A 57,671-nucleotide genomic window follows, 5' to 3' on the forward strand; every position below is an offset into this window, starting at 1 on the left:
CCACAGGCGCAGCGTATTCGTCGCGGTGGTGGCGTAGCCGGGAATGACCGTGTCGTAGGCCATCGCGTTGACGTGCTCGGTATCGATCCAGTCGGTACGATCGTCGTGCTGCACCGTGCGCCCGCCGAAGTGCACCGTGTACGTCACCTCGGGGCGCGGAAACTCCCACGGGTTGCCCGCGCGCAGCCAGTAATCGGGCATTTCGACCTGATTGCCATCGACGATGGTCTGCCGGAACATCCCGTACTCGTAGCGAATGCCGTAGCCGAAACCGGGCACGCCGACCGTCGCCATCGAATCGAGGAAACAGGCTGCGAGCCGGCCAAGGCCGCCGTTGCCAAGTGCGGCATCCGGTTCGAGGTCTTCGAGCGAGGCGAGATCGATGCCGAGGCCAGATAACGCTTCGCGGACTTCGTCATGAATGCCGAGGGCAAGCAGCGCGTTGGTGAAGGTTCTGCCGATGAGAAATTCCATCGACAAGTAATAGACGCGCTTCACGTCCTGTTCGTATTGTTGCCGCGTGGTGCGCATCCAGCGTGCGACGAGGCGGTCGCGCACGGCGAGCTCCACGGCATTGAGCCAGTCGCGCGGCTGCGCGGTAACCGCGTCCTTGCCGACGCCGTACATCAGGCGATTCGAGATGGAGCGCCGTAGCGCATCGACACTGCTGTTGAGCTGGTCGAATTCCAGATCGACGGATGTCATCGAAACCTCCGGTATTTGCAACATATGCAACGACAGCGAAAGCGTGGTGGGAGTTCAGTGCTTTTTTGGCCTGCGGCTTGCCTGGCTCCCTGTTCGCGCGGGTTGCGGTCGTGGCCTGAAGGTGCAGGTTACGCCAGTTTTATTTTTTTTGGTATGACATGCGGTGGGTCGCTGACGCCTGATTTTCCGTGGGCGGTTGATCTTGCCGGTTCGGGGAATTTTGCTTTCTTGGCTTGCGGTTTCCATCAGTCGCCGCCGTCCCTGCGACGGGGAATTTGCTATCTCCTCTTGCAGTCTGGTTCAGTAGCCGCCTCCCCGGCGGGGGTGTAGCTTCCTCTATTGCTGCAATGAAAGTCACCGAGGAAAGCAGCCTTCATCCTGCCCGCTGATCGGGCGCGTGGTCAGGACTGAGTTCTACGCCGGCACGCGCCTAAGTGTCGGCCTTGCTCAATCGCCGTTCCTGGCGCTCATGGGACTCCGCTGGTCTCGCAGATTGTCTGACTGGTGTAACGCTTGGTGCTTCCGGCTTAGTGCGACGCGCGGCCGTTGGATGCGCCCAGCAAGTTCTTCATTGGGCTTTGCTTCGGCTTCCGTAGCGTTTTCATTTATCAATTCGTCTTGGTGCGCGGACCGCTATCAACAACAGCGCCGCCAGCGACGCTGCCAGCAATATCAGCGATAGCGCCGATGCGGGCAAGTAATACCCTCGATTCACTTGCCCCACCACGACTATCGGCACGGTCGCGAAGCCCGGCGGATACACCGTCAATGTCGCGCCCAATTCGCCGAGCGATAGCGCGAATCCCAACGCCAGGCTCGCTCTTATCGCCGGGACGAGTTGCGGTAACACCACGCGCCACAACACCATGCGCGGCGGCGCGCCAAGGCTCGCGGCGGCCTCGCGCAAGGTCGTCAATTCCGGTCGCAATGCAGCCGCCGCGCAGCGGTAACAGAATGGCAAGACCAGCGCGAGTTGCACCATGACGACGATCGCCGCCGAGCCGGACAGGTCCAGCGGACGCTTGTGATACGCAATCAGTACCGCAAGGCCCAACACCACGCTCGGTACACCGTTCGGCATCATTGCAATGGCATCGACGAATGCGCCCAGGCCGCGCCGGTCACGGCCCTCCAGCGCCAACGCAAGCCACAATCCCAGCGCGGTGCCGAGAATCGCGACGCCGAAGCCGACGCCAAGGCTTGTCGTCAGCGCGTCGAAATCGCTGGAGCCGAGGCGCCCGAACCAGCGCGTGCTGAAGCCATCGGGGAAGATCGTGCCCGACCAGTGCGACGCAACGCTCGACAACGCCACCACGACCACCGGCAACACGAAGAGCCAGAAGCACACGAGCGCCGCCAGGGACGCAACGAGCGCGCGCATCAGCGAGACTGGCTTTCCAGGTTTGAACGAGGTCGAAAGCTGCATGTCAGCGTCTTTGCAAGCGTCGATAAAGCGCATAGAGCGAGAGCGACATCAGCAACATCACGACCGATCCCGCCGCTGCGGTCGGCAAGTCGAGATCGACGGTCGCCGCGCTGTAAATGGCAATCGGCAAGGTGATGAGATGTGCGCTGCCCAAGACGAGCAGAATGCCGAACTCGTTGAGCGTCAGGAGGAAGCACAAGATGGTGCCCGCCGCGATTCCCGGCCACGCAAGCGGCAACACGACCTTGGTTGCGACCATCCAGCCGCCCGCGCCGAGACTTTTCGCGGCCTCGACGAGACGCATGTCGAGCATGGCGTATGAAGCGAGCGTCGGGCGCACCACGAACGGCGCATAAAACACGACCTCCGCGAGAATCACGCCGCCGATGCCGAAGAGGAAATCGAGCGGCGGGGTATCGAGCGAAAAAAGCCGTTGCAAGCCGATGCTCACCGAACCCTGCGAGCCATAAAGAAAAATCAGCGTGAATGCCACGAGGAACGAAGGGAACGCCACGAACAACTCGAGGAAACGCGTGACGAGCTTCGCGCCGGGAAACGGCCGAAAGAACAGCATCGACGCGAGCGCAACGCCAAGCAATGACGCGAGACTTGCGCTTGCGAAGAGGATGCCGAGCGTCGTGCCGATCACGCCGCGCGTCTCCGGATTGCCGAAGAACGCGGTGTAGGCGTGTAGCGTGAAGCCGTGCGGCCCGGTCACGCTCAACATGGCAAGGCGCGAGAGCGGATAGACGACGAGCGGCCCCAGCACGAACACGAGGATGAACCACAACTGCCATTGCCCCTTCTTGCCGCGCCGCGCGGCGATTGTCGCCTGGCCGTCCTGCGCTCGCCCGGCGGCCTCTTCAGGGATGCACAAGGACGACATCGTCAGCCTCGAAGGTCAGGGAAACGCGCGCGCCCTTTTCCGGCATGCGCGTGTGGCCGCGCTGCGTCGAAACGAGTACGGGCTCGTTGGGCCACGCATCGAGCGCGACGGAAATCGAGAGCGACGCGCCATACCATTCGACCGATGCAATCGTGCCGTGCAACGGCCCATCGCCGAGCGGCACGATGGAGAAGCGCTCCGGCCGAATGCACGCAAGCCGCTCGCGTTCGTCGTGGCGCGCGTCGCCGACGGGATACACCACGCGCGGCGGCAGCAGATTCGCGGCACCGAGATAGCGCGCGACGAAGCCGTCGTTCGGCGCGTCGTACAACTCGCGCGGCGAACCGAGTTGCGCGATACGGCCATCGCGCATAAGAAGCGTGCGGTCGGACAGCACGAGCGCATCGTCCTGATCATGCGTCACACAAACGATAGTCAGATTCGGCAAGCGCTCGTGCAACGCCTTCAGCTCGCTGCGCACGGACGCGCGGAGGTTGGCATCGAGCGCCGAAAGCGGTTCGTCGAGCAAGAGCACATCCGGCTCGACGACGAGCGCGCGGGCAAGCGCCACACGCTGCTGCATACCGCCCGAGAGCTGCGCGGGCATGACGTGGCCGGCATCGGCGAGTTGCACGAGTTTGAGCGCATCGGCGACGCGGCGCGCGATTTCGCCCGTCTTCAGCTTGCGCGCGCGCAGGCCGAAGGCGACGTTATCGAATACGGAAAGATGCGGAAAGAGCGCATAGCTCTGGAATAGCAAGCCGAGATTACGTTGATGCGGCGGCACATGCGTGAGTTCGCGGCCCGCGATAAAAAGCGCGCCCGCGAAGGCATCGGGCTGAATGAATCCGGCGATAAAGCGCAACAGCGTGGTCTTGCCGCAGCCGCTTCTGCCGAGTACCGTCAGGAACTCGCCACGTTCGATGTGCAGCGATAGTTGATCGAGCACGGTGCGCGCGCCGAAGCGCACCGTGAGTCCTTCGATATGCACGCCGGATCGCGCTTCGTGTTCATGAGCGAGCGCATTTCCGGACGAGCTCAGAGCAAACGTATTCACGTCAGGACTTCGGCTTCACGACCTCGGTCTCCTTGCCCGACTGGCCGATCACTTCATTCTTCCAGCGCTCGGTCCAGCCAGCCTTCTTCTGCATGACTTCGTTCCAGTCCACCGGAATCAGCTTCACGCCGGCAATTGCCTGCTTCACCGCTTCGCCGTTCTTGCCGCCGAGCGCGACATCGGTGCGCGCCGGAATGCCGTAGATGTCCGGCACTTTCGACTGCACTTCCGCGGACATCAGATAGTCGATCAGCTTCTTGCCCGCTGCCTGATTCGGCCCGCTCTTGATGAGACCGATTGCGTAGGGCAACTGGAACGTGGTGGGCGCGTCGCCGTTCTGATGCGACAGGAAAAGCGGCTTGATGGACAGACCGCCGTTCGCGGCATCGTCGAGATCCATTTGCAGGTCGCCATTGGCGAAGGCGATCTCGTTACGCGAGAGCAGCACATCGAGATAACCCGTGCCCTTGGTATGGAACTTCGCGCTTCGTTCGAGCGACTTCAGATAATCGAACGCTTTGTCTTCGCCCATCAGGGCCGACGTCAGGATGATGACCGCCATGCCGTCGCCCGCCGTCGCCGGATTCGAATACGCGATCTTGCCCGAGTAGTTCGGATGCAAGAGATCGGCGAAGGTCTTCGGCGCGCTCTTCGTGACTTCCGGATTGATGGCGAAAGAAAAGTAGTTGTTGACGAAGGTGGCCCACGCGCCGTCGTTCGCCTTGGCGATAGCCGGCACGTTCTTGTAGTTCACACTTTGATATGGCTGCAGCAAGCCGCTCTGCGATGCTTGCTGGATGAACGGCGGCAAGGTCACGAGCACGTCCGCCTTGGGCGAATCTTTCTCGACGCTCGCGCGGTTCACCACTTCGCCACTGCCCGCCGTGACGATATTGACCTTGACGCCTTCCTTCTTTTCGAAAGCCGGGAGCACGTCCTTGTAGAGATTTTCGAGGCCGTCCGCCGTGTAGAGGACGACGGCATCGGCTGCGTGTGCCGGCGAGGTTGCAAACGCCATCAAGGCGGCGATGGCCGGCAGCATCGTGCGTGCGAGGCGAAGGTCGCGAGTCATTTCGTGATCGATCCGGTGAGATAAGGTGACGCGGCTCGGGTGCTGCGCTGGTGTCGAAGCATTGCAGAGCCGTGTGACAGACACGTGAATGCCGTAAGCGGTGCAGGATTGGACAAGACGCGGTGCACGCACATCCGCATACTTCGGCCTTTCCGCCAAATGCCTGATTGACGATGCTCTCCTTGCTGGCCGCGCCGGTCTTCGTCCTACTCTGGTCGACAGGCTTTATCGTCGCGCGCGCGATTACCCCTTACGTCGATCCGAACGTGTACCTGTTCGCGCGCTTCTGCGGCACGGCGTTGCTGTTTGTCGTCGTGGCGCTCGCAAGCCGGGCAAGCTGGCCGAAAGGCGCCGATGTTCTACGGCATCTGCTTGCAGGCGCGCTGCTGCAAGGCGTTTATCTGGGCGCGGGTTATTGGGCCGTCGCACAGGGGCTGACTGCGGGCATCATGGCGCTGCTCGGCGCGTTGCAACCGCTTCTGACCGCTGCGTTTGCCGCGCGCTTCTTCGGCGAACGTCTGTCGCCGCGTGCATGGAGCGGGCTCGTGCTGGGGCTCACTGGCGTGGCGCTCGTGCTTGCGCCGAAGGTGATGACGGGTCATGCGTCATCGACACACGGAGCTGCGCCTTCATGGCTCGTCGTCATGGCGGCGCTGCTCGCCGTCCTGGCGATTACCGCGGGCACGCTGTATCAGAAGAGCTCGCTGGCACGCGCCGATATCCGCAGCGCGAGCGCGCTGCAGAATGCGGGCGCCGCGCTCGTCGCGTTGCTGCTGATTTTCGCGCTTGGGGAACATCGCTTCATTGCTTCGGCGACGACTTGGGTTTCGCTTGGATGGGGCATCGTGATGCTCTCGGGTGCCGCGACCACGCTTTTCGTGTGGATGGTCCGCCGTGGCGATGCCTCGCGTGCCACCGCGCTGCTGTTTCTCGCGCCGCCGCTTGCCGCGATCGAAGGCTATCTGGCGTTTGGCGAAACGCTCGGGCCGGTGCAGATCGCGGGGTTCGGGGTGGCGCTCGTGGGAGTGTTGCTCGCGCGGGCGAAATAGCCGTCAATCGGCCGTATCGGCGCCCGCCGGGATATTCGCACGCACCGCCTTCCCCGGACCCGGCGACCATGCCGGACGCGCCTTTCTCGCCGTATCGACGACGACCAGAAAGTGACCCGCCCAGGGCGTCGCGTTACGCGTGGACTTGAGTATCCACATCGACTGACCTTCGGCGGCACGGGCTTCGTATTGCGCGTCGAGGATGCCGCGATGATCGAAGAAAGTATTGAGCGTCGACGGTATGCGCACGCAGCCTTTCGAATGGCGCATGCCGAGAAGCGGTTCGAGTTTCTGCGGATCGGTGGCGTGCATCTGGAAGCGCATCGGCGAGATGCCGCCCTTGCCCCAGCCGCGCTCGCCATCGGCCCAGCCGAAGTCGTAGATGCGCATGTCGCGCGCGCCGTATCCGCGAATCTTGAACTCGTTGAGCGTGCCTTCCGCGCGAAAATCCATGTTGCCCGGCACGTGCTGAAACACGCCGAGCGGCGTGACGAAGTGATCGTAAGTGCCCGGCCGTCCTGTCGATACCGGCGATGCGCCGATCAGCGACCAGGCATCGGCCGGCTTCGCGCGGAAGAAAAGCATGAGCGCCTGCACGTTCGCGCTGCGATCGATCAGCACGACGAACTCATTGGCGAGATCGCCATGTCCGCTTTCATCGAGCGCATGCTGCAACACGCGACCGTAGGCCTGCTGATCCGCTTGGGAAACGCTGAGACGCCGGTCCACCTCTTTCGCGAAAGTCTGTCGCATGGCGAAGGCTCCGGCGGGCGGCAGGCCACGGCGTTGCGCCAAGTTGGGCTCGGGCGGTTCGGGCGGCAGCGGGACTTCGGGCGCCTCGGCCTCCGATGCGGCACTCGCGGCCGATGCCGGTTCCACGGTCGATGCAGCAGAGGCAGCAGAGGCCGCCGACGCCTCCGAGGCTCCCGAAGCAACTTGCGGCTTCATCGGCACCGGCATGCCGGGCAATGCGCGTTCGGGCGCGCTTGCACTCAATGGCACGCTTGCGCCTGGACTCAACGGCGGCGATGCGGGCGTCGACGTAACGTGCCCCTGGAGCACGTTCGCAGGCGATGTGCTTCGCTGCAAACCCGACGGCGCACTTCCATTCGAAGAAGATGCCGAAGCGGACTCTGACGCAAGACGCGCCTGCTGCGCGCCCACCGCCCCCGCATACGCCACAAACGCGGCAGCCACTCCAACGACGATTGCTCTCGCGCCAAATGCTGTTTCTCTATTCCCTGCCAGATGCATTGATTAATCCGCCTTGCCTGACCAGACTCAAGCCTGGCGATCCATATCGATCGCCCAGCCCCGAACATTCAAGAACCGATGCACGCAAAGACGCGCACCGGCTTCGTTCGTTGCATCTGGCGCAGCAAAGTTCATTCCGTCGATGGGCCCGAGAACGCGCCGCACGTCATGCTGGACAAATTCGGATAGCGGTTCGGCCAGTCGCCGGACATGGTCGATTGCGCATCCTTCAGCGTCATGTCGCCGGTGCAGACACAGCGTTTGAGATAGACCGCGAGCCGCTCCTTGCGGCGCTGTCCGGCACGGCCTTCCCAGCGGCGCAGATCGAGATTCGCGGGCGCATTGGGCAAGCCGCCGAGCAATACGGGCATGCGATGATCCAGCGCATATTCGGATGCGAACGAAGCATCGATGCCACGTTGCTTGAGCAGTTTTTCTTTCTGGCGCATCTGCGTCTCGAACGACGGCAGCACGCGATCGACATAACCCGGCACGCAGATCGTCTCGACGATGGTCGACTGCGTGACATGCGGATCGAGCCAATCGGGACGCTGCGCCCGCGAGCTTGCAGGCCACACCATGAGCGCGCCATTGAGCGTGATCAAGAGCGCGCCAAACGCCGCGCGCGCGGGACGAGCGGCAGCGGTCGCATAAGCATGACGCGCGAAGCGTCGCTTGAAGATGGGTATATCCCTTCGATCCATGCCTCGGAAGTGCAAATCATCATGCGGCCAATGCGACGCCGCTTATTTTTGAGATATTGAACAATCGCATTAGAACACACCAAAGGCGTGCATCGCGCTGTGGCTCAAAAGTCCGCGAGCCGATCCGTGGATGCGTGCGGCAAGGTCTGCGCCGTACTCGCCGCACTCGAAGACGCAAGCGCGGCGTCGAGCGCGCGGCCGAGCGCAAGCGCCTCGGCATGAAAGGAGCCGTAAGCGACCGCGATGCTGGCGTCGTCCTCGCCGTTGCGGTCTTCGTCGATGGCGCGATCGCATACGTGCTGCAAGGCGACGCATGCATCGGTGAAGCGCACGGCGCCGACCAGCGACGCCGCCCCTTTCATGCGATGCGCGATGTCGCGCAAGAGCGCGTGGTCGCAAGCATCGAACGCGGTCTCGGCGTCGATCAGGTCTTGCGCATGCGCGGATTTGAGGGTGCCGGCGAGCGTCGCGGCCTGATCGCCGTAACTCGCGACAAGCGCGCTGTCGAAGACCTCTGCCGCTTTCTCCCGCACCGGCCCGCTTCGCCGCGCTACACCTTCGGTCGCCGCGACGAGCGCATCGCGCAGGCCGTCGAGCGAGATGGGCTTCACGAGGCACATCGTCATGCCTGCCGCGACCGCGCGTTGCGCCGCCTCCGGTTGCGCGTTCGCCGTGAGGCCGACGACAGGCAACGGCCGCGCCTTTTGCACGCGCGCGCCTTCGTCCCCGCGGATCGCCTGCGCGAGTTCCTCGCCGCTCATTTCGGGCATCGAGCAATCGGTGAGGATCACATCGAACGCGGATGGATCGCCGCGATAGCGGACGAGCGCGCTGCGGCCATCGACGGCCAGTTGCGGCGCGCCGCCGAGCAGCCTGATCTGCCCTTCGAGCACGATCCGGTTCGCCGGATGATCGTCGACGACGAGTACCCGCAAGCCCGCGAGCGTCGCACCGGTTGGAGCCACCGATGCGTGCTCCGGCGCGCGTCCCACTTCGGACGACGACGCCTCCGGCAAGCTCACGCAGACCGTAAAGCGTGTGCCGCGTCCCGGCTCGCTTTCGAGCGTGATCTCGCCGCCCATCATCGTGACGAGCCGCTTGCAGATGGTGAGGCCAAGGCCCGTGCCCGAATAGCGGCGCGCGCCGCCATCGTGTGCCTGCACGAACGGCGTGAAAAGCGCGCCTTGCCGCTCGGGCGCGATGCCCACGCCCGTGTCCGCGACCGCGAATGTCAGCGCCCGCGTGCCGGCCTGTGGCGCGTCTACACGGTAGTCGAGCGTCACCGCCCCGATATCCGTGAACTTGATCGCGTTCGATAGCAGATTGCCGACGACTTGCCGCAAACGCTGCCCGTCGGCAAGCAACCAGGCTTCGCCCGAATCCGCGCGGCGCACGATCAACGCGATACCCTTGGCGCGCGCGGCGGGCTCGTATATCGCGGCCACGCTCGTCATCCACGTTTCGAGTTCGAGCGGCGCGGGCGTGAGGACCAGCCGCTCGGCTTCGATTTTCGCGACGTCGAGCAGATCGTCGATCATGCCGAGCAAATCCGCCGCCGCGCGATGCGCCGTGCCAAGCGCGCGTTCGGTCGCGGCGCGCTCGCCGGGCGCGCGCAGTTCCAGTTCGATGAGGCCGAGCACCGCGTTCATCGGCGTGCGGATTTCGTGGCTCATGGTGGCGAGGAACGTCGACTTGGCGCGGTTCGCCGTTTCGGCTTCCTCCTTCGCCGCGCGCATTGCCTGTTCGGCGGCAATCCGGCGCACGATCTGTGTGCGCAGTGACACCGCCCAGCCGATCAGCGCGAAAACCAGCGCACCGCCAAGCAGCGCGCCTACCTCGACTTGCGGACGGCGGCGCTCCCACAATGTCTCAGGATGATCGCCAAGCCGCCAGCGCCCGCGCAGCGCTTCGAGTTGATAAGCGCGAAGATGGCCAATCGCGTCGTTGATAATGCCGAGCAAGATCGGCTCATTGCGCAAGACGAGAAAGCCTTGCTCGAGCGGTTTGCCGGAAAGCACGCCGCTCACCACGAGCTTGCCGCGGTAAGGATTGGCGACCGCGTAATTCGCGAGCGTCAGATCGACCAAAGCCGCGTCGGCATCGCCGTTCACGACCGCGCTGAACTGCGCGTCGAATGACGGCATCTCGACGATGCGCAGATGCCGCACGAATTCGCGCTTCAACGCCAGGGCCGAAATCCCGGCCGGAAGCGCCACCCGCTTGTTCGCGAGCGCGGTCTCATCGCGCAGGGGCGCCTGACCCGCACGCGTGACGATGCCGACCAGACTCTCGCCGAACGGCACGGACGCCGTGAGCGGCACCGGTTGCCATGCGGGGGAAACGCCGTAGGGTGTGAACATGGACTTACCGCTCGTCAGGTCGGCGGCAATCTGAGACAAAGAACCGCGCATTCGCGCTTCGAAGCGCAAGCCCGTTCCCCGCGAGATCACATCGAGCAGGTCGGCGGCGAGACCCGCAGGTTCGCCGTGCGAATTGCGGAACATGAGCGGCGGAATTTGCGAAAGCATCGAGTAATGCACGACTGGATGCGCCTTGATCCACGCGCGCTGCTCGGGTGTCAAGTCGAGCGGACGATCCAGCGTCACCGCGGTCATCGAAACGTACCAGCGCGCGTTCATCGTCAGCAGGAAATTCGGCGGCAACTGCGCCAGCGCGGCATCGACACGCTCACGCAATGCGCGCGCGGCCGGCCGGTTGGCTGCGAAAGCAAAGCAATAGCCGTCCGCATCGAACGGTGTAAAACCGCGCGCGCCGATGTTCGGCAAGTCCAGATGACTGATGACATACACGGCGGTCGTCACGTCGCCGACGAAGCCGTCGGCACGGCCGAGCGAGACGGCCAGCGCGGCGGCGAGCACATCCGGATACGCCTCCGGCTGCAAGGACGGATACGCCGCATGCAACCGCGCGGGGTCCATCTGCGTGTCGACATAAGCGAGCCGATGCGTCGGCGCATGTGCCGCGAGCGGCGCGAAATACACCGGCTTGACCGGAAAATACGAATGGCTCAGTTCGAGCGGCGCACGGGCATCGAAGCCCGCCGAACTCGTCGCCATGTCGATCTCGCCGCGTTCGAGCGCGGCCAGCATCGCGGGACGATCCGGATACAGGCGCCATTGCGGCGTCATGCCGAGCCGCTCGGAAATGGCGTTCAGAACATCGACCGAAATGCCGCGCAACGCCGAAGAATCGGATGGCGCGCCGGACACGGCCAGTTCGAGCGGCGGCACCATGCCCGGCACCGCGCCGACGATCAGCGGCGGTGCCGCGAAGGCATCGCCGAGCCACCAGCCGAGCAGCACACAAAGCGTCCACAGCAAACGGCGCGAACGCTGTCGCCGTGTTCCGTCAGCTCGACGAATCGCAGAATGAAACAAGCCGCACCCCCGAAATCGAGCGGTGCGGCCAGTGTCTCAAAAACGCGCCGGCGCGCCTATCGCCGGCGCGCCCACGCACGCGCCCTGCGTTGCACGGCGCGAAACGCGTGCTGCCGGACGATTACGCAGGCACCGACTCCGCCTTCTGCGCGCGCGACCACACGCGATGCTTGCCCAGTGCTTCGATGAAGGTCTTGAGGACGGTCTTCGCGTCGCTGCCGACGACCACGCCTTCATCGCCGCCAGGCAGATGCGATGCGGCAAGCACATCCTCGCCGTCGCCAATCGCGCCGATCGCCTTCAGATGCTTGAACGATTCGAGCACGAAGTGGCGCGCGTCGCCGGATTCGGACAGCGTCTTGGCGCTTGCCTTGCCGTCCGCGATGATCATTCCGTCGAACATGATGGACGGCATGCCGAGGATGGTGGCGTCCGCTTCAATACCTTCGGCAGGGAACCCGAGCGTCGGCGAGATGACGAGCGCTTGCGCGCCGCCCGCCGCGAGTGCTTCCTTGACGGCCTTGATGCTCGCGGCATCCGCGCCCTTCGCGGCGAGAATCGCGACCTTGCGCGTCTTGATCGACGGCACGGCCTTGGCGATGATCGACAGCGCCGGCGATTCCGTCACCGACGACTTGCCGAGTTGCTCCGGGCTCGCGTTTTTCTTGGGCGCGGGCATGCCGAGATTTTCCGCGACGCGCGCGGCCAATACCTCGTCGATGTTCGCGAGCAGAGCAAGTTCGCGTTCGCGGATGAACTTGCGCTCTACCTTGCTCAACTCGAACGAATACGCGCCGACGATGTGATCCTTCTCCGGCTGCGTCTGGCTGTTCCAGAAGAGCGTTGCTTGCGAGAAATGGTCGGCAAACGACGGGCTGCGCACGCGAATCTTCTCGCCGTCCACGCGTTCCGTGTAGGTTTCGAAGCCGCCGCCCGATGCTGCCGGCGCCGTTTCCTTCGGCCAGCCGCCATCGATCGAATTCGGCTCGTAGGAAGCCTGACCCTTGTCGATGGTCTGGCGATGCATCGCGTCGCGTTGACCGTTATGCAGCGGCGCGATCGGGCGGTTGATCGGCAACTCGTGGAAGTTCGGGCCGCCCAGACGGCTGATCTGCGTATCGGTGTAGGAGAAAAGACGTCCTTGCAGGAGCGGGTCGTTCGTGAAGTCGATGCCCGGCACGATATGTCCCGGACAGAACGCGACCTGCTCGGTTTCCGCGAAGAAGTTGTCGGGATTGCGGTTGAGCGTCATCTTGCCGAGCATCTTGAGCGGCACGAGTTCCTCGGGAATGATCTTGGTCGGATCGAGCAGATCGAAGTCGAACTTGTGCTCGTCTTCTTCCTCGACAATCTGCACACCCAGTTCCCACTCGGGATAGTTGCCCTTGTCGATGGCTTCCCACAAATCGCGACGATGGTAATCGGCATCCTTACCCGCGATCTTCTGCGCTTCGTCCCACAGGAGCGAAGCCGAACCGATGGTCGGCCGCCAGTGGAACTTGACGAAGCGCCCCTTGCCTTCCGCGTTCACGAAACGGAACGTGTGAATGCCGAAGCCTTCCATGGTGCGCAGACTCTTGGGAATGGCGCGGTCGGACATCGCCCACATCACCATATGCGCCGACTCGGGCACGAGCGAGACGAAATCCCAGAAGGTGTCATGCGCCGACGCGCCTTGCGGAATCTCGTTATGCGGCTCCGGTTTGACGGCGTGCACGAAGTCGGGAAACTTGATCGCGTCCTGGATGAAGAACACGGGCATGTTGTTGCCGACCATATCGAAGTTGCCTTCGTCGGTGTAGAACTTGACCGCGAAGCCGCGCACGTCGCGCACGGTATCGGCGGAACCGCGCGAGCCTTGCACGGTTGAGAAGCGCACGTAGACCGGCGTCTCTTTCGACGGGTCTTGCAGAAAACCGGCCTTGGTCAAGTCGGCTTGCGACTCGTACACCTTGAACACGCCATGCGCCGCCGAACCGCGCGCATGAACAATGCGCTCCGGAATACGCTCGTGGTCGAAGTGCGTGATTTTTTCACGCATGATGAAGTCTTCGAGCAGCGACGGACCGCGCGCTCCAACGCGCAGCGTGTTCTGGTTATCGGAGACTTTTACACCCTGGTTCGTGGTCAGGGCTTGATTCGTTGCATCGCTGCGGAAGGCTTCGAGCGATTCGATCTTCTTATTGGTCGCGGCGTTCGGGCTCTGCGAAGGCGGACGCGCGGTGCTGTTCGTGGGTTGCTTCTTTGTTGCCATTTGAGGGGACTCCTTGGGGAAGATTGCTTTTAGCCTTTCGGGCCATTCGCAAGCCTTGTTCCCGAAGGAGATAGGGTTTCCGCTTGCAGCGGCACGCCCGGCGGGGCGCGACGGGCGAAGCCGAAGCCTCGCCCGCTTGTGACTATAAGACACCAGTACTCGCTGGCGACAATGCCTTCTCCGCCGTTACCTTCTGCAAGGAAATGATGCGCGTCATGGCCGCATGGTTCGACGTGGCCTCGTTGTACATCTTCGCGAGATCCGCCTTCAGTTGCGTGCGCGATGCTCCGTCGAGATAAACCATATGTCCCGATGGATAAAACGCCGCGGAAAGATTCTGCCTGACGACGCTGTTGATCAACGGCATCTGCTGAAGGTCGATGATGGTCTGATAAAACGGCGTCACGAAGTCATATAGGCCGTTCGCGGACAAGACCTTGAGATCCACGTTGAGCGCCATCACGGCGGCCAGATCGCCCGCTGTATAGAGCACGACGTTGCCTTTCGAATCCAGTCCCTTCTGTTCGCCGGTCGGGTCCGTATGCTTGAAGTCCCAGTTGAGGAAAGCCTGGTCGTTCAGGTCCGTGAATGACGAAGTGGACGTGAATTTCAACTGCTCGTTGAGATAGCTGTTCCACATGGTCGTGTAGACGCCGCTCACCGCTGTCATGGTCGGATCGTTGCCGCCCGAGTTCGGATCGATCTTGCCCGCGATGCCCGTCGAAATAGCCGTCACGCGCCCGTCGTACGAGCCGAGCGATTCGCCCTTCGACTTCAGGAGCGTCGTCAGAAAGAGCGAATTGCCACGGCTGTCGTAAGCCGCGATATCCAGACTCCACGCAAGCAGCGTCACCTTGTCGATGCCCGTGTATTCGGAAAGCTTCTCGACCACTTCATCGTCGGTCTGCGGAAACTTGCGCAACGCGTTGAGATAGTCCGAGCGCGAAAACTCCGCGACTTCCTCGGCAAAGTTCAAGAGGTTGGTCGGCGTGGGATGCACGCCGAGCTTCTTGTGATACCACGCATCCGCCGCGGCGGTAGGCAGCGCGCCGACGGGGTTGCCCGCCTGGCGATAATCGAGAATCGACGATTGCAGGGTGATGCCGTTCAGATCGACGCCATCTTCATGCAGCCGGTACGCCAGGACGCAGCTGCGCGCCGTGCCATACGATTCGCCAAACAAGAACTTGGGCGAGTTCCAGCGGTTGTTCTTCGTCAGATAGCGCTTGATGAACTGCTTGATCGAATCCGCATCCTGATCCACACCCCAGAAGTCGCGGTTCTTGTTCGGCGCGATGGCGGCGGAATAGCCCGTTCCCACGGGATTGATGAAAATCAGATCGCTCTTGTCGATAAGACTGTCCGCGTTGTCCTCCATCTCGTAGGGCGCGGGCGGCGTGAAGCTCGGCATGGCGGTCTTGATGCGGCGCGGCGCGAACGAACCGAGCAGCACGAACACCGAAGACGAGCCTGGCCCGCCGTTATAGAAGAACGTGAGCGGCCGTTGTTCTTCCTTTGCGCCGTCCTTCGTGAAGGCGACATAGAACATCTTCGCATCCGGCTTGCTGCTGCTCGGGTCCACTGTCACGAGGTGGCCGACCGTAGCCGTGTAAGCGATCCTCTCGCCGCCCACGGTCACGCTATGGTGCGTGATCGCGGCGTTTTCGTCGGCTTCGGTCGCCTCGACGGAATCGTCGGGACCGTTGCCGTAGGCGACGGGATCGAAGTACGGCTGATCTTTGCTCTTCGGCGTTTTCTTCGCCGCTGCGTGCGCGTTGCCGTGCGCCGGTTCTTCGGGTTTGTCTGCGCCTGCTGCTGCCAGTGGATCGGAGTTCATCTTGAACGCTCCAGAATCGTCATCGTGGTTGTTGTTCACTGTCACTGCCCGTCTCAACTCGTGCTCTTCGCGGGTTTGAGCGCCGCCGCGATCTTCGCGCCGTCCGGGCTGCCAAGCCCCGTGCAGGCATCCCATCCCGCCGCTGCCGCGAAACTGCCGTTATCGCCTTGCGTGATGTCGTGGAACGCGCCCTTCGCCTTGTACAGCTTCGGATTGATGAAGCCTGCGGGGGAACCGTTGATCGCGTTGATGCGAGCGATCAGCGCGGCCCACAAAGGCGCGACCGCGCTCGTGCCGCCGACGACCGTCTGCTCGCCGTCGATCAGCACTTCGTAGCCGCTTTGCGGCGAGGCGTCGCCCGATACATCCGGCACGCCGCGCTTGGCGAGCGCCGTCGTCTTGCCGCCGGCATGCGCGACGCTCAGCCCTTTCTGCCACGAAGGCAGCGCGAACACGCCGCTCACACCGCCGCCACCCGATCCGCCCTGATCGCCGTCGTTCCACACGACTTCCTTCGTGATCTTCTGCGCGGATGCCGCGACGCTCGTGCCGCCGCAGCCGAGCACGTAGGGACTGGACGCCGGGAAATCGACGTGATCCGCGCCGTCGCCGACGCCGTCGGTCGAACCGCTGTCGCCCGATGCCACGCATACCGTGACGCCGAGCGCCGCCGCGCTTTGCAGCACGTCGTTGAACGCGCCGATGGATTGCGCCGACCAGTTGGATTCCGGTCCGCCCCAACTGATGGACACCACGGACGGCTGGTTGGTGTCGTCGTGAATGGCGCGATTGACGGCATCGACGAAGCCTGCGTCGCTATTCGGCGCGAAATACACCGCGATGCGCGCGCCCGGCGCGACCGCTCCGGCGATTTCGATGTCGAGCGTCACTTCGCCGTCCGGACCATTCGGATTGCCCGTGGGCGCGTTCTTCGCGTCGTCCACGCCGACGGACACCACTTTCGGCGGTTTCACGCCGAGCTTCGAGAAGTACGCCGTCAGGTCGCTGGTCTTGTAACCGCCGCCGAGCTCGATGATCGCGATGCATTGCCCCGCGCCGTCGCCTTCCGGGAAGTCATAGAGTTGCGCGAGATCGAGCGGCGAAAACGACGATGCCGTAAGGCCGCGCGCCGGTTTGAACGGCGGCCGGAAACGGAAATGCGGACGCGCTTGCGGCTTGCTGTCGAGGCCGAGCACGGCGGTGACGGCGTCGTGCACTTCGTCGGGAACATGAACGGGTCCCGCCTGGCCGCGATACTCGCCCATGTTGTGATGCTGGAAACGTTCGAGCTTCACGTCGAACGCCTTCTGAAACTGCTCGATGGTGCCCTTGAGCACGACGCTGCGCGTTTCCGCTTCGGCGCGCACCACCGTCAGGCCGTATTGCTCGGCGAACTTCTTCACCTTGTCGACGTCTTCCTGCGACGCGCCGAAGCGCTTTCCGAAGTCCGCGCGGGTCACGGACTGCGCCGGGGCGTCGCCGGCTTCGATGTGCTTCATCATCTGATCAAACGCTGCTTCGTCCTTGCGGCGCAGCATGACGATGACTTCGATCTGCTCGCCAGGATCGCACGCGCCGACGCACTTCGCGTCTTCGGGGTTGCTCTTGCCGCTGCCGCTTACCGGTTGCTTTGCCATGGTGTCGATGCTCCTCGTTGGCAATTCGTTTTAGGCCCGATCCTGCTGCTTGGCGCATCCGGCGCATGTCGTTTCTTTCGATGCTTTCGCTCTGAAAAACGTGCGCGCCGCATATCGTCTTATTTTCCGCAATCGATTGCAATTGCTCGGACCGTTGATTGAAGGATGCAGTTCCGGCAGGACAAAGCGTGTCTCGATATCGAAGTTAGTTATTTGCCTTCTAGCTGCTTTTTGTCTCGGTCGGCAACGATGATGCCGCGCGCGCCGACCCGCAAGAATGGGTCGCGGCAACGGCTAACCCGTTCGCTCTTGCGCGTACTCCTTGCGCACGCCTTGAGGCAGCCAGGGCTCGCGATGCTCGCACCAGAGTTCGTAGGCAGGCTCGAAAACGCCGGTCAGATCGAACGCGCCGAGCGGCACATCGACTTCGTCGCGCGTCACGTACTCCATGTACGCCACGGAGCCGCATTCGGGACAGAAATGACGCCTGCCTTCGTCGGAACTGCGCCACGTCGATGTGCGGCCGGAAAACTCCACGTTGCCGCGGTGATAGATGACGTAGGAGCCGAACGCCGAGCCGTGCACGCGCCGGCACGTCATGCAATGGCACATGCCGACGCGCAACGGCCGGCCCATCGCGCGGAACCGGAAAGCGCCGCACGCGCAGCCGCCTTCGTGCGTCACGGTTTCATCGATTGCTTCAGTTTGCTGATTCATCGAGCGACTCCTTGAATGTTCCGTTTTGCCGCACTGCACCGCCGGCACCGATCCGCCCCCGTGTTTGTTACGATAGCCCTTCGCGACTGCGACCTGCGACCTGCGGCAATCGACAGCGACCGACAGCAACCCACAGCAACCATCAGGCACGGGCGGCACCCATGAGCACATCGAGCACGACTCCCACCTTGTCACTCCTTAAGCTACTGCCCGGCGTGGCATCCGAATCCGGCCCAGCCGCGTCCGATCTCGTCGCGCATGTGCTCTCGCACGATCGCTTCAACTCGGCAGCCAACGCGCCCGCCCTGCGCGAAACCTTTCGCGACGTGACGGTCGAGGAAGCGATGTCCGACGAGTACGTCTTCCCGCTCGGCCAGACCGGTCAGTCGATCGTGCTGACAGGCTATCGTATCGCGGCGGGTCATATCGCCGAACGCGCCGCCGACGAATGGCTAGAACTGGCGCATCGGGACCGCATCGCGCGCGGCTTGCCGGCCATGCCGCAGGCGCACGAACCGGCCCTCGCGCCCGATCCCGCCGAGGCCGATCAACTCCTCGACCGCGCGGTGGAATGCGCGCAGCGCATTCTCGACCCGGTGGCGAGCGAACAGATTCTCTCTCTCTTCGAGACGCACTATCGCGGCAGCCGCGAATTTTTGCGGCTCAACTGGGAAGGGTTGCCAGAAGATCTCGTGCCGGAATCGCGCCGACCGCTCGCCGTGCTCGCCTCGGCGGAACGGCGTGAAAAGCGCGATTACGATCCCTACGGCCTCGAAGGCGCCGCCGATTACGACGTCGACCGGCCGCTCGCGTATCGCGAGAAGATCGGGCCGTTTCTCTTCACGATGACGTATCGCCACGAGTATCCGCAAGTCGACGACGAACGGCTTGGCACCGCCTTTGCTGTGTTCCACGAGGCGGGCAGCGATATCGTCGCGGCCGCGGTCAAGCTTCAACTCGTCAAGGTGCCGCCGCTTCACAGCAGCGCTGATCTCGTCTATACGCTCGACACCTATTCCGGCGAAATGCTGTCGCTCGCGCTCGCGGCCACCGAGGCGCTCGGTCCCGAACGGCTGTGCGAAGTGTTCAATGCGCATCGCGTGATCTATATCAGCCTGTGGGAAGTGCGCAAGCCGTGGCGCGGCGAGGGTCTCGGCGTCGCGCTGTTGCACGAGGCGCTGGAACGCCTGCCCGCCGATGTCGATGGCCGCCCGAACGCGTTATGCGTCGCGCCCGAGCCGTATCAGACCGACATGCGTCACTTCGACAAGCTGCCCGCCGTGCTGCGCGAGGAACTGAAGACGCCGGCGCGCAGGCTCGCGACTCATCTGAGCAACTGGCTGTCGCGCTCGAAGCTGCCTATCGCCACGCATTTCTTCGTGCCAATGGCGCGGCACGCGGGCATCGGTTCGGCGGGAGAGAACGCGCGGCTGATCGACCGGATCATGGAAAGCGAAGCCTGAGGAAGTCGCTCTACAAGCCAGCCATGCGCACGCGACATGGCTGGCATGCGCAGATTTCGATTGTGAGGGGATTTTGGCGTGCCTAGAGTGCGTCGATCCCCTCACCTTTCGATCCCCACCATGACGCTTCGCCTCTCGCGGTTTCTGCGCGGCCTGCTCGCCGCTTCGTTCGCCCTCGCCGTCTCGTTCGCCCATGCGGACACGCTCGACACCATCCAGAAAAACGGCGTGGTGCGCATCGGCGTATTCATGGACTATCCGCCGTTCGGCTCTATCGGCCCGGACATGAAGCCGCAAGGCTACGACATCGAGATGGGTGAATACTTGGCGCGCGCGCTCAAGGCGAAAGTCGAGTTCGTGCCGATCACCGGCGAAAACCGCATGGCTTATCTCGCCACGCACAAGGCCGACTTGCTGCTCTCGGTCGGTCAGACGCCCGAGCGCGAAAAGGTGATCGATTTCTCGCGGCCTTATGCGCCGTACTATCTGGCGGTGTTCGGACCGAAGTCGCTGGCGGTGAAGACGACCGCCGATCTCGCGGGCAAGTCGGTAGCGGTGGCGCGCGGCACGCTCGAAGACTTGAGCGTAAGCAAGGTCGCACCGCCCACGGCCGATATCAAGCGTTTCGAAGACCCGAACGGCGCGATCTCCGCGTTTCTGGCCGGACAAGCGCAATTGCTGGTAGTCGGCAACGATGTTGGCGCAACGATCATCGCGCGTAATCCGCCCGTGCAGCCCGAGCAGAAGTTTCAGTTGTTCAGTTCGCCGGATCATGTCGGATTGAACAAGGACGAGCCCCGACTCTTGAAGGAAGTCGATGCGGCGATCGTTCAAGCGAAAAAAGACGGCACGCTCAACACGCTTTCGACGAAGTGGCTGAAGGCGCCGTATCCGGCGGATCTTTGAGCATTTGCCAACGGCATGGCTTGCATGGGAAGCCGGCGCTGCCGGCTTTTTCTTTTGCGCCTTGCAACGCAAAGCCCGTTTTGCAGGCGCTGGCACGAAAGACGGTTAGTTGCCGTCGCGCTTATTCATCCATATTCATCCGTTTGTCGCCGAAGCGCGTATAGACAGGCATTTGCTCACCGCTTCGCACCGCTCAGGAGAACGACGATGAAACCAGCGATCCGCTTGGCCGCCCTTGCAGCATTCGCCATGAGCGCTGCGGCATCGGCGCAGACAATGGACCCGGCCGCCGCACCTCAAGCCATGCCGATGCCTACGCCCATGACGATGGCCGCCAACACGCCGCTTTCGCGCGCCGAAGTCCGCGCGGACCTTGCACGCGCTCGCGCCGATGGCACCATCCCGCGCTACGGCAATCCCGATCCATACGGGCCGGCGCGTTCGGCGCGCGGCGCACCGGGCAGTTATCCGCGTAGCTGAGTATCGCGTTGCCAGACGGTCAGCGCATCGGCGACGCGCTCGATCACATCGTCCCAATCTCCGGGCGCTTGCTGTCTGAAAAGCCGCGCGGTCGGATACCACGGGGAGTCGTCGCGTCCGGCGAGCCAGCGCCAGCAAGCATTCGAGCACAGCGGTATCCACAACGGCTTGCCAAGCGCGCCCGCGAGATGCGCCACGGATGTATCCACGCTGATGACGAGATCCAGCGATTCGATGAGCGCGGCGGTATCGGCGAAATCGGTGACTTCGTTCATCGGGTCGGACAAACGCCAGGCGTCGGGCAGCGCGGCACATTCCGCGCGCGCCGTCGCGCCCTTCTGAAGACTGACGAAGTGCACGCCGGGCAAGGTCAGCAAGCGCTCGCATTGACGCGCGGCGAGCCAGCGGCGGCTGAAAGCGGCAAAGGCGTCGCGCAGTCCCGGACGCGGCTCGCCTGTCCAGGCAATGCCTGCTTTCAACGTGCCCGCGGGCAACCGAGCGCGCCAGAACTCGACCTTTTCGCGCGGTGCTCGCAGATAAGGAACGGTCGATGGAATAGTCGCGAGCGTCGTCCCCATGAGGAAAGGCAGGCTCATCAGGAAGCAACTGTAGTCGTGGGCCGGTAGCGCGTGCAGATCGGCCGGCGCGATGCATGCGTCCACGCAATCCATCGCGCCGATCAACGCGACCAAGGCCGGCGGGCAGACCACCGTCAGACGATCTAGCCCACGCACCTTGAGTTCAGGAAGGTAACGGCTGAACTGAATGGTGTCGCCGAAGCCTTGCTCGGCCATCACGATGAGTGTCTTGCCCGTCAACGCTTCGCCCTGCCAGCGCGGACCCGGCAACGCTGGCGGAAGCGCGCCGCGCTGCGCGAAGCGCTCGTCGCAGCGAGCCTCGAAGAGCGGCCATCCTTGTTCATAACGGCCCGTGCCGAGCAGCAAGGTGGCCAGATTCATCTGCGCATCGACGCACTCCGGATCGATCGACAGCACGTGCCGGAAGGTCGCTTCCGCATCGGCGAGACGTGTTTTGTCCTCACGATACACGTTGCCGAGATGCAAATGCGCCGCGATGAAATCCGGCCGTATGGCCAAGGCTTTTTCATACGCGGCTTGCGCTTCGTGCAGGCGGTCGAAACGGCCATGAGCGCTTACGTCGTAGATCGCATCGGCGAGATTGAAATGCGCATCGGCGTTTTGCGGCGCAAGGTCGACGACATGACGATACGCGACTTCCGCCTCGGCGAGCCGCCCTTGTTCCCCAAGCACGATGCCCAAATTGGTGTACGCCGCCGCGTAGTCCGGCCGCAAGCCGACAGCCCGCCGATACGCATGCTCGGCATCGACAACGAGCCCGGCATCTTTCAAGACGTTGCCCAAGTTCAGATGCGCGTCCGCGCAGTCGGGCCGTGCGGCAAGCACGTGCTCGAACTGTGCGCGCGCCTCGTCGAGCTTACCCAAGGTCCGAAGCACGTTGCCAAGGTTATTTCGTGCTTCGGCAAAGGCAGGCTGTGCATCGATCGCGTGGCGATACTCAGCCTCGGCCTCCGGCAACCGGTTCGTGCGCGCGAGCAACGCGGCAAGATTCGCATGAGCCTCGGCGAAATCGGGCTTGAGCGCGAGCGCGCGACGATAACCCTCCTCGGCTTCATCCGCGCGCCCTTGCCGATCAAGCACGTTCGCGAGGTTGTAATGCGCGACCGGATAGTCCGGAAGAATTTCGAGCGCGTTCCGATAAAGCGTTTCCGCTTCACGATAACGCTGCAACTCGTTGAACAGATTGGCCAGGTTGTTGCGCATCCCGGCGTCGTCGGGACGCGCATCGATTGCGCGCAGCCAGTAGCGCTCCGCTTCGTCGTGACGTTCGAGTCGATAGGCGCAGACAGCGGCGAGATTGAGCGCGTCGGCGTCGAGGACCAAGGGCGCGAGCGTCTCCAGCGCTTCGGCGTAGCGTCCGTTCGAATAGAACGCAGCCGCTTCGTGATAGCGATTCGTATCGGATGACATGGGTTGGATAGGTGTTTCAAACATGTCGAGCCACGGCGAATGGCGGCTGACGTCGAGCGAATATTTTGAGGCGCGCTCGATGATCGAAGCGTCACAAAGTGCGCCATATGGCGCTCGCCGGGCGAAACGGCCATGTTCGCGTCATCTTTGCCGACACGTTTTCGCAGCTTATTTACGCAGCCATGCAGTATTTACTTGCATGGTCCGTGTTCAGACGAGCGAGTAGTCGGGCGCACCAGCGTCTGCCGGCGATGGCATTGGACTTGCTGTCACTCTTGGCTTGCGCGAATGGTCGAACGTTCGGTCGTCTTACAGCGATCGAACGAAGGCGGCTCGCGTATCACGCGCCATCCTCAAGACCTCAGGGACGTGGTTCATCGAGACCTGCACGGCGTGGCGCGCCCAACCGAACGAGCGAGGAGCATTCAATCGCCATGTCCCCAGTCAAAACGCCTTCACCCCTTTCACCCGATACACGCGATACCGACGACGCGGCCCAGAAGCCGTCGCGTCGGCGCTTCCTGCAATCGGCGGCAGCGAGCGCGGCCGTAGCCGCCGCGCCGCTTGCGTCGACCGCGCGCGCGCAACAGCAAGCTGCAACGCCCGCCATCGCGCCACCCGTCACCTCCGCGCCGACGATGCCGGTCAAGCTGACCATCAACGGTCATCCGTACGAGCTTCAGGTCGAAGCGCGCACGACCTTGCTCGACGCCCTGCGCGAATACGCCGACCTCACCGGCACGAAAAAAGGCTGCGACCGTGGCCAGTGCGGCGCGTGCACGGTAATCGCGGGCGGGCGACGCATCAACTCGTGTCTGACGCTTGCCGTGATGCACGAAGGCGAGAGCATCACGACCGTCGAAGGCTTGGCTCCCGGCGGCGATGCGCTCAGCCCGTTGCAGCGCGCGTTCATCGAAAAGGATGCGTTTCAGTGCGGCTACTGTACGCCCGGGCAGTTATGCTCGGCGACCGCGCTCATCGACGAATACCGTGCAGGCGATGCCAGCGCCGCCACCGCCGACGTGCGCTTCCGACCCGCGCAACTCTCCGACGATGAAATCCGCGAGCGTATGAGCGGCAATATCTGTCGCTGCGGTGCGTATCCGAATATCGTGGCGGCGGTGAAGTTCGTCGCTTCGTCGCAAGGTTAAGGGAGAGCACATGGACGCGATCTCTTATCAGCGCGCCGCCGACATCCGTGCGGCGCTGCAGGCGGCCAGCCAGCCCGGCACGATGTACATCGGCGGCGGCACGAATCTGCTCGATCTCATGAAAGGCGGCGTGGCGCGACCCACTCGTCTCGTCGATATCACCCACATCGACGCCCTGAACGGCGTCACGACCTTGCCCGATGGCGGGCTGCGCATCGGCGCGCTGGTGCGGAATAGCGACGCCGCGAATCACGCGTGGGTGCGCGAGCGCTATCCGCTCTTGTCGCAGGCATTGCTTGCGGGCGCATCGGCGCAATTGCGCAACATGGCGACCGTCGGCGGCAACCTGATGCAGCGCACGCGCTGCTATTACTTTTACGACACGGGCTTTCCTCAATGCAACAAGCGCGCGCCCGGCAGCGGTTGCGCCGCGCTCGAAGGCAACAACCGCATTCACGCGATACTCGGCGCGAGCAGTCAATGTGTCGCGACCAATCCCTCCGATATGAGCGTCGCGCTCGCCGCACTCGACGCCGTCGTGCGCGTGACCGGCCCGCAAGGCGAGCGGACCATTCCGTTCGCGGAGTTCCATCGGCTGCCGGGTGACCGGCCCGATCTCGATACCACGCTCAAGCCCGGCGAACTCATCACGGCGGTCGATCTGCCGCCGCCGCTTTTCGCGGGACATTCGAAGTATCTGAAAGTGCGCGACCGCGCGAGCTATGCGTTCGCGCTCGTCTCCGTTGCCGCCGCCTTGCAGATGGACGGCAACACCGTGAAGGCCGCGCGCATCGCGTTGGGCGGCGTCGCGCACAAACCGTGGCGCGCGAACGCGACGGAAAGCGCGCTCATCGGCAAACCACTCGATCGCGCGTCGCTGCAAAACGCGGCCGCGCTTGCCGTGCGCGATGCCAGGCCGCTGCGCGAGAACGGCTTTAAGGTGGCGCTCGCCCAGCGGGCGATCGTTCGGGCAGTGGAACAAGCGGGAGGCACGGCATGAGCATCATCGGCAAACCATTCGATCGCACCGACGGCGTGCTCAAGGTCACGGGCCAGGCGCGCTATTCGGCCGACAACACCGACGCCAAGCTCGCGCATGCGGTGCTGATCACGAGCACGATCGCCAAGGGCCGCATCGCCTCTATCGATACCAGCGGTGCCGACACGATGCCCGGCGTGCTGCTCGTCCTGACGCACAAGAACGCAATGCGTCTGCCCAACGGCGGCGTGCCCGACGCGCAACCGCCCGCCGTGCGCAAGCTTACGCTCCTGCAAACCGACGAAGTGCGCTACAGCAACGAGCCGGTGGCGGTGGTCGTCGCGGACACGCTGGAACATGCGCAAGGCGCGGCGCGCCACGTGATCGTCCGCTACGAGGGCGCCATGCCAAACGCGGAATACGTGCATGCGCGCGGCACGGCGTATCAACCCGAAAAGATGATGGGCCGCCCGATCACCACGAGCCGCGGCGACGTCGATGCCGGTCTGCGCCAAGGTCAGACGCGCCTCGACGCCGTCTATACGACGCCCTACGAGCATCACAATCCGATGGAGCCGCACGCGACGCTCGCGCGCTGGGACGGCCCCAATCTCACGCTCTACGATGCGACGCAAGGTGTTTCCGGCGCGCGCGGCGCGGTATCGAAATTTTTCGGCATTCCGGAAACGAATGTGCGCGTGATCTGCCCGTTTGTCGGCGGCGGCTTCGGGTGCAAGGGCTCGGTGTGGTCGCATGTCGTGCTGGCGGCAATGGCATCGAAACAGACCGGACGTCCCGTGAAGCTCGTGCTCGAACGTCCGCAGATGTTCGGCATGGTCGGCAACCGGCCGTTCACCGAACAACGCATTCAGGTGAGCGCGCACGGCGACGGCACGATGACCGGCATGAAGCACGACGTCATCTCGACCACCTCGACCTTCGAGGACTGGACCGAGAGTTCGGCCATTCTCACGCGCATGTTGTACGCGGTGCCGAATCAATCGACCTCGCACAAGCTCGTGAAGCTCGACATCGGCACGCCGACATTCATGCGTGCGCCCGGCGAGACGAGCGGTTCGTTCGCGCTCGAAACCGCGATGGACGAACTCGCGTATCAGTTGCACATGGACCCGCTCGCGCTGCGCATGAAAAACCACGCGAACATGGAGCCGCAAGAGAAAAAGCCGTGGTCCAGCAAGTCGCTGATGGAGTGCTATCAGCGCGGCGCGGAAAAGTTCGGCTGGGCGCGCCGCAACCCGGCGCCGCGTTCGATGCGCGACGGCAACACGCTGATCGGCTGGGGCATGGCGACGGCGACGTATCCGGCGAACCGCAGCGAGGCATCGGCGATCGCGCGCATTCTGCCCGACGGCACGGCGATGGTCGCTTCCGGCACGCAGGATCTCGGCACCGGCACCTACACCGTGATGACGCAAGTCGCCGCCGACGCGCTCGGTTTTCCGCCCGACTTCGTGCGCTTCGCGCTTGGCGATTCATCCTTGCCGAAGGCGCCGGTATCGGGCGGCTCGCAGTCGGCGGCGAGCGTGTCGCCAGCGGTGCGTGCGGCGGCCGCGCAGGCGCGCGATCAGTTGATCGCGATGGCGCTCGCGGATCGCGGATCGCCCGTCGCCGGTTTGTCGCGCGAGGACGTCACGGTGAGCAATGGCTGGGTCGTGAGCGTTTCGACGCCGGACAAGCGCGATCCCGCGGCGGCGATCATCGCGCGAAACGGCGGCAAGGCTATCGAAGCGACGGCCACGGTGCGCCCCGGCGACGAGAAAAAGCAGTACTCGTTTCACTCGTTCGGCGCGGTATTCGTGGAAGTGCATGTCGATGCGGACCTGGGCATCATCCGCGTGCCGCGTGTCGTCGGGGTCTATGACGTCGGCACCTTGCTCAACGAGAAGACGGCGCACAGTCAGTTGATGGGTGGCATCGTTTGGGGCGTGGGCTCGGCGCTTTTCGAGAAGGGCGAACTCGACGGCCGCTACGGCCGCTACACCAACGCCAATCTCGCGGAGTATCACGTGCCGGTGAACGCGGATATCGGCTTGCTGGATGTTTCCTTTGTCGGTCAGCCCGATCCGCATATCAATCCGGACGGCGCGCGCGGCATCGGGGAAATCGGCATCACGGGCGTGGCGGGCGCGCTCGGCAGCGCGGTGTATCACGCGACCGGCGTGCGCGTGCGCGACTTGCCGATCACGCTCGATAAAGTCATGCCGAAGACGATGGTGTAGTGCGGAAGAAAAGGTCCGCGCGGCGCTCAATGGCACGAATGCACATTGCGCCGCGCGGATTTTTTTGACGCTTGCGGCGACTATCGACGCGCTGCACAATCGATCCTCTTCCCCACGCGAGCCGCACCGATGACCTACTCGTCAAGCGCGACCGGCATCCTGCTGGCCGCAGGGCTCGGCACCCGCTTCGATCCTTCCGGCATTCACAACAAGCTGCTGGCGCCCTTGCCGAACGGCACGCCGGTCGTGTTTCAGTCGGCGCGCAGGCTGCTTTCGGTTGCTTCGAGTGTGATCGCGGTGGTTCGGCCGGGCGCGGAAAAGCTGGCGGAAGTGCTGAACGAAGCCGGCTGCAAGGTCATTTTCAGCATCGATGCCGAGCGCGGCATGGGCGCGACGCTCGCCGTGGCCGTACGCGCCACCGCCGACGCGGAAGGCTGGCTTGTCGCGCTCGGCGACATGCCGTGGATCGAGCCCGCGACCATCGAAGCTGTCGCGCGTCCGCTCGACGCAGGCGCGCGGCTCGTCGCGCCGTTTTATCGCGGCACGCGGGGACATCCGGTGGGGTTTGGCATCGAGTACGGTGCGGCGCTCGCCACGCTCGATGGCGACGCAGGCGCGCGCGGCATCTTTGCCATGGAAAAGCCGACGGTCATCGAAGTGAATGACCGGAACGTGCTGCGTGACGTGGACTTGCCTGGCGATTTATCGGACGGTTGACGCAGTCGCTTTGTTACGTGGAGTCATGCACAACGAGCGCGGGCATGGACATGCCTCGGCCGTCGTCGATATTTCTGCGGCAATCGCCGTTATGCTCTCCAATGCACCGCATCCGAACGACGGCGCTTGCCCCGCGCCGTCGACCTCGCAATAACGCCTACGCGGCGATCGCCGTCACATCCGCCGGGCCTGCCACGTCCGCGTTGGCATTGACGTTCGCGCTCAGATAACGCCGGCTCACTTCCACCAGCGTCGCGCCGAAGCCCTTCTTCGCCTTGAAATCGGTACGCGCGCTCGTCACCACGCGCGGCGCCGCGCTCCACTCGATGTGCGCGCCCGTTTCGATCAACGCTTCGACGAGCGCGACATCCTCGCTGGATTCGAGCGGCGGAAAACCGCCTGCCTGCAAATAAGCCCGTGCCGAGACGCCGAGATTCGCGCCGTGGATATGGCGATGCCCGTCCGCATCCGTATAAGTGCGGCCGAAGTGCTCCTGCACCGCGCCGAGATGCGGCGACCAGTCATGCACGCCGATCACGCCGCACACCGCATCCGCGCAGCAGTCGAGCTGGCGCGAAAGCCAGTCGTCGGCGACGGTCGTGTCGGCGTCGGTGAAGGCGAGCCAGCGCGCGCCGAGCGCAAGCGCCCGCTCCGCGCCATGCGCCCGCGCGATGCCGACATTGCGCGCGTCGATACTCGTGACGTGCGCGCCGAGTGCGGAGGCGATTTCGCCCGTCTCGTCGCTGCAACTGTCGAGCACGACTATCACGCGCACTTCTTCTCCCAGCAATTGATGATGGTCCGCCGCGCGCCGGGCGGCAGTCACGCACGCGCCGATATGCGCGGCTTCGTTATGAGCAGGGATGACTATGGCAAGCATGTCGACTCCGTTTTGATTTTGTGGTTCATCGGCAGTCAAAGCCGCGATTGTTTCGAGGTACAGCAATGGGTGTACCCATGCGCACGCGGCGAAAGTCGCAACCGCTCTTAAGGGCACGACCATCCCAAAAAAGTTGCCCCAAAAGCCGAAGCGCCGATAGAATTCACTGTATGGATATACAGTACTTTTCGTTCCTTCCGGCTTCCTCTCTGCGATGAAAAGCGTCGTCTTCGATCCGTCCTTCGCTGCCTGGCGCTCCGCCGCGCGCACGCTCCTCATGGAAGGCGCGCGGCCGGAAGACGTCGTATGGCTGGAATCGGATTCCTCGGCAACCGTGTTCGGCAGCATCGACGGACCGCCGCCCGGCCCCGAGAACCCCGACGCGCCCAAGCCCGTGAAGATCGCCCGCGAATTCCTCGCGATGCTGGCAACGGCCGCCTGCTATCGCACGCCGGCCCGCTGGATGTTTCTCTACAAGGTGTTGTGGCGCTGGACCCAGGGCGATCGCGCGGTCGTATCGCCGGACGATCCCGACGGGCAGCGCCTGCAACACATGATCGAAGCCGTGGAGGCCGAGGAAAACGAGATGCGTCGCGTGCTGCGCTTCAGGCATCGCGATTCGTCGCTCGGACCGCCCGAGTTCATCAGCTGGTGCGAGCCCGTGCACGACCTGTTGGAGCACGCCGCCATGCATTTCGCCACGCGCATGGGCAGCGCCACGTGGATGATCGCGACGCCGCACGGCGCGGCCTTTTGGGACGGCGCGCTGCTGCGGGTGGATCGCACGAGCGACCCGGAAGAAAAGCCAATGGATTTCGGCGATACCGCGATGAGCGGCGAGGCCGTGAGCGGAGACGCCATCGAAGCGCTGTGGCTCGCTTATTACGAAAGCACCTTTACGTCGGCGGTGGAAAATGCCGCCGAAGTGGCATCGCACATGCCGGTGCGCTACTGGAAGAGCCCGGAAAACCAGCGCGCCGATCCCACGCTGATCTCGCGCGCCGATCCTTATTCGCGGCGCGACCGGCATCCGCGCAACGTTCCCGCGGACATGGAAGTGGCCCTCAACACGGATCTGGAGCCGCTTCAGGGCACGTCGCTGAAGGAGCCGCCCTCGCTCGACGCGTGCAAGCGCTGTTCGCTCTGGCGCAACGCGACGCAGGCCGTGCCCGGAATCGGTCCGGCGAACGCGCGCGTTATGCTGGTCGGCGAGCAGCCTGGCGATAACGAAGACCGCGAAGGCAAGCCGTTCGTCGGTCCGGCGGGCAAGCTGCTGGACGAGGCCATCGGCGAGGCGCAACTCGCGCGCGAAACGCTTTATCTGACCAACGCGGTGAAGCACTTCAAATTCGACCCGCATGGCGATGAGCGGCAGCACGTTGCGCCCGGACAGCGCGAACGCGAGGCCTGCCGGTTCTGGCTGGAGGAGGAACTGACGCGGATCGCGCCGAAAGTGGTCGTGGCGCTTGGCGCCACCGCGCTCAAGGCGCTGACGGGGCATCGCACGGCGCTGTCCGAGTATCTCGGCAAGACCATCGAGCACAAGGGGCGCATCGTGGTGCCGACCTATCATCCGTCGTATTTGCTGCGGCTGACCGACGAAAAGATTCGCGGCGAAGTGTTCGGCACCATCGTCGAGGCGCTCGTGTTTGCGCGGCAGATCGCCGAAGGCACCGCGACCATCCGCACGCCGGTGAAGGATCGGACGCGCTAGCATCGGTGCAAGCCGCGTATCACAAACCCCAATTGCAACGAGAAGAAACAGGACGCAACAAGACGAAAGCGCCGTCAACCTTCCTGTAAGCCATGCGTTATACCCGTGTCGCGCCGCTCTTTGCCTGTTGGCGCTCACTCACGAATCGTTCCGACGACACATCCATGGCCGCTCTTCCCCTCGAAGCACTCCGCCAACAACAATCCATCACCGCGCTCGTGCCGAAATCGGCCGGGCAGTTGCAAACCGAGCGCGAGCGCGTCATTGCCCGCGCCGGCATGTTCCTGAACGCGACCATCGTGCTGGCGCTGCTGGGCTTGTTGGTCGTCGCGTGGCTGCCGTTTTCGTCGGTGCAGCAGGAATTCCGCTTTGGCGTGCAGGAAGTGATCGCGGTCGGCGTTTTTGCCTCGTGCCTCTTTCTGCTGCACGAGCGCGCCGAACTCATGCTCGGGCTTTACAGCTTCGAGCCGGTCGAACAAACCACGCAGGGCGAATTGCGCGCGCTTTTGCATCGCGTGCCGGAAGGCGCGCAGTATCAGCAAGCGCTCGCCGCCGACAACCGCACTTTCGTGACCGGCGAGGTGGACGACATTCGCCGCCGCGCCGAAGCCTTCATTCCGAAGACGCTACCGGCAGAAGACGGTAATCCGGAAACCTGACCGGAAGATAAGTCCGGCACCCGTGCCAGGACAAAAAGTGAACCGAAAAGCCGCCGCCTTGCCCATGCAGGGCGGCGGCTTTCTTTTCATTGAAAGCGCGCCGCTGTGCCTGTTTCTTGCTGAATGTGAAGCGAACGGACCATTCACGGGAGAGGCCAAGCATGAGCAAACTGCCGCATATCGAAAAGTACGATCACCCGGCGGGCGGCTGGGGATCGGTCAAGGCAGTTACCTCGGCACTCGTCAACGAACACGTCGCGCTCAACGGCGCGCGCATTCTTCTGCATCAAAACAAGCCGGACGGCTTTGCGTGCGTGAGCTGTTCGTGGGCGAAGCCGGCCGATCCGCATCTCTTTGAATTTTGCGAGAACGGCGCGCGGGCAACCGCGTGGGAATTGACGAAGAAACGGATCGATCAGGATTTTTTTGCGCATCACACGCTCGCGGGATTGACGGCGTGGACCGATTTCGAACTCGAATCGCAAGGCCGCCTGACCGAGCCAATGCGTTACGACGCCGCCACCGACCGTTACGTGCCGGTTCCGTGGCAACAGGCTTTCGACGAAATCGGCGCGATGCTGCGCGACGCCAGGCCGAAGCGCAGCGTCTTCTACACGTCGGGGCGCGCATCGCTCGAAACGTCGTACATGTTCCAGTTGTTCGCGCGGCTTTACGGCACGAACAATCTGCCGGACAGCTCGAACATGTGCCACGAGAGCACGTCGGTGGCGCTGCCGGAGACCATCGGCGCGCCGGTCGGCACCGTGACGCTCGACGACTTCGAGCACACCGACTGCTTTTTCTTCTTCGGGCACAACACCGGCACGAATGCGCCGCGCATGCTGCATCCCTTGCAGGAAGCGAGAAAGCGCGGCGCGCGCATCATCACCTTCAACCCGATCAAGGAACGCGGGCTCGTGAGCTTCGCGAATCCGCAGTCGCCGGTGGAAATGCTGTCGCCGATCCAGACCGCCATCAGCACGCAATATCTGCAACTGAAGATCGGCGGCGACATTGCCGCGGTCACGGGCTTGTGCAAGGCGCTGATCGAAGCGGACGACCTGGCGCAAGAAAACCAGACGCCGCGCGTGCTGGACGCCGCCTTTATCGCCGAACACACGCACGGTTTCGATACCTTCGCCGACGCGATGCGCGCCGCCGACTGGAGCGACATCGAAACGCAATCGGGCCTGACGCGCGCCGCGCTCGAAGCCGCCGCCACCGAATATGCGCGGGCCAAAGCCGTGATGATTCTCTACGGCATGGGCATCACGCAGCATCGCGAAGGCGTGCTCGCCGTGCAGATGCTGACGAATCTGATGCTGCTAGGCGGGAACATCGGCAAGCCGGGCGCGGGTATCTGCCCGATTCGCGGCCATTCCAACGTGCAGGGTCAGCGCACGGTCGGGATCACGGAGAAGCCGGCGCTCGTGCCGCTCGACAAGCTCGCGGAAATGTACGCGTTCGAGCCGCCGCGCGACGAAGGCATGTCCACCGTCGATGCCTGCGCGGCGCTGCGCGACGGCGAACTCGATGCATTCATCAGCCTCGGCGGCAATTTCGCGCGCGCGACGCCCGATCATCACGTGCTGGAACCGGCGTGGCAAAACGTGCCGCTGACGGTGCAAATTGCCACGCACCTGAACCGCAGCCATCTGCTGCACGGGCGTGCGGCATATCTGCTGCCTTGCATCGGGCGTATCGAGGTGGATCAGCAGGCGAGCGGCCCGCAGATCGTCACGGTCGAGGACAGCACCGCGTGCGTCCATGCGTCGAAGGGCTTCGCGGAACCCGCGAGCAAGACGTTGCTGTCGGAGCCCGCGATCGTCGCGGGACTGGCCAAGGCCACGCTGCAAGGACGTCGCGGCAAGGTCGACTGGGACGCCTGGACGGCCGATTATTCGCTGGTGCGCGAGGCGATCGAGAAGACTTATCCCGATCAGTTCAAGGAATTCAACGCGCGCATGTCGCAGCCGGGCGGGTTTCATCGGCCGATTCCGGCGGCCAAACGCGAGTGGAAGACGAAGAACGGCAAGGCGAATTTCATCACGCCGGAGGGCATGGGCGAAGATCCGGACATGTCTTTCGAAGGCGAGCGCACCTTGCGGCTCATGACCACGCGCGGCGACAGCCAGTTCAATACGACCGTGTACGGGCTTGACGATCGCTTTCGCGGCGTCTTCAATACCCGAGACGTGCTGTTAATGAACCGTGACGACATGGCGCGGCTGAACATCGCGGAAGATCAGACGATCACCGTGACGACGGTATCCAGCGATGACGTGACGCGCAGTATCGACGGATTGCGGGCCCATGCATTCGATATCCCGGCCGGCTGCGCGATGGGCTATTACCCGGAATGCAATCCGCTGATTCCGCTCGCGCACCACGCGAAACGCAGCAAGGTGCCTGCGGCGAAGGCAGTTCCGGTGCGCGTGCGCGCGACGTAAATCCCGGCGTGAGGCGCGGCCGGGCATGTCCCGTGCTCGCGCTTGGCCGACTTCACGATTTTTCCATCGAGGCCACGGCCTTGCAGGAGCGCAGATGCGAGCCAACCCGTTTTCTCCCCTGATCGACGACCTGGCGCCTTCGCTGATTGCGGACTCGCCTGCCGCTTCGCCGTTGTCCGACGCCCAATATGACGAACTCGTGGCGTTTCATGGCATCGAGCGCGAGCGTCTGGTGCTGATTCATCCAGGCAGCCACAAGGCGACGCCCGCGTGGTCCGCGCAGCAATACGCCGACGTTGCCGATCAGTTGACCGCCGACGGCTGGCAGATCGCGATCATCGGCGACGCGCCCGATCCGGAGCGCACGGCCGGCGTCCTGGGCGCGATGCAAACCGCCGCGCTCTTTCTGGCCGGCGCCGTGGCACCGCGCACGTTGCCGCGCCTGATCGCCGACGCCCGCCTGCTCCTTTCCGACGATGCCATTGCGCCTTCGCCCGCCGCCGCCGCACGTGCGCTCGGCACGCCGCATATCGTGCTCGACGAGCATCCGCGCGGCACGGACAGCGAGGCCATCATCGAACGGGCACGCGCCGAACTGTCGGATACGCGGCGCGCGCACCCCGGCACGCCCTTCACACTGCACATGCCGGTCGAACACGACGCGGCCTGACGCCATTCGGGAATTCCCATGAAATTCGATCTGCAAACCAGTCCCGTTCCCGATCCGATCGCCGATCCGAACCGCGATCCGGAAGCCGATCCGCTCACGCCGCCGTCGCCGGGGCATCGCCCGGACGAGCCGCAGCATCCCGATGCCCCTCCGGACAAGGACCCGATCCGGCGTTTCTGACACCGGGGAAACCCCCACCCTACATTTGCCGCGCCGTATGCCGTAAGAGGGGCATGCGGCGGCGCGCGCGTCGCCGCACCGTCTAGGACAACGTAAAAAGACTGCGGGGCGCACAAATGAATGGAATGACGTTGAACAAAAAGCTCGGCTCGATGATCGCCGTGCTTTGGATAGGTTTGATTGCGATCGGCATTATCGGAGCGTGGCAGAACCGCACGTCGATGATCGAGGATCGCAAGGAACAGTTGAAGACGCTGGTCGGCGAGGCACATGCCGTCGTCACGCACTTCGCGGCGCTCGCCGCCAACAAGACCCTCACCGAAGAAGAAGCCAAAAAGCGCGCGCTGGATGTCATCGGCGCGATCCGCTACGGCAAGGATGGCTATCTTTCCATCAACGATTCGAAGCCGAAAATGGTCATGCACCCGATCAAGCCCGCCATGAACGGGCAGGATCTTTCGGGATACACCGACCCGGCGGGCAATCACTTGTTCGTCGATATCGTCAAGGCGGGCGATCAGCCGGACGGCGGTTTCATCAGCTATCTGTGGTCGAAGCCAGGCAGCGACAAGCCCGTGGCGAAGCTCTCGTATGCGCAGCGTTTCGGCCAGTGGGACTGGTATGTCGTCACCGGCATGTATATGGACGACGTGCAGAGCGCGTTCTATGCAAGCGCACTGCGCTGGCTTGCCATCACGATGCTGCTCGGCGCCATCGCGACGGCCGCGATGCTCGTCGTTCTGCGCAGCATCAAGCGCAATCTGGGCGGCGAACTGGAACTCGCGGTGGATGCGGCGCATCGCATTGCGCGTGGCGATCTGACGGCCGCCGTGCCGGTGCGTGCCGGCGATACATCGAGCCTCCTGCACGCGCTTTCGGTGATGCAGCTCGGCCTTGTCGAGACGGTGTCGCGTGTGCGTAACGGCACGGAAAACATCAACGTGGGCGCGTCGGAAATCGCGGCGGGCAACACCGATCTGTCGCAGCGCACCGAGGAGCAAGCGGCCGCGCTGGTCGAGACCGCATCGAGCATGGACCAGATGACGGCCAACGTGAAGAACAACGCCGAGAGCGCCGCGCAGGCCGCGCGCCTTGCGGGTCAAGCCGCCGATGTCGCGACGCGCGGCAGCGGCGTGGTGGACGAAGTCATCAACACGATGACGCGTATCACGGCAAGCTCGCAACAGATTGGCGACATTATCGGCGTGATCGATGGCATTGCGTTCCAGACCAACATCCTGGCGTTGAACGCGGCGGTCGAAGCGGCGCGCGCGGGCGAACAAGGACGCGGCTTTGCGGTCGTGGCGGCGGAAGTGCGCAGCCTCGCGCAACGTTCGGCGACGGCGGCCAAGGAAATCAAGGCGCTGATCGAGACGTCGACGCATACGGTGCAGGAAGGCGCGTCGCTCGTGACGAACGCCGGTTCGACGATGGGCGAGATCGTGTCGTCGGTGCGTCGTGTGAACGAGATTCTCGATGAGATCAGCAATGCATCGCGCGAGCAAAGCGCGGGCATCGAGCAGGTGAATCGCGCAGTCGTCGAGATGGATCAGGTCACGCAGCAGAACGCGGCGCTAGTGGAAGAAGCAGCGGCTGCGGCGCATTCGTTGAAGGATCAGGTGGATGGGTTGCGGGAGGCAATCGGCAGTTTTCATTTGCCGGCTTGAGGAGTGGATCGGCGCAGATTGTCGAGGTATGGGTTGCGCTGCTTCTTGAATGGCTGAAGCAATCGCCGTCGCTTGCATAGTGACGGCGATCGCTCCAAGGCTGAATTATCGGCCGCTTACTCTTCTAAAACTGCTCCACGAACCGCGCCCGATAAGCCGTTCCGACCAGCAGATTCTCATCACCGAAATCGTGGTGCGGTTTCGGATCGTCGGCTGCTCATTGCTCCAAGAACCGCTCCACCAATCGCGCCCAATAAGCCGCCCCGACCGGCAGATTCCTGTCGTTGAAATCGTAGTGCGGGTTGTGAACCATGCAACCGTCCTCGCCCGCGCCGTTGCCGATGCGCAAAAACGTCCCCGGCCGCGCCTGCAGCATGAACGCGAAGTCCTCGCTGCCCATCAGCAAATCCGTGTGGTCGACCACGTGCTCGGCACCCACCAACTCGCGCGCCACCTGCGCCGCGAATTCCGTTTCGGCATCCGAATTGACGACCACCGGATAGCCTTCCAGATATTTGATCGTCGCCTTTGCGCCGTAGCTCGCCGCCTGCGCATCCACGAGTTCGCAGATACGGCGCTTGAGCAACTCACGCACCGGCTTGCTGAACGAGCGCACCGACAGTTCGAGCGTCGCGCGATTCGGAATCACGTTGTTGACCGTGCCCGCGTGCATCGAGCCGACCGTGACGACGGCCGGTTGCGCGGGATCGACATTGCGCGCGACGATAGTCTGCAAAGCCATCACGATGCTCGCCGTCACCACCACCGGATCGACGCTCAAATGCGGACGCGCCGCATGCCCGCCCACGCCTTCGATCTCGATCGACACCTGATCGCACGCCGCCATGAACGGCCCCTTGCGAAACAGGAACGTGCCGGGCGCGACGCCCGGATGGTTGTGCACGCCGAATACGGCATCGCAAGGAAAGCGCTCGAAGAGCCCCTCCGCGATCATGCGTTGCGCGCCGCTCGGCAAACCGTGCTCTTCCGCCGGCTGAAAATACAGATGCACCGTGCCATTGAAACGCCGCGTGCGCGCTAGATGCCGTGCCGCACCGAGCAGCATGGTCGTATGGCCGTCGTGGCCGCACGCGTGCATCTTGCCCGGCGACTCGCTCGCGTACGGCTTGCCGGTCTGCTCGTGAATCGGCAGCGCGTCCATGTCGGCGCGCAGGCCGATGCGCTTCGTGCCATCGCCCGCCGTCAGCGTACCGACGACACCCGTTCCGGCGATTCCCCGGCTCACTTCCCAGCCCCACTCTTCGAGCTTCTGCGCGACGAGCGCCGAGGTGCGCGTCTCCTCGAACGAGAGTTCGGGATGGCGGTGGATGTCGTGACGGATCTCGCGCAACGCGGGCGCATCGTCGGAAAGATCGGCGAGTTCGGTGAAGAGTCGGGTCATTTGCAGGAACCTTGGCTGAATCGAAACGGAAAACGGAAACACGAACGGCGCACATGATCCTCCAGTCGCGCGTCGCGTGCTACTTCCGCGCGATTTTTTGCCAATTTCGACCGCTAGGATCGCGGCGAACCAAGTGGAATTGGCTCCATTGGATGCATCGGAATGGCTCTGACCAGGAGAGCCAAATTTAACTATAGTCGGCTCTGAATCCGACTGATGCAACCGCGCGCCGCGCCCCAAGGAGAACTTCGCCGTGTCCAAGCTTCCTCAAACCTCGCCCGCCAACGTCACTCAGGCCACCAACGCGGATCTTCAGGCCCGCAAGAATGCCGCCACGCCGCGCGGCGTCGGCGTGATGTGCGACTTCTACGCGGCGCGCGCCGAGAACGCGGAACTCTGGGACGTCGAAGGCCGCCGCTTCATCGACTTCGCGGCGGGCATCGCGGTGTGCAACACGGGGCATCGGCATCCTAAGATCGTCGAGGCCATGCGCGCGCAACTCGACTGCTTCACACATACGGCCTATCAGATCGTGCCTTATGAATCTTACGTTTCGCTCGCGGAAAAAATTAGCGCCCGTGCGCCCGGTCAAGCGCCGAAGAAGACCGCGTTCTTCACGACCGGCGCGGAGGCCGTCGAAAACGCCGTGAAAATCGCGCGCGCGGCAACCGGGCGGCCCGGCGTGATCGCCTTCACGGGCGGCTTTCACGGCCGCACGATGATGGGCATGGCGCTCACCGGCAAGGTCGCGCCGTACAAGATCGGTTTCGGGCCGTTCCCCGCCGACGTCTATCACGCGCCGTTTCCCAACGCGCTGCACGGCGTATCGGTGGCGGACTCGCTGCGCGCCATCGAGCATCTGTTCAAGGCGGATATCGAAGCCAAGCGCGTCGCGGCGATCATCTTCGAACCCGTGCAAGGCGAAGGCGGCTTCAATCCGGCGCCCGCGGACTTCGTGCGCGGCCTGCGCCGGATCTGCGACGAGCACGGCATTCTGCTGATCGCCGACGAAGTGCAGACGGGATTCGCGCGCACCGGCAAACTCTTCGCGATGGAGCATTACGACGTGGTTCCCGATCTCATGACGATCGCGAAGAGTCTCGCGGGCGGCATGCCGCTATCGGGCGTCGTGGGCCGCGCGGACATCATGGATAGCGCGGCGCCAGGCGGTCTCGGCGGCACGTACGCGGGCAATCCGCTCGCGGTGGCGGCGGCGCACGCGGTGCTCGATATCATCGACGAAGAGCAACTCTGCGAACGCGCCAACACGCTCGGCGACAAGCTGAAAGCCAAGCTCGAATTGATTCGTCGGGACGTGCCGCAGATCGCCGATGTGCGCGGTCCGGGCGCCATGATCGCCGCCGAGTTCTGCAAGCCCGGCACGCACGAACCCGATGCCGATTTCGCCAGGCGCGTGCAGGCGCGCGCGCTGGAACGCGGTTTGTTACTGCTCGTGTGCGGCGTGTATGGCAACGTCGTGCGCTTCCTGTTTCCCCTCACTATCCAGGAGCCTGTATTCGACGAAGCCCTCGGCATTCTCGACGAAGTGTTGAGCGAAACCATCGCCGCCGCGGCTTGAGCACGGTTCGCCCCTTCGTCGTATGCTGAATGCAGAAATCTCAAGAAGGAATCGCAAGCAAATGAGCCTCAAAGACCAACTCAAGGACCCGGCACTGCTTCGTCACGCGTCGTATATCGCCGGTGAATGGCAGCAAGCCGATGACGGCGCCACCTTCGACGTGCTCGATCCGTCAAACGGCGAATCGCTCGGCGCCGTTCCGCAAATGGGCGCGAGCGAAACACGCCGCGCCATCGCGGCCGCCAACGCCGCGTGGCCCGAATGGCGCAAGAAAACCGCGAAGGAACGCGCGGTCATCATGCGCCGCTGGTACGACCTGATGATCGCCAACGCCGACGACCTTGCGCTCATCCTCACGACCGAACAAGGCAAACCGCTCGCCGAAGCGAAGGGCGAGATCGTCTACGCGGCGTCGTTCATCGAATGGTTCGCCGAAGAAGGCAAGCGCGTGGCGGGCGACACGCTCGCCACGCCCGCCGCGGACAAGCGCATTGTCGTGACGAAGGAACCAATCGGCGTGTGCGCGGCGATCACGCCGTGGAACTTCCCGGCAGCAATGATCACGCGCAAGGTCGGTCCGGCGCTGGCGGCGGGCTGTCCTATCGTCGTGAAGCCGGCCGAAGCCACGCCCTTCTCCGCGTTCGCGCTGGCCGTGCTAGCGGAGCGCGCGGGCGTGCCGAAGGGCGTGTTGAGCGTGCTGACCGGCGACCCGAAAGCCATCGGCGGCGAAATGACGGGCAACCCGACCGTGCGCAAGCTCTCGTTCACAGGCTCGACGGCGGTAGGCCGTCTCCTGATGGCGCAAAGCGCGCCCACGGTCAAGAAAGTCACGCTGGAACTCGGTGGCAACGCGCCCTTCCTCGTGTTCGAAGACGCCGATGTCGACGCGGCGGTGCAAGGCGCGATTGCATCGAAGTATCGCAATAGCGGTCAGACGTGCGTGTGCACGAATCGCTTCTATGTGCACGAGCGCGTCTACGACGAGTTCGCCGCGAAACTGGCGACGGCTGTAGGCGACCTGAAGGTTGGACGCGGCACGGATGACGGCGTGTTGCTCGGCCCGCTCATCAACGAAGCGGCGGTGAAGAAAGTGGAAGCGCATATCGAGGATGCGCTGGCCAAAGGCGCGACGCTGACGGCCGGCGGCAAGCGGCATGCGCTCGGCCACGGTTTTTTCCAGCCGACCGTGCTTACCGGCGTCACGCCGGCCATGCAAGTGGCAAAAGAAGAGACGTTCGGCCCGCTCGCGCCGATTTTCAAATTCTCTTCCGACGACGAAGCCATTCGCCTGGCCAACGACACCGAATTCGGACTCGCCGCATACTTCTACAGCCGCGACATTGCACGCGTGTGGCGCGTGGCGGAAGCGCTCGAATACGGCATGGTCGGAATCAACACCGGCCTGATCTCGAACGAAGTCGCGCCGTTCGGCGGCGTCAAGCAATCGGGACTGGGCCGTGAAGGCTCGCACTATGGTATCGACGATTACGTCGTCATCAAGTATCTGTGCCTGCAGGTCTGATTTAGCCGATGCACCGAGCGGAGGCCCCGCGCGTGTTTAACGCCGGGGCCTTCGCTCATTTCGATGCCGCGACGGGCGTCACTTTCACTGCGGCCGCGGAAACAAACACCGCATGCACGGTGTCGCCCTTCTTGAGGTTGTCGGCTGCGAGATCGGGCGGAAGGTCCATGGTCTCGGTGCGCCACGGTCCGCGCAGCGTGACGGTGTGATGCTTCTTGTCGACCCTCACGACCGTGGCGAGAATCTCGACCTGACGCGAGGAATCGAAGCCGCTTGCGCCATTCGCGCCCGAAGCGGGCGAATAGGTTTGCGTGTCCACGCGCTTACGCAGGCCCTGATCCTTGCCCGTTACCTTTTCCACGTTCGAAAGCAAAGCGTTCTTGTACTGGACATCGACCTGGTCGCCGATATGAAGCTGATCGAAACCCGTCACTTCCTTGTTGACGAGCACTGTCGAATCGCCACGCGGACCATGCACGATGAGCGTGCGCGTCGACGGGTCTATGCCCGTGATGACGGCTTGAACTTGGATAGGCTGCGCCGCGCCGATGACCTGCCGCGCCTGGTTCGTCAATGCGTCGTTGGTCTGAGCGAAAGCGGTGCCGGACGCCACGACGATTGCCGTCATTGGAAAGAGAGAAAGCGCGCGAAAGCCTGATTTCATTTGATCACTCCTCGTTGCACATCGGTAGTCCAAACAAATTCGCTCGACGATATCATGCAGACGACTACGCCCAGACGCACGCCCACGGCGGATATGGCCCCGAACCGGTAGAATCGAACGACAGGACCGGCTAAGGGCAACGACGCGTATATTCGACGCGCCGACGCGTCACGCGTATTCTTGCCCGCCGCATTTTTGACCTTTTAGGGGCGTTATGCGACGTTCGGCATTTTTTATCCGCTTCATTGGCATTGGTGTTCTCTTTCATATCTACGTTGGCGTGCGGCTCATTCCCGATGCGCCCGTCGGCCCGGCGCTCAAGGCGCTTGCCATCGCACTGCTCGTCGCCTCGCTGATTTTGATTCCGCTCGGCATGTCCGCGCGATCGATCGAAAAGCAACCGCTTGCGGATCGGCTCGCCTGGTTCGGACTGACCGCGCTCGGCTTCTTCTCGTCGCTCCTGCTGCTGACCTTCGCGCGCGATCTCGTGCTGCTGTCCGTGCATGTGTTCGACTGGCTGCGCGGCACGCCCATAGGCTCGCCCCGCTTCGTTGCCGAGAGTGCGCTGGCCGTACCCATGCTCGCGTTGCTCTCGTCCGCCGCCGGCTTTTACAACGCGCGAAAGCGCGCGCCGGTGAAAAGCGTGGACGTGCCCATCGACAATTTGCCGGCGGCGCTCGAAGGCTTCACTATCGTGCAGATCAGCGATATCCACGTCGGCCCGACTATCAAGCGGCACTATGTCGAGCGAATCGTCGCGGCCGTCAATGCGTTGCAGCCGGATCTGATCGCGGTGACGGGCGACGTGGTCGATGGCAGTGTGCCGCACCTCGCTGCTCATACACGCCCGCTCGCGGAATTGAGCGCGCGGCACGGCGCGTTCCTCGTCACGGGTAATCACGAGTATTACTCGGGCGCGGACAAGTGGATCGTCGAATTCCGGCGGCTCGGCATGAATGTGCTGCTCAATCAGCATGTGGTGCTGAACCACGACGGCGCGCAAGCCGTGATCGCCGGTGTCACCGATTACGGCGCGGGCAGCTTCGATCCCGCGCACCGGAGCGACCCGGCTAAAGCGATGGAAGGCGCTCCCGCCGATGCCACCGTGCGCGTGCTCCTTGCCCATCAGCCACGCAGCGCGACCGCCGCCGCCGATGCGGGTTTTACGCTGCAACTGTCGGGGCATACACATGGCGGACAGTTCTTTCCGTGGAATTTCTTCGTCAAGCTGCAGCAGCCGTTCGTGTCGGGTCTCGTGAAATTTAACGGACTGTGGGTGTACACGAGTCGAGGAACGGGCTATTGGGGACCGCCCAAGCGCCTCGGCGCGCCTTCCGAAATCACGCGCGTGAGGCTGGTCGCGGCGCCTGCAGCTTGAACCGAGCTTGGCCTGCATGGAGTCAACGCTTCGGAACGCTTTTCCAGACCACTTTCACGGTCGCGCCGGATGCGAGCGCGGCAGCGTCGCCGGGATGGGTTGTACGTATCTCGATTGGCAAGCTGTTGGCGTCCTTCAGCATGACGACGCCGGTCGCACTGTCGGCGCCCGTAACCTGCCCGACGAACTGCGTTTGCCCCGGCAGCATCTCCTGCAAAGGCTGTGCTTTGACGGGCGTGAGCGTAACCGCGCGAAGGGCCGTGCTATTCACTCGTGTGCCAATAGGCAACTTGTTCAGATCCTGCATCTCCTGCCCGACGTTCAATTGCGTCTCCTGCCCTTGCGCGTTGACCACGGTGACGCGCTGCGCGTCCGGATCGACAGCTTTTACCTCGCCGATGATCTGCACGAGCATCTTGCCTTCGATGGACAGCGCAGCAACCTTTGCGCTTGGTTGACGTTGAGCAAACGCATTGCCGCCATTCAATAGGCCAGTCAGCGAGCCGACCAGCAATGCTGTGCAGAAGTCGATTATTTTGATTTTCATGGCTCAGTCTCTCAATGTCAGCGAGGCCAGCCAGGCTTTCTCTCGCATACATCCTGACGAGGATGTTGTTTCGATTCTGCCCTGTCAACCCTTCGAGATGATTGAGACGGAGTGCGAAATTTTGTCACCGATCGTTTTGATGCGCGAAAGGCTCGCCTTGCTTCAAGGCGAATTCAAAGCGTTCGGCGCGTGCGCCGGCGACCGTATCCGTTCTACGCGCTTTGGCCAGGTCAGCTTTCGGTCTGGCGAAAAAGCAGCGCAGCGCCGTTCAGGCAGTAACGCAGACCAGTGGGATTCGGGCCGTCGTCGAAGACATGCCCGAGATGGCCGCCGCAACGCCGGCAAAGCACTTCGTGACGAAGGGAGCCGGGCGTTGCATCGGCGCGGGTGGCGACGGCGCCGTCGATTGGCATGGAGAAACTCGGCCATCCGGTGCCGCTATCGAACTTCGCCGACGAGGCAAAGAGCGGCGATCCGCATCCCGCGCAAAAAAACGAGCCGTTGCGACGCTCGTTGATCAGCGGGCTGGCGTTCGGCGGCTCGGTCGCGCCGCGCCTGAGCACGCGATATTGTTCAGCGGAAAGGCGGCGGCGCCATCCGGCATCGCTCAGGTTCATCTCGTACGGGTCGGCAAGCGCCGTGTCCGCGCCGCGCGAGGCAATGGAGCCGCCCGTGAAAGTGGCCGTGACCGCGCCGAAGAAAGTGCGTTTAGTGCGTTTCATGATTTTCATTCGATGAACGCCTCTTGATGGTGACGACGCCCGCCGGCGCCAACCGCTACGATTTGATGCGATAGCCGGTCTTGAAGATCCACGCCGTGATAGCGATGAACACGCCCAGAAATACTAACGTCATCGAAAGGCTTACGCCTACGGAAACATCCGCGAGACCGTAAAAACTCCAGCGAAAGCCGCTGATGAGATACACGACCGGATTAAAAAGCGCGACCGTTTTCCAAAACGGCGGCAGGATGTTGATCGAATAAAAGCTGCCGCCGAGGAACGTGAGCGGCGTGACAATCAAAAGCGGAATGATCTGAAGTTTCTCGAAACCGTCTGCCCAAATGCCAATAATGAATCCGAGCAGGCTGAATGTCAGCGATGTCAGCAGCAAAAACACGATCATCCAAAATGGATGGTCGATCCGCAGCGGCACGAAGAGCCGCGCAGTCGCGAGAATGATCAACCCGAGAATGATCGACTTGGTCGCCGCCGCGCCGACGTAACTCAGAACGAGCTCGAAATACGACACGGGCGCGGACAAGAGCTCGTAGATGGTGCCCGTGAACTTCGGAAAGTAAATGCCGAACGAAGCGTTCGCGATGCTCTGCGTGAGCAGCGACAGCATGACGAGTCCCGGCACAATGAACGCGCCGTAGCTGATGCCGTCCACTTGCGGAATGCGCGAGCCGATGGCCGCGCCGAACACCACGAAATAGAGCGAAGTGGAAATGACGGGCGACACGATGCTCTGCATGAGCGTGCGTCCGGCGCGCGCCATTTCGAAGCGATAGATCGCGCGTACTGCGTGAAGATTCATGTGGTCTCCCTGTCGACCGGAATCGATGCTCCCGGTCCGATACGACTAGTTGCGCACGAGGCTCACGAAGATGTCTTCGAGCGAGCTCTGCGTCGTTTGCAGATCCTTGAAGCGCACGCCGGCTTCATCGACATGGCGCAATAGCGCGATGATTCGACCCGGCTCGTCATGGGCGTCATAGGTGTAAGTCAGTTCGTTGCCGTCGGCGGACAATTGCAGGCCGTAGGGCGCGAGCGACGCGGGCACGGCAGCCAGCGCGTGATCCAATTGCAGCGCGAGCTTCTTCTGCCCGAGCTTGCGCATGAGTTCGGCCTTCTCTTCGACCAGCACGATCTCGCCGCGATTGATCACGCCTACGCGATCCGCCATCTCTTCCGCTTCCTCGATGTAATGCGTCGTGAGGATGATGGTCACGCCGTTCGCTTGCAGTTCGCGCACGAGATTCCACATGTCGCGGCGCAGTTCGACATCGACGCCGGCCGTCGGCTCGTCCAGAAAGAGAATCTGCGGCTCGTGCGCGAGCGCCTTGGCGATCAGGACGCGCCGCTTCATGCCGCCCGAAAGCGTCATGATCTTGTTGTCCTTTTTGCTCCAGAGCGACAGCGACTTCAGCACCTTCTCGACATGCGCCGGGTTTTTCGGCCGGCCGAACAAGCCCCGGCTGAACGATACGGTCGCCCACACGGTTTCGAAGGCGTCGGTGGTGAGTTCCTGTGGCACGAGCCCGATCATCGCGCGCGCGGCGCGATAGTCCGTGACGATGTCGTGTCCGTTCACGGTGACCGTGCCCGAGCTGGGATTCACGATGCCGCAAACCGTGCTGATGAGCGTGGTCTTGCCCGCCCCGTTCGGACCGAGCAACGCGAAAATCTCGCCGCGCCGGATTTCCAGATTCACGTCCCGGAGCGCGCTGAACCCCGACTCGTAGGTCTTGGAGAGGTTTGAAATGGTAATGATGGTTGGCATGGCACGGACGATAGCAGATAAGGCGCGATCCGGCTGGATCGAAACGGGGCTTTCAGGGGTCGTCCGTTTGGCCGATGCACGGCGCGTGCCGCGCTGCATACAATGGGCGTCTGATCAAGGGAGCCGACATGCTGTTCGAACAGATTCAAACCGCCTGCATCAACGACGCGGACGTGCCGTGGGTGCCCTTCACGCCATACAGCGAGCACGTGCTCGTCAAATACTTCAAGCTCGATCCGGTTCGCGGCGAAACCATCGCCCTTTTGAAGGCGCCGGCGCGCGGACAAATGCCGCGGCATCGGCATACGGGCACGGTAATCGTCTACACGGTCGAAGGGCGCTGGAAGTATCGCGAACATGCGTGGATCGCGGACAAAGGCAGCATCGTGTACGAGACCGCAGGCTCCAGTCACACGCCGGAAGCCGTTCCCGTGGTGGACGGCAGCGATGAGATCGTCACGCTCAACATCATTCAGGGCGAGTTGCTCTTCGTAAACGAAAACGGGCAAATACTTGCCGCCGAAGACTGGCGCAGCGGCTGGGAGCGCTACGCTGCCTATTGCCGCGCGCATGGATTAAAAGCACGCGACTTGACGGCGTTCGGCTGAAGGCGTGGTTAGAATCGTGCATCGCACAAACATCGATTGGAGGAAGCGCGCATGAGCATACAGACGGTGGGTATCGTCGGAGCGGGAACCATGGGCAACGGCATCGCGCAGGTCGCGGCCGTGGCGGGATTCGACATCGTGCTGATCGACGTGACGGACGCCGCGCTCGCCAAGGGCGTGGCCACGCTGACGAACAGCCTGGAACGGCTGGTGTCGAAAGACAAGCTGCAGGCGTCGGTGCGCGATGCCGCGATTGCGCGCATCCAGACATCCACGGATTACGGGCGGCTCAAGGACGCGGATATCGTCATCGAGGCGGCCACGGAGAACGTCGAGCTCAAACACCGCATTCTGAAGCAGATCGAAGCAGCGGCGCGGCCCGAGGCGATCATCGCGTCGAACACATCGTCTATTTCGATCACCGCGCTTGGCGCAATGCTTGCGCGGCCCGAGCGGTTCATCGGCATGCACTTCTTCAATCCGGTGCCGCTGCTGCAACTCGTCGAAGCGATTCGCGGCGTACAGACGAGCGACGACACCGCGAACGCCGTGCGCGCGCTCACCGAGAAGCTGGACAAGTCGCCCATCGGCGTGAAGAACTCGCCTGGCTTCGTGGTCAACCGCATTCTCGTGCCCATGATCAACGAAGCCTTCTTCGTGCTCTATGAAGGCGTGGCGAGCGCCGAGGAAATCGACGCGGGCATGAAGCTCGGCGCAAACCATCCTATCGGTCCGCTCGCGCTTGCCGATCTCATCGGCCTCGATGTCTGTCTCTCGGTCATGGACGTGTTCCTGAAGGATTTCGGCGATTCGAAATATCGAGCGTGCCCGCTGTTGCGCGAACTCGTGTCCGCGGGTTATCTCGGCCGCAAGACGAAGCGCGGCGTTTATCGGTACGACTGAGCTCACGCTTACGCGCTTTTCGGCAGACGCTCTCGGTCGTGCGGCGCGGCGAAGTCAAGCACGGGACCGGCCGGCACGATCCCGGTCGGGTTGATCGAGCGATGACTCTCGTAGTAATGCCGCTTGATGTGCTCGAAGTTTACCGTGTCCGCGACTCCCGGCATCCGGTAAATCTCGCGCGTGTAGTTGGAGAGATTCGGATAATCCGCTATGCGCCGCAGATTGCATTTGAAGTGGCCGGCGTACACGGCGTCGAAGCGCACGAGCGTCGTGAACAGTCGGATGTCGGCTTCGGTGAAGCGCTCGCCCGCGAGATAACGGTGCGAGGCAAGGCGCGCATCGAGGAAGTCGAGGGTATCGAAGAGCGGCTGCACGGCTTCCTCGTACGCGGCCTGGGTGGTCGCGAAGCCCGCTTTGTAGACGCCGTTGTTCACGCTGTCGTAGATGCGCGCGTTGAGCGTGTCGATCTCCGCGCGCAACTCGGGCGGATAGTAATTGCCCGCTTTGGCGCCCTGGCCGTCGAACGCGGCATTCAGCATGCGAATAATCTCGGACGACTCGTTGCTGACTATCGTGCCGCGCGCCTTGTCCCAGAGAATCGGCACGGTCACGCGGCCGGTGTAGCTCGCGTACGCCGCCGTGTAGACCTGATGCAGAAAGCGCGCGCCGTTGATGGCGTCGGGCACGACGCCCGGACCATCCGCGAAGGTCCAGCCGTTTTCGAGCATGAGCCAGTGAACGACCGAGATGCCGATCATTTCTTGCAGCCCCTTGAGCGCGCGCACGATAAGCGTGCGATGTGCCCACGGACACGCCAGGCTCACGTACAAGTGATAACGGCCCGCTTCCGCCTTGAAGCCGCCCTCGCCACTCGGACCGGGCGCGCCATCGGCCGTGACCCAGTTGCGAAACGCCGCGTCCTTGCGCACGAAGCGCCCGCCAGTCGATTTCGTGTCGTACCACTTGTCCTGCCATTGCCCGTCGACGAGAAGTCCCATCTGCATGCTCCCTGATCGTTGTTTGCGTCATCTCCAAGCACGTGGTGGACCGCGCCGCTGCTCTTGCCGTACCATCGCGCCGATGAACGTTCGATGGAGTCGAACATGTTATCCGAGGAAGAACTCGCCCTGCTCGATGCAATCCGCTCGACCGGCAGCCTTTCCCGCGCGGCGGCGCGACTAGGCCGCGCGCCCTCGACGATCTCGCATGCCGCGCGGCAACTGGAAACGCGCTTCGACGCGCTGCTGTTCGACCGCCGTCGCTACCGCCTGCAACTGACGCCAGCGGGCCATCTTCTCGCCGATGAAGCCGCGCGTCTGATGATCGACGTGTCGCGTCTGACGCAGCGCGTGAAGCAGATCGCGAGCGGCTGGGAAGACCGGTTGTGGATAGTCTGCGACGAGATACTCGAGTTCGAGACCTTGCTGCCGGTCGTGCAGGCGTTCGACGCGCTCGCGTCCGGCGTGACCCTGCGCATGACGCATGAAGTGCTGGGCGGCACGTGGGAAGCACTGCGCGATGGCCGCGCCGATCTCATCGTCGGGGCGACGAACGAACCGCCCGCGATTCCCGGCCTGCGCTGGTTCGAACTCGGCGTGATGGAATGGGTGTTCGCCGTGGCGCCGCGCCATCCGCTGGCGAAGGCGGCAGAACCGCTCGGGCGCGAGCAGATCGCGGCGCATCGCGCGGTGGCGGTCGCGGATTCATCGCATGGATCGGCGGGACGCGCTTACGGCGTGCTCGGCGGGCAAGCGGCGCTCGCCGTGCCGGGCATGCGCGCGAAGATTCTTGCTCAACGGCAAGGACTTGGCTGCGGTTGGGTGCCGAAGCATCGAGTGGCTTCATTGCTGGCGCGTGGCGAACTGATCGCAAAGCAAACCGGCGATCCGCGCGAGCCTAACGTTCTGTACGTGGCATGGCGCGGCGATCACGAAGGCCGCGCGTTGCAATGGTGGATTGAGCAGTTTCGTCAGGCGCGTTTGGCCAGGCGTCTTGTCGATGGCATCGACGCGTTCGCCTGAAACTACGGCAGCTTGACCACCGAAGGCAACGAAAAGACTAGACAGCATAAAAGCCACAGCGAATATACGAAGAGGCCTCGCAGCCGCCTGCGCCGCCGGCCGTCGTCTTCACGTGCTTGCATGAGCATGATTGCCATCTCGTCGAGTGATCGTTTCGTTAAGCGTATGCGAAGCCACCGCACATTGCCAGCGCGCCCGAATACCGTGCGCCATCGGCAATTTTTAGTAGTATGGATTGGATGCCGCCGAACTTACCGCTATGATGCCGGCGCTAAAACGCCCCGTCTCACTGATTCCTTTTCATTCAAGGCACCATGTCCACCACTCCGAACGGGCCGCCGAATTTGAACCCGCGCCAGCCAGTCGATATCGCGCGCATTCTGCTCGTCATTGCCATTCTGACTGCGCTGACTGTTGGCAGCCTTTATATTCTGCGGCCGTTTCTGCCGGGGCTGATCTGGGCCACGACGATCGTCGTCGCCACCTGGCCGTTGATGGTCGCGGTGCAACGCCGCTGCGGCAATCGCCGCTGGGCCGCGACGACTGTCATGCTGCTCGTGCTGCTGATCGTCATCGTGCTGCCGTTGCATCAGGCTATCTCCACGCTCGCATTGCACGGCGCCGAGATCATGTCGGCCATCAAGAGCCTGCCCACGTATGCACTTCCCCCGCCGCCGAGTTGGGTACACGACGTGCCGCTCGCCGGTCAGCGCGTCTCGGCCGAATGGCAGACGCTTTCCGACGCCGGCCCCGGCGGCCTGCTCGCCCGCATCGAACCGTATGTGACGATCGCAGCGCGCTGGATGCTGTCGCACGCGGCCGTCGTCGGGGTGTTCGTGATGCACATGGTGATCACGATCATCATCTCCGGCATCCTATACATGCAGGGCGAGGCAGCGGGCCGCTTCATCGTGCGGTTCGCAACGCGGGTTGCCGCGCAGCGTGGCGCCGAAGCCATCAAGCTCGCCGGCCTCGCCATTCGCGCGGTGGCGCTCGGCATTGTCGTGACGGCCGTGACGCAATCGGCGCTCGGAGGAATCGGCTTGTGGATCGCGGGCGTGCCGGCCGCGGGCATCATCACCGCCGTCATGCTGATGTTGTGCCTCGCGCAAATCGGGCCGCTCTTGCCACTGCTTGGGGGCGTCGCCTGGCTTTTCTGGCACGGGTCGCACGTCGCCGCGATTCTGTTGCTGATCTGGTCGATCATGATTGCCATGCTCGACAATTTTTTACGTCCCATACTCATCCGCCGCGGTATCAATTTGTCGATGCTGCTGATTCTTTCCGGCGTGCTTGGCGGCATGTTCGCATTCGGAATTGTCGGATTGTTTATTGGCCCGGTCATTCTCGCGGTCACCTCGGCAATATTGAACGCGTGGATCAACGAACAGCCCTCATTGCCGCAAGTAGACGCCATGAGTAAGGAAGAGCTGACCGGATCGACGGCCGCGCGAGGCATAAGCGACGTATGAGCGGACGGCGCAAAGCATTACGCTTATATCTGCTGAACCGGCACTGGGCGCAAAATTAGGAAAACACCTAAAGCGTATCTAACGCGATCCAAATCCAGCTTTATATTTTGAATCATCCCAAAATAAGAAATCGCTTAAGCAATGGCTTAGGACTCTGATTAATTTGAGAAATCGCAAGCAAACACACAATGTTTCGCTGTGAATTAAAGAGACATATTCCGCTACAATGCACTTCTTTGATACTTGCCCTCTCAGGGCGTAGGGGAATGACCATGTCTCTGCGCGACGTGGACGTCATCGACTACATCGGAGTGAATTCCTTGCTCAAGCGCGTGTATGTCGGGATATTCGATGAATGCGACTGGCACGATGAAAAAATGCATGAGGATTTGCTGACGCGGAAAATAGACGGCTATAACCGTTATATTCGCTCAGGTCAGTTACTTATGAATTATCCGCACGTTCGCGGATATCAGATCGTATTTGAATACGTGTCGATGCACAAAATGACGCCCAGCGCGCTGCAGTATTGGAAAACGCGTGAGCGCGTCATCCACGCGGCGGGTTTCGATGTACGTGTGCGCGCCGTGGATGTTCGGCGCTCGCTCGGCATCAAGGTCGACGACGTCGCCAAGGTTGAAGCCGAGCTGGTCGAACCCGCAGCTATCGAAGTGCTCGATGCGGACCCGCGCAGTCGCCTCGCCGACGTGACCGACATCTCTTATCTGCCGCCGTTGATGCCTTCCAGGGCGCAACAGGCGCAGACTCTCCCGGCGGTTCTTACCCGCCTGTCGTTGCGGCGCGCGGCAATGAACTGAATTTCGTTGTACTCGGAGCCGTTCGGTGCGCGACGAGCGCGCTTCGGAAACACGGGTGAGCTCTCACGGGATACACCGGTGAGCCAATTCGGGAAGCAAATAAAGCGGCGAGGCCTGAAAGCCTCGCCGCTTTTTCGTGGGCACTTCCGAAGTTACTGCACCAGACTCAACGCCGACGTCGCGATGGACGGCACGGCAATATTATTGGTCTTCGCGTACTGCACAGCCTGCGTAAGCGTCTGCATCAGCGATTGCAACTGCCCCGGCGCCGATTGCGCGATATACGTTGCCGCCTGCGCCGTGCCAGGATTCGAGCCGGCCTGCATGAGCGAGGACACGTTCATCGAATTCTTGACCGAACTCAGATTCGATTGCAGCCCCGCGTATTGCTTGACGCCCTGACCCAGCGAAGCTAGCCCATCCGTGAAAGTTTGCTTGCTCGCGGCCGTCGGCGGCGTGGTCGATCCACTGGAAAAAGCCTGAATCAGCGATTGCGACACGCTTTGCTGCGTACCGCCAAGCTGCGACAGCGCATTGCTGCTCGGCACACCGCCGCTTCCCGACGCGCTCGACAGCAGTCCCGCCGCCGACTGCGCCTGACTCGCGACGCCGGACATTCCCATGGCCGAAGCAAGATTCGATTGTCCGCTCAACACCTGTTGATTCGCGCCGAGATAGCTTTGCACTAGCGAACCCAATCCCGACGACTGCGTGCCCGCGCTGCCCGACACATCCGACTTGCCGCTGCCGAATCCGAACTGTTGCAGGTTGATTTGCGCGTTGGATGCGACCGGCGCGACAAGCGCTCCTGTCAGACCAGCCGCCAGTAGCGCAAACCTCAACGAGCGCTTCACCATGTTGCGTTCCTCCATTTGACTCGTCCGATGATCGAACAGGCTCGGTTCGACCTTCAGACAAATTGACGGTTCGCGCTGTTTACATTTGCTTGCGATTATGTCAGGAGAAATATTCGGCGAAATCATTTTGTCTGGCGAAGCTCCGGAAAATCCTCTTCCCAGAATTCGAACTCGCCGCGCACGGCAGTGTTGGTGCGAGCGGCTTCCTGTCGACGAAGATCGACGCGCCGAATCTTGCCCGAGATGGTTTTCGGCAACTCGGCGAATTCGATTCTTCGAATGCGTTTATATGGCGAGAGCCGCTCGCGCGAAAACGCGAACACGCTTCGCGCCAGTTCCGGTCCGACTGCGAAGCCGTGTCGCAGGGTAACGAACGCCTTCGGCACGGAGAGCCGTAACGGGTCCGGACTCGGCACGACAGCAGCTTCCGCGATCGCCTCGTGTTCGATCAACACGCTCTCCAGCTCGAACGGACTCAGCCGATAGTCCGAAGATTTGAACACGTCGTCCGCGCGGCCGACGTAGACGAAGTAGCCATCCGCGCCGCGCGAGGCGACGTCCGAGGTGCGATAGAAGCCGCCGCGCATCGCGTTTTCGGTGGCGGTCGGGTTATCGGCGTAACCGGTCATCAGGCCGAGCGGCGGCGGATTCAGCACCAGCGCGATCTCGCCTTCGTCGGCGAGCGCGCCATCTGGATCGAGCAGCGCCACGCGGTAACCGGGCAGCGGACGTCCCATCGACCCCGGCGCAACCCGCTGACCCGGCGTATTGGCGATCTGCGCGGTGGTTTCAGTCTGGCCGTAGCCATCGCGGATAGGCACGCCCCACGCCGTGTGCACGCGCTCGACGACCTCGGGATTGAGCGGCTCGCCCGCCCCGACGATCTCCCGCAGCTTCACCGCGTAGGACGCCAGCGGCTCTTGCACCAGCATGCGCCACACGGTCGGCGGCGCGCATAACGTGGTGATGTCGTATTGCACGAGCGCATCGAGCGTGCGCGCCGCATCGAAGCGGCTGAAGTTGTAGATGAAGACGCAAGCCTGTGCATTCCACGGCGCGAAAAAGCAGCTCCACGCGTGCTTTGCCCAGCCCGGCGAGCTGATGTTCCAGTGCACGTCGCCGGATTGCAGGCCGATCCAGTACATCGTCGAAAGATGCCCGACCGGATAGCTCTCGTGCGTATGCGCGACGAGCTTGGGCTTCGACGTCGTGCCCGAAGTGAAGTACAGCAAATAGGGATCGCTGGCGTTCGTTTCGCCATCTGCGGCAAAGTCCGGCGACGCTTCGTAGGCCGCGTCGTAGGCAAGCCAGCCATCGCGCGGCTCGCCCACGGCGATACGCAGTCCCGTCACGTCGATGCCTTCGAACTTGTGCGTCTCGCCCGCATCGACGATCACGTGTTGCACGCGTCCAAGCGCGATGCGGTCGCGCAAGTCGGCAGGCGCGAGTTGCGTGGTCGCGGGCAGCACGATAGCGCCGAGCTTCATCGCGCCGAGCATGGTCTCCCACAACTCGACTCGGTTCGGCAGCATCAACAAGATACGCTCGCCGCGCGTGACGTTCAGCGCGCGCAAATGGTTGGCGACGCGCGCCGAACGCTCGCTCATCTGCGCGAATGAAAGACGCGTCTCGCCGCCACCTTCGTTGACGATATGCAACGCGGCCGCATGGTTGCCGCGCGCCATCGGATCGAAATAATCGAGCGCCCAGTTGAAACGACTAAGCGCCGGCCACTGAAACTCGCGATACGCGGTGTCGTAATCGGTGCGATGTCGCAGCAAAAAGTCGCGTGCTTCGATGAAAGGCTCTGCCGGGTTCATTTCGTCTCCGTGATTGTTTTGATTGCCCCGTGCGGCGCGCGCTTGAAAGCCGGTTTCAGAGCTGACGCGCGATCACCATGCGCTGCACTTCGCTGGTTCCTTCGTAAATCTGCGTGATGCGTGCATCGCGATAATGCCGCTCCACCGGATAGTCTTGCAGATAGCCGTAGCCGCCGTGAATCTGGATGGCATGCGAACAGACGCGCTCCGCCATCTCGGACGCGTACAGCTTCGCCTGCGAAGCCTCCGACAAGCACGCAATGCCCTCGGTGCGCATGCGCGCCGCGTGCAGCACGAGCAGGCGCGCGGCGTTCAGTTGCGTGTGCATGTCGGCGAGCATGTTCGCGACCGACTGATGCTCGAGAATCGGCTTGCCGAACTGGCTGCGATCGTGGGCGTAGGCGCGCGCCGCGTCGAAGGCCGCGCGCGCGATGCCGAGCGCTTGCGCCGCAATGCCAATGCGCCCGCCTTCCAGATTCGACAACGCGATCTTGAGCCCTTCGCCGCGCTTGCCGAGCAGGTTCGCAGCGGGAATCGCGCAATCGTCGAAGGTGATGGCGCAGGTATCGGATGCGCGAATGCCGAGCTTGTGCTCTGGCGGCCCGACATTGAAGCCAGGCGTGCCGGTCGGTACGATGAACGCCGAGATGCCGCGCTTGCCGAGTTCGGGATCGGTCACGGCGAAGACGATAGCCACGCCCGCGCGCTTGCCGTTGGTCACGAACTGCTTGCTGCCCGAAAGCACCCATTTGCCGTCGCGCTCGGTTGCGCGCACGCGCAGATTGTTCGCTTCCGAACCCGCCTGCGGTTCGGTGAGGCAGAACGCGCCGATCACTTCGCCGCTCGCGAGCTTCGGCAGCCATTCGGTCTTCTGCGCGTCGGTGCCGAAAGCGAGGATCGGGCCGCAGCCGACCGAGTTGTGCACACTCATCAACGTGGCGCAGGACGCGCAGCCCGCCGCGATTTCTTCCATCGCGAGCGCGTAGGCGGTGTAGTCGCTGAACGTGCCGCCGAGTTCCGCAGGCACGATCATGCCGAGCAAACCCAGTTCGCCGAGTTGCCGCACGACGGCGTCGGGCAACGCGCCGTCCCGGTCCCACTGACCCGCGTTCGGCGCAAGCACTTCGGTCGCGAACTGACGCGCGGCGTCGCGAATCATGCGCTGCTCTTCGGTAAGAAAACTGTCGATCATGGTTGGAGCTCGTAGAAGGTGCCTGAAGCGATCGGATAAACTTGCTCGCCGCGTCTTTCGGAAACGGCGCTGCGGCGCGTTGCAAGTCATGCCTCGATCATGCGCGGCGCGCGTGGCGTGTGCACGAGTCTAGGCAATCGCCGGACATTAGCCGATGCCTGAAACGATCACGCTAACTGAGCGCTTTGGCCACCTAGTGACAACCCCAACATCCACGAAGGACATCGAACGGGATTCGATCGCCGCGAGTCTCGTCGACGCAGCCTTGCGCTGCGCACAAGCACGCGGCGTCGATCGCGCGATACTGCTCGACGCCGCGCAGATCGCGCCCGCGCTGCTCGACACGCCGCATGCGCGCGTCACGCCCGCGCAGTACGGCCGCCTGTGGCACGCCATCGCCGACGCGCTCGACGACGAGTTCCTCGGCCAGGACGCACACCCGATGCGGCGCGGCAGCTTCGTGCTGATGTCGCACGCCGCGTTGAGCGCGCGCGACGGCGCACAGGCGCTCGGGCGCATCGCCGGATTCATGCGGCTCGTGCTGGACGACTTATCGTTTGAGCCGGATATCGGCGCGACGCGCGTGCGCCTCTGGCTGAACGACGGACACGGCGAACGCAAGCCCAAGAGCATGTTCGCTTGCGCGACCGGCTTCATCCTCGTCTATGGATTGTTGTGCTGGCTCGTCGGGCGACGCATTCCGGTGCTTGCGGCCGATTTTCGTTGCGAGGAACCAGCGGATAGCGACGAATACCGGCTGATGTTCTGCGACACCCTTCGTTTCGACGCACCGCGTTCATTCGTCGATTTATCGCCCGAATGCGCCGCGCTGCCTGTCGTGCAGACAACCGCCACGATCAGGCGCTTTCTGCGCGACGCGCCCGCGAATTTCATCGTCAAATATCGGAATTCGGAATCGCTCGCGGCGCACATTCGGCGGCGCTTGCGGCAGACCGCGCCGGCCGACTGGCCCGAGGCGGACCGCATGGCGGCGGAATTGAATATCGCGCAGGCCACCTTGCGTCGGCGTCTCGCGCAGGAAGGGCTGACGTATCGAACCATCAGGGACGCGCTACGCCGCGATCTGGCGCTCTCGCGTCTTGCGGATACCGACGAAACCATCGCTCAGATTGCGAGCGCGCTCGGCTTTGCGGAACCGAGCGCTTTCAGGCGCGCCTTCAGAAAGTGGACGGGCGTGCGGCCGGCGGATTATCGCCGCGCACGCTGAGAGCGCGCGGATATCGACGCTGCTATATTGAGACGTCGAAGAATTGCCCACGGAGCGCATCATGACGAAAGCACGGCCCGACGAACCCGCGACGCCCACCCACGAAGAGGAGTTGCTCGACGAAGCTCTGGATGAGACCTTCCCGGCGAGCGACCCGATTGCCGTGGACGCCGAGCCGGAAGACAACGAGGAACGCAAGCGGGCTAAGTAAGATTCAGAGGGGATCGTTCGGACCCGGTTCATCCGGAGTCGAAAGGAGCGTCACCAGTTTGTCGACGTGCTGATGCAGCAACTTCACATGCTTGTCGATCTGTTCGAGACGGCCGGAAAGGTCCGCCTTCGCCGCTTCGCTCATGCGGTCGGAGGCGATGAGTTCATCGGCCTTGGGCAGCATTGGCTCGACTTGCAGCAAACCTAGCTGGCGTTCCAGCCGACGCAAATCCTGCGACAGCAGTTCGCGATTCTTGCGAAACAAAAGATCGCGACGATTGGCTTCCGCCTGCTGCTGTGCGAGATCGGCCACGCGGCGCGTTGCTTCCGTTTGCGACAGCAGCGGATCGGGACCGCGCAACACGGAACGCTTGGGCGCGGGATGCGCCGTGCCGCGGAACACCGCGACGGGCGCTTCTTCGTCGAGCGCGCGTTGCACGCCGGAAGGCACTTCGGCGGGGTTGCGGCGCTCGTCCATCCAGTGCGGCGGCAAGCCCGTCACGAGCTCGATACCGCGCACGAATTCCTCGTTGAAGTCGCGCTGACCCGCGACGATGAGCTTCATCAGCGAAGGCGAGAAGCTCATCATCCGCGCGAGTCGCGCAGCGCCGCCCGGCGAACCCACCAGAACATTCAGGTTGGCTCGCCAGACGACGAATAGCGTTTCATCGAAATCTTCCATGAAAGGGCTCCCGGCTGACCGATGCACCCAAAGGCGCATGTCGACAATGCGCGCGTTCGAGTCGCGCGCCAGCGCTTCCGGCTTGCGCTTCTTGCGTCCGTG

Annotated in this window: 49 protein-coding genes (1 of these 49 cut by a window edge); 24 read left to right on the top strand and 25 right to left on the bottom strand. The window is 63.1% G+C overall.

Going from position 1 to position 57,671, the window contains the following annotated elements; translation table 11 throughout:
- The 5 genes from NCT04_RS20065 to phnS form a co-directional block, all read right to left on the bottom strand.
- Positions 1-705, bottom strand: partial view of a glycogen/starch/alpha-glucan phosphorylase gene (locus NCT04_RS20065; RefSeq protein ID WP_244829319.1) — the beginning only. Its footprint begins 1,749 nt before the window's first position; 705 of the gene's 2,454 nt are visible here — the first part of the coding sequence; it begins with the start codon at positions 703-705; its stop codon lies off the left edge, out of view.
- 601 nt (positions 706-1,306) lie between these two features.
- Positions 1,307-2,086: a 2-aminoethylphosphonate ABC transport system, membrane component PhnV gene (gene phnV, locus NCT04_RS20070; RefSeq protein ID WP_250467467.1), complete on the bottom strand. Its 780-nt coding sequence runs from the start codon at positions 2,084-2,086 to the stop codon at positions 1,307-1,309.
- A 46-nt stretch (positions 2,087-2,132) separates the two neighbouring features.
- Positions 2,133-3,017 carry a 2-aminoethylphosphonate ABC transporter permease subunit gene (gene phnU / locus NCT04_RS20075; protein WP_250467387.1) on the bottom strand — a complete coding sequence of 295 codons (885 nt, stop codon included), beginning with the start codon at positions 3,015-3,017 and terminating at the stop codon, positions 2,133-2,135.
- On the bottom strand, positions 2,995-4,059 hold the full coding sequence (phnT, locus tag NCT04_RS20080) for a 2-aminoethylphosphonate ABC transport system ATP-binding subunit PhnT (RefSeq protein ID WP_250467468.1): 1,065 nt from the start codon (positions 4,057-4,059) through the stop codon (positions 2,995-2,997). Before phnT ends, phnU begins: the two co-directional genes overlap by 23 nt.
- A gap of 16 nt (positions 4,060-4,075) precedes the next feature.
- The gene (gene phnS / locus NCT04_RS20085) at positions 4,076-5,146 is read right to left on the bottom strand and encodes a 2-aminoethylphosphonate ABC transporter substrate-binding protein (RefSeq protein ID WP_244829313.1); all 1,071 of its coding nucleotides are present in this window, start codon (positions 5,144-5,146) and stop codon (positions 4,076-4,078) included.
- A gap of 173 nt (positions 5,147-5,319) precedes the next feature.
- Between phnS and NCT04_RS20090 the strand changes: the two genes are divergently transcribed.
- On the top strand, positions 5,320-6,195 hold the full coding sequence (locus tag NCT04_RS20090) for a DMT family transporter (protein WP_250467388.1): 876 nt from the start codon (positions 5,320-5,322) through the stop codon (positions 6,193-6,195).
- 3 nt (positions 6,196-6,198) lie between these two features.
- On the opposite strand, the gene NCT04_RS20095 is transcribed toward NCT04_RS20090, so the two are convergent.
- The 7 genes from NCT04_RS20095 to NCT04_RS20125 all read right to left on the bottom strand — a co-directional run bounded on the left by NCT04_RS20095 (position 6,199) and on the right by NCT04_RS20125 (position 17,996).
- Complete coding sequence (locus NCT04_RS20095) at positions 6,199-7,197, bottom strand: L,D-transpeptidase (protein ID WP_502800677.1); 999 nt, start codon at positions 7,195-7,197, stop codon at positions 6,199-6,201.
- Positions 7,198-7,580: 383 nt separating this feature from the next.
- Positions 7,581-8,153: a hypothetical protein gene (locus tag NCT04_RS20100; RefSeq protein ID WP_244829310.1), complete on the bottom strand. Its 573-nt coding sequence runs from the start codon at positions 8,151-8,153 to the stop codon at positions 7,581-7,583.
- A gap of 104 nt (positions 8,154-8,257) precedes the next feature.
- Positions 8,258-11,476 (bottom strand): ATP-binding protein, encoded by a 3,219-nt coding sequence (locus NCT04_RS20105; RefSeq protein WP_250467390.1) that lies wholly within the window; start codon positions 11,474-11,476, stop codon positions 8,258-8,260.
- Between the two features lie 196 nt (positions 11,477-11,672).
- On the bottom strand, positions 11,673-13,829 hold the full coding sequence (gene katE / locus NCT04_RS20110; RefSeq protein ID WP_350030019.1) for a catalase HPII: 2,157 nt from the start codon (positions 13,827-13,829) through the stop codon (positions 11,673-11,675).
- Between the two features lie 118 nt (positions 13,830-13,947).
- Positions 13,948-15,642: a S10 family peptidase gene (locus NCT04_RS20115; protein WP_250467392.1), complete on the bottom strand. Its 1,695-nt coding sequence runs from the start codon at positions 15,640-15,642 to the stop codon at positions 13,948-13,950.
- Positions 15,643-15,695: 53 nt separating this feature from the next.
- Complete coding sequence (locus NCT04_RS20120) at positions 15,696-17,279, bottom strand: S53 family peptidase (RefSeq protein ID WP_250467393.1); 1,584 nt, start codon at positions 17,277-17,279, stop codon at positions 15,696-15,698.
- Between the two features lie 294 nt (positions 17,280-17,573).
- A complete protein-coding gene (locus NCT04_RS20125; RefSeq protein WP_250467394.1) occupies positions 17,574-17,996 on the bottom strand; it encodes a GFA family protein in 423 nt (140 codons plus the stop codon).
- 188 nt (positions 17,997-18,184) lie between these two features.
- Here NCT04_RS20125 and NCT04_RS20130 point away from each other — a divergent pair, with 188 nt between their 5' ends.
- The 3 genes from NCT04_RS20130 (at position 18,185) to NCT04_RS20140 (ending at position 20,845) form a co-directional block, all read left to right on the top strand.
- The gene (locus NCT04_RS20130) at positions 18,185-19,459 is read left to right on the top strand and encodes an inositol monophosphatase (protein ID WP_244829303.1); all 1,275 of its coding nucleotides are present in this window, start codon (positions 18,185-18,187) and stop codon (positions 19,457-19,459) included.
- A gap of 120 nt (positions 19,460-19,579) precedes the next feature.
- Entirely contained in the window at positions 19,580-20,365 is a 786-nt protein-coding gene (locus tag NCT04_RS20135) for a transporter substrate-binding domain-containing protein (protein ID WP_244829302.1), read from the top strand.
- A gap of 207 nt (positions 20,366-20,572) precedes the next feature.
- Positions 20,573-20,845: a DUF4148 domain-containing protein gene (locus tag NCT04_RS20140; protein WP_244829301.1), complete on the top strand. Its 273-nt coding sequence runs from the start codon at positions 20,573-20,575 to the stop codon at positions 20,843-20,845.
- On the opposite strand, the gene NCT04_RS20145 is transcribed toward NCT04_RS20140, so the two are convergent.
- On the bottom strand, positions 20,830-22,854 hold the full coding sequence (locus NCT04_RS20145; protein WP_250467395.1) for a tetratricopeptide repeat protein: 2,025 nt from the start codon (positions 22,852-22,854) through the stop codon (positions 20,830-20,832). The two genes, NCT04_RS20140 and NCT04_RS20145, sit on opposite strands and share 16 nt — an antisense overlap.
- Positions 22,855-23,288: 434 nt before the next feature.
- Between NCT04_RS20145 and NCT04_RS20150 the strand changes: the two genes are divergently transcribed.
- From NCT04_RS20150 to NCT04_RS20165, 4 genes are all read left to right on the top strand, one after another.
- Positions 23,289-24,005, top strand: a complete 717-nt coding sequence (locus NCT04_RS20150) for a 2Fe-2S iron-sulfur cluster-binding protein (protein WP_250467396.1) — start codon at positions 23,289-23,291, stop codon at positions 24,003-24,005.
- Between the two features lie 10 nt (positions 24,006-24,015).
- Positions 24,016-25,005 carry an FAD binding domain-containing protein gene (locus NCT04_RS20155; protein ID WP_250467397.1) on the top strand — a complete coding sequence of 330 codons (990 nt, stop codon included), beginning with the start codon at positions 24,016-24,018 and terminating at the stop codon, positions 25,003-25,005.
- Positions 25,002-27,224, top strand: a complete 2,223-nt coding sequence (locus NCT04_RS20160; RefSeq protein ID WP_250467398.1) for a xanthine dehydrogenase family protein molybdopterin-binding subunit — start codon at positions 25,002-25,004, stop codon at positions 27,222-27,224. The genes NCT04_RS20155 and NCT04_RS20160 overlap by 4 nt, the downstream gene beginning before the upstream one ends.
- Positions 27,225-27,353: 129 nt before the next feature.
- Positions 27,354-27,941, top strand: a complete 588-nt coding sequence (locus tag NCT04_RS20165) for a nucleotidyltransferase family protein (RefSeq protein WP_250467399.1) — start codon at positions 27,354-27,356, stop codon at positions 27,939-27,941.
- 157 nt (positions 27,942-28,098) lie between these two features.
- On the opposite strand, the gene NCT04_RS20170 is transcribed toward NCT04_RS20165, so the two are convergent.
- Positions 28,099-28,821: a glycosyltransferase family 2 protein gene (locus tag NCT04_RS20170; RefSeq protein WP_250467400.1), complete on the bottom strand. Its 723-nt coding sequence runs from the start codon at positions 28,819-28,821 to the stop codon at positions 28,099-28,101.
- 214 nt (positions 28,822-29,035) lie between these two features.
- Between NCT04_RS20170 and NCT04_RS20175 the strand changes: the two genes are divergently transcribed.
- From NCT04_RS20175 to NCT04_RS20200, 6 genes are all read left to right on the top strand, one after another.
- Positions 29,036-30,535, top strand: coding sequence for a UdgX family uracil-DNA binding protein (locus NCT04_RS20175; protein ID WP_250467401.1), 1,500 nt, complete (start codon positions 29,036-29,038; stop codon positions 30,533-30,535).
- A 164-nt stretch (positions 30,536-30,699) separates the two neighbouring features.
- Positions 30,700-31,194 (top strand): hypothetical protein, encoded by a 495-nt coding sequence (locus NCT04_RS20180; RefSeq protein ID WP_250467402.1) that lies wholly within the window; start codon positions 30,700-30,702, stop codon positions 31,192-31,194.
- 161 nt (positions 31,195-31,355) lie between these two features.
- Positions 31,356-33,644 (top strand): FdhF/YdeP family oxidoreductase, encoded by a 2,289-nt coding sequence (locus tag NCT04_RS20185; protein ID WP_250467403.1) that lies wholly within the window; start codon positions 31,356-31,358, stop codon positions 33,642-33,644.
- Positions 33,645-33,738: 94 nt separating this feature from the next.
- Positions 33,739-34,314 carry a glycosyltransferase family 9 protein gene (locus tag NCT04_RS20190; protein ID WP_244829288.1) on the top strand — a complete coding sequence of 192 codons (576 nt, stop codon included), beginning with the start codon at positions 33,739-33,741 and terminating at the stop codon, positions 34,312-34,314.
- An 18-nt stretch (positions 34,315-34,332) separates the two neighbouring features.
- A complete protein-coding gene (locus tag NCT04_RS20195; RefSeq protein WP_244829287.1) occupies positions 34,333-34,494 on the top strand; it encodes a hypothetical protein in 162 nt (53 codons plus the stop codon).
- Positions 34,495-34,619: 125 nt separating this feature from the next.
- Positions 34,620-36,161: a methyl-accepting chemotaxis protein gene (locus NCT04_RS20200; RefSeq protein ID WP_250467404.1), complete on the top strand. Its 1,542-nt coding sequence runs from the start codon at positions 34,620-34,622 to the stop codon at positions 36,159-36,161.
- A 217-nt stretch (positions 36,162-36,378) separates the two neighbouring features.
- Here the strand turns inward: NCT04_RS20200 and NCT04_RS20205 are convergent, their stop codons facing one another.
- Positions 36,379-37,563: a M20 aminoacylase family protein gene (locus NCT04_RS20205; protein ID WP_250467405.1), complete on the bottom strand. Its 1,185-nt coding sequence runs from the start codon at positions 37,561-37,563 to the stop codon at positions 36,379-36,381.
- Between the two features lie 253 nt (positions 37,564-37,816).
- Here NCT04_RS20205 and NCT04_RS20210 point away from each other — a divergent pair, with 253 nt between their 5' ends.
- Both NCT04_RS20210 and NCT04_RS20215 read left to right on the top strand, forming a co-directional pair.
- The gene (locus tag NCT04_RS20210) at positions 37,817-39,142 is read left to right on the top strand and encodes a 4-aminobutyrate--2-oxoglutarate transaminase (RefSeq protein ID WP_502800678.1); all 1,326 of its coding nucleotides are present in this window, start codon (positions 37,817-37,819) and stop codon (positions 39,140-39,142) included.
- A gap of 61 nt (positions 39,143-39,203) precedes the next feature.
- Positions 39,204-40,664, top strand: a complete 1,461-nt coding sequence (locus NCT04_RS20215) for an NAD-dependent succinate-semialdehyde dehydrogenase (RefSeq protein ID WP_250467406.1) — start codon at positions 39,204-39,206, stop codon at positions 40,662-40,664.
- Between the two features lie 55 nt (positions 40,665-40,719).
- Here NCT04_RS20215 and NCT04_RS20220 read toward each other — a convergent pair whose 3' ends face one another.
- Positions 40,720-41,328, bottom strand: a complete 609-nt coding sequence (locus tag NCT04_RS20220) for a hypothetical protein (protein WP_250467407.1) — start codon at positions 41,326-41,328, stop codon at positions 40,720-40,722.
- Positions 41,329-41,542: 214 nt separating this feature from the next.
- Here NCT04_RS20220 and NCT04_RS20225 point away from each other — a divergent pair, with 214 nt between their 5' ends.
- Positions 41,543-42,706 carry a metallophosphoesterase gene (locus NCT04_RS20225; RefSeq protein ID WP_250467408.1) on the top strand — a complete coding sequence of 388 codons (1,164 nt, stop codon included), beginning with the start codon at positions 41,543-41,545 and terminating at the stop codon, positions 42,704-42,706.
- Between the two features lie 22 nt (positions 42,707-42,728).
- Here NCT04_RS20225 and NCT04_RS20230 read toward each other — a convergent pair whose 3' ends face one another.
- The 4 genes from NCT04_RS20230 to NCT04_RS20245 form a co-directional block, all read right to left on the bottom strand.
- A complete protein-coding gene (locus NCT04_RS20230) occupies positions 42,729-43,253 on the bottom strand; it encodes a hypothetical protein (RefSeq protein WP_250467409.1) in 525 nt (174 codons plus the stop codon).
- Between the two features lie 230 nt (positions 43,254-43,483).
- Positions 43,484-43,984: a peptide-methionine (R)-S-oxide reductase MsrB gene (msrB, locus tag NCT04_RS20235; protein ID WP_250467410.1), complete on the bottom strand. Its 501-nt coding sequence runs from the start codon at positions 43,982-43,984 to the stop codon at positions 43,484-43,486.
- A 46-nt stretch (positions 43,985-44,030) separates the two neighbouring features.
- Entirely contained in the window at positions 44,031-44,792 is a 762-nt protein-coding gene (locus NCT04_RS20240) for an ABC transporter permease (protein WP_250467411.1), read from the bottom strand.
- A gap of 45 nt (positions 44,793-44,837) precedes the next feature.
- Entirely contained in the window at positions 44,838-45,758 is a 921-nt protein-coding gene (locus NCT04_RS20245) for an ABC transporter ATP-binding protein (RefSeq protein WP_244829274.1), read from the bottom strand.
- Positions 45,759-45,886: 128 nt separating this feature from the next.
- Between NCT04_RS20245 and NCT04_RS20250 the strand changes: the two genes are divergently transcribed.
- Together NCT04_RS20250 and NCT04_RS20255 are read left to right on the top strand one after the other, a co-directional pair.
- Complete coding sequence (locus tag NCT04_RS20250) at positions 45,887-46,366, top strand: 2,4'-dihydroxyacetophenone dioxygenase family protein (protein ID WP_250467412.1); 480 nt, start codon at positions 45,887-45,889, stop codon at positions 46,364-46,366.
- Between the two features lie 51 nt (positions 46,367-46,417).
- Positions 46,418-47,269: a 3-hydroxybutyryl-CoA dehydrogenase gene (locus tag NCT04_RS20255; RefSeq protein WP_250467413.1), complete on the top strand. Its 852-nt coding sequence runs from the start codon at positions 46,418-46,420 to the stop codon at positions 47,267-47,269.
- A gap of 8 nt (positions 47,270-47,277) precedes the next feature.
- Here NCT04_RS20255 and NCT04_RS20260 read toward each other — a convergent pair whose 3' ends face one another.
- On the bottom strand, positions 47,278-48,267 hold the full coding sequence (locus NCT04_RS20260; protein ID WP_250467414.1) for a glutathione S-transferase family protein: 990 nt from the start codon (positions 48,265-48,267) through the stop codon (positions 47,278-47,280).
- Positions 48,268-48,372: 105 nt separating this feature from the next.
- Between NCT04_RS20260 and NCT04_RS20265 the strand changes: the two genes are divergently transcribed.
- The 3 genes from NCT04_RS20265 (at position 48,373) to NCT04_RS20275 (ending at position 51,580) form a co-directional block, all read left to right on the top strand.
- Positions 48,373-49,290, top strand: coding sequence for a LysR substrate-binding domain-containing protein (locus tag NCT04_RS20265; RefSeq protein ID WP_250467415.1), 918 nt, complete (start codon positions 48,373-48,375; stop codon positions 49,288-49,290).
- Between the two features lie 314 nt (positions 49,291-49,604).
- Complete coding sequence (gene ydiK, locus NCT04_RS20270) at positions 49,605-50,762, top strand: AI-2E family transporter YdiK (protein ID WP_250467416.1); 1,158 nt, start codon at positions 49,605-49,607, stop codon at positions 50,760-50,762.
- Positions 50,763-51,028: 266 nt separating this feature from the next.
- Positions 51,029-51,580, top strand: a complete 552-nt coding sequence (locus NCT04_RS20275; protein ID WP_250467417.1) for a DUF6572 domain-containing protein — start codon at positions 51,029-51,031, stop codon at positions 51,578-51,580.
- Between the two features lie 152 nt (positions 51,581-51,732).
- Here the strand turns inward: NCT04_RS20275 and NCT04_RS20280 are convergent, their stop codons facing one another.
- The 3 genes from NCT04_RS20280 to NCT04_RS20290 form a co-directional block, all read right to left on the bottom strand.
- Positions 51,733-52,452, bottom strand: coding sequence for a hypothetical protein (locus NCT04_RS20280; protein WP_502800679.1), 720 nt, complete (start codon positions 52,450-52,452; stop codon positions 51,733-51,735).
- Between the two features lie 107 nt (positions 52,453-52,559).
- Positions 52,560-54,257, bottom strand: coding sequence for an AMP-binding protein (locus tag NCT04_RS20285; protein WP_250467418.1), 1,698 nt, complete (start codon positions 54,255-54,257; stop codon positions 52,560-52,562).
- 55 nt (positions 54,258-54,312) lie between these two features.
- Positions 54,313-55,446: an acyl-CoA dehydrogenase family protein gene (locus NCT04_RS20290; protein ID WP_305038183.1), complete on the bottom strand. Its 1,134-nt coding sequence runs from the start codon at positions 55,444-55,446 to the stop codon at positions 54,313-54,315.
- 157 nt (positions 55,447-55,603) lie between these two features.
- On the opposite strand from NCT04_RS20290, the gene NCT04_RS20295 reads away from it, so the two are divergent.
- Both NCT04_RS20295 and NCT04_RS20300 read left to right on the top strand, forming a co-directional pair.
- Entirely contained in the window at positions 55,604-56,677 is a 1,074-nt protein-coding gene (locus NCT04_RS20295) for an AraC family transcriptional regulator (protein ID WP_502800680.1), read from the top strand.
- Between the two features lie 61 nt (positions 56,678-56,738).
- A complete protein-coding gene (locus NCT04_RS20300) occupies positions 56,739-56,888 on the top strand; it encodes a hypothetical protein (protein WP_250467420.1) in 150 nt (49 codons plus the stop codon).
- Between the two features lie 3 nt (positions 56,889-56,891).
- On the opposite strand, the gene NCT04_RS20305 is transcribed toward NCT04_RS20300, so the two are convergent.
- Positions 56,892-57,569, bottom strand: a complete 678-nt coding sequence (locus NCT04_RS20305) for a hypothetical protein (protein ID WP_250467421.1) — start codon at positions 57,567-57,569, stop codon at positions 56,892-56,894.
- Between the last annotated feature and the right edge of the window lie 102 nt (positions 57,570-57,671).

Source organism: Caballeronia sp. GAFFF2 (genome assembly GCF_023631485.1).
GTDB lineage: Bacteria > Pseudomonadota > Gammaproteobacteria > Burkholderiales > Burkholderiaceae > Caballeronia.

Bases quoted from the DNA above. Each gene is read 5' to 3' on its own strand.
- NCT04_RS20280 (WP_502800679.1), bottom strand. From the start codon at position 52,452: ATGGAGGAACGCAACATGGTGAAGCGCTCGTTGAGGTTTGCGCTACTG.
- NCT04_RS20115 (WP_250467392.1), bottom strand. From the start codon at position 15,642: ATGAACTCCGATCCACTGGCAGCAGCAGGCGCAGACAAACCCGAAGAA.
- phnU (WP_250467387.1), bottom strand. From the start codon at position 3,017: ATGTCGTCCTTGTGCATCCCTGAAGAGGCCGCCGGGCGAGCGCAGGAC.
- NCT04_RS20240 (WP_250467411.1), bottom strand. From the start codon at position 44,792: ATGAATCTTCACGCAGTACGCGCGATCTATCGCTTCGAAATGGCGCGC.
- NCT04_RS20260 (WP_250467414.1), bottom strand. From the start codon at position 48,267: ATGGGACTTCTCGTCGACGGGCAATGGCAGGACAAGTGGTACGACACG.
- NCT04_RS20175 (WP_250467401.1), top strand. From the start codon at position 29,036: ATGAAAAGCGTCGTCTTCGATCCGTCCTTCGCTGCCTGGCGCTCCGCC.
- NCT04_RS20160 (WP_250467398.1), top strand. From the start codon at position 25,002: ATGAGCATCATCGGCAAACCATTCGATCGCACCGACGGCGTGCTCAAG.
- ydiK (WP_250467416.1), top strand. From the start codon at position 49,605: ATGTCCACCACTCCGAACGGGCCGCCGAATTTGAACCCGCGCCAGCCA.
- NCT04_RS20150 (WP_250467396.1), top strand. From the start codon at position 23,289: ATGTCCCCAGTCAAAACGCCTTCACCCCTTTCACCCGATACACGCGAT.
- NCT04_RS20090 (WP_250467388.1), top strand. From the start codon at position 5,320: ATGCTCTCCTTGCTGGCCGCGCCGGTCTTCGTCCTACTCTGGTCGACA.
- NCT04_RS20215 (WP_250467406.1), top strand. From the start codon at position 39,204: ATGAGCCTCAAAGACCAACTCAAGGACCCGGCACTGCTTCGTCACGCG.
- NCT04_RS20195 (WP_244829287.1), top strand. From the start codon at position 34,333: ATGAAATTCGATCTGCAAACCAGTCCCGTTCCCGATCCGATCGCCGAT.
- NCT04_RS20125 (WP_250467394.1), bottom strand. From the start codon at position 17,996: ATGAATCAGCAAACTGAAGCAATCGATGAAACCGTGACGCACGAAGGC.
- NCT04_RS20155 (WP_250467397.1), top strand. From the start codon at position 24,016: ATGGACGCGATCTCTTATCAGCGCGCCGCCGACATCCGTGCGGCGCTG.
- NCT04_RS20165 (WP_250467399.1), top strand. From the start codon at position 27,354: ATGACCTACTCGTCAAGCGCGACCGGCATCCTGCTGGCCGCAGGGCTC.
- NCT04_RS20265 (WP_250467415.1), top strand. From the start codon at position 48,373: ATGTTATCCGAGGAAGAACTCGCCCTGCTCGATGCAATCCGCTCGACC.
- NCT04_RS20185 (WP_250467403.1), top strand. From the start codon at position 31,356: ATGAGCAAACTGCCGCATATCGAAAAGTACGATCACCCGGCGGGCGGC.
- phnS (WP_244829313.1), bottom strand. From the start codon at position 5,146: ATGACTCGCGACCTTCGCCTCGCACGCACGATGCTGCCGGCCATCGCC.
- msrB (WP_250467410.1), bottom strand. From the start codon at position 43,984: ATGAAAATCATGAAACGCACTAAACGCACTTTCTTCGGCGCGGTCACG.
- NCT04_RS20250 (WP_250467412.1), top strand. From the start codon at position 45,887: ATGCTGTTCGAACAGATTCAAACCGCCTGCATCAACGACGCGGACGTG.
- NCT04_RS20220 (WP_250467407.1), bottom strand. From the start codon at position 41,328: ATGAAATCAGGCTTTCGCGCGCTTTCTCTCTTTCCAATGACGGCAATC.
- NCT04_RS20180 (WP_250467402.1), top strand. From the start codon at position 30,700: ATGGCCGCTCTTCCCCTCGAAGCACTCCGCCAACAACAATCCATCACC.
- NCT04_RS20135 (WP_244829302.1), top strand. From the start codon at position 19,580: ATGACGCTTCGCCTCTCGCGGTTTCTGCGCGGCCTGCTCGCCGCTTCG.
- NCT04_RS20205 (WP_250467405.1), bottom strand. From the start codon at position 37,563: ATGACCCGACTCTTCACCGAACTCGCCGATCTTTCCGACGATGCGCCC.
- NCT04_RS20225 (WP_250467408.1), top strand. From the start codon at position 41,543: ATGCGACGTTCGGCATTTTTTATCCGCTTCATTGGCATTGGTGTTCTC.
- NCT04_RS20200 (WP_250467404.1), top strand. From the start codon at position 34,620: ATGACGTTGAACAAAAAGCTCGGCTCGATGATCGCCGTGCTTTGGATA.
- NCT04_RS20295 (WP_502800680.1), top strand. From the start codon at position 55,604: ATGCCTGAAACGATCACGCTAACTGAGCGCTTTGGCCACCTAGTGACA.
- NCT04_RS20300 (WP_250467420.1), top strand. From the start codon at position 56,739: ATGACGAAAGCACGGCCCGACGAACCCGCGACGCCCACCCACGAAGAG.
- NCT04_RS20190 (WP_244829288.1), top strand. From the start codon at position 33,739: ATGCGAGCCAACCCGTTTTCTCCCCTGATCGACGACCTGGCGCCTTCG.
- NCT04_RS20170 (WP_250467400.1), bottom strand. From the start codon at position 28,821: ATGCTTGCCATAGTCATCCCTGCTCATAACGAAGCCGCGCATATCGGC.
- NCT04_RS20285 (WP_250467418.1), bottom strand. From the start codon at position 54,257: ATGAACCCGGCAGAGCCTTTCATCGAAGCACGCGACTTTTTGCTGCGA.
- NCT04_RS20305 (WP_250467421.1), bottom strand. From the start codon at position 57,569: ATGGAAGATTTCGATGAAACGCTATTCGTCGTCTGGCGAGCCAACCTG.
- NCT04_RS20100 (WP_244829310.1), bottom strand. From the start codon at position 8,153: ATGGATCGAAGGGATATACCCATCTTCAAGCGACGCTTCGCGCGTCAT.
- NCT04_RS20245 (WP_244829274.1), bottom strand. From the start codon at position 45,758: ATGCCAACCATCATTACCATTTCAAACCTCTCCAAGACCTACGAGTCG.
- NCT04_RS20255 (WP_250467413.1), top strand. From the start codon at position 46,418: ATGAGCATACAGACGGTGGGTATCGTCGGAGCGGGAACCATGGGCAAC.
- NCT04_RS20275 (WP_250467417.1), top strand. From the start codon at position 51,029: ATGACCATGTCTCTGCGCGACGTGGACGTCATCGACTACATCGGAGTG.
- NCT04_RS20120 (WP_250467393.1), bottom strand. From the start codon at position 17,279: ATGGCAAAGCAACCGGTAAGCGGCAGCGGCAAGAGCAACCCCGAAGAC.
- NCT04_RS20140 (WP_244829301.1), top strand. From the start codon at position 20,573: ATGAAACCAGCGATCCGCTTGGCCGCCCTTGCAGCATTCGCCATGAGC.
- NCT04_RS20145 (WP_250467395.1), bottom strand. From the start codon at position 22,854: ATGTCATCCGATACGAATCGCTATCACGAAGCGGCTGCGTTCTATTCG.
- NCT04_RS20230 (WP_250467409.1), bottom strand. From the start codon at position 43,253: ATGAAAATCAAAATAATCGACTTCTGCACAGCATTGCTGGTCGGCTCG.
- phnV (WP_250467467.1), bottom strand. From the start codon at position 2,086: ATGCGCGCGCTCGTTGCGTCCCTGGCGGCGCTCGTGTGCTTCTGGCTC.